Origin of the sequence: Streptomyces sp. NPDC057486, from assembly GCF_042802415.1 — a bacterium.
Classification (GTDB): domain Bacteria; phylum Actinomycetota; class Actinomycetes; order Streptomycetales; family Streptomycetaceae; genus Streptomyces; species Streptomyces yanii.
Genome location: NZ_JBHVEE010000037.1, coordinates 1 through 41,834, shown reverse-complemented (window position 1 = coordinate 41,834; position 41,834 = coordinate 1). Strand labels below are relative to the sequence as shown.

Below are 41,834 nucleotides of genomic sequence, written 5' to 3'. Positions count from 1 at the left end.
CTCGATATAGGTCTCCTTCCAGCTCGGGTCACCTGCCGGCATGTGCTTCTTCCGGTACTCGGCGAGGCTTCGCCGAGTCCATGCCGGGGCGGGCCTTCTTCCACTCACCGCGGGTGAAGTCCGGGATCTGCTGCGGCGCGCCCTTCGCCTTGATGGAGAGGTGGCTGAGCGGTACCGGAGACGTCCAGGTCGCCGCGTCGTACACATCGAAGTCGGGAACGAGCCCCAGACGCATGCACTGCATCAGCCGGAACACCAGCATGTAGTCCATTCCGCCGTGCCCGCCGGGCGGGTTGGCGTGTTCCTTCCACAGCCAGTGGTCCCATTCGGCGTACGCGCCGAAGTTGCCCCAGGCGTCGTTGGTGTGGTCGGGCTCGATGTAGATGCGGGCCGGATAGTCCTCGAAGAGCCCCTTCGTGCCGCCGAGACTGTTGATACGCGAGTACGGATGCGGTGTGGACACGTCGTGCTCCAGCCGGATCACCCGTCCCTTGGCGGTCTGGACGAGACTGATCGTGCGGTCGCTCTCGATATAGGTCTCCTTCCAGCTCGGGTCACCTGCCGGCATGTGCTTCTTCCGGTACTCGGCGAGCCCCAGGGACGGCGAACCGACGCTGGTGATGCTCACCGCACGGTCCCCGCGGTTGAGATCCATGTAGTTGGCGACCGGACCGAACCCGTGGTTGGGGTAGAGGTCGCCGCGCAGCCGGGTGTGCCACAGCCGGCGCCATGGACCCTCGTAGTAGTCCGGATCGAACATCAGGCCGCGCAGATCGTGGTTGTACGCGCCCGCGCCGTGCAGCAGGTCGCCGAAGAGACCTGCGTGCGCCATGCGGAGCACCCGCATCTCGTTCCGCCCGTAACAGCAGTTCTCCAACTGCATGCAGTGCCGTCTGGTGCGCTCGGAGAGATTGACCAGCTCCCAGAGCTGATCGAGCTGGAGAGCGATCGGACACTCCACCCCGACATGCTTGCCGTGGAGCATGGCGGTCTTCGCCATCTCGAAGTGCAAGTCCCAGGGAGTCGCCACATAGACGAAGTCGATGTCCCCGCGTTTGCAGAGATTCTCGTAGTCGTCCTCGCCGTTGGTGTAGACGGCGGGAGCCGGCTGACCGGCGGCGGTCACCTTGGCGGCGGCCCGCTGGGCTTTCTCCTTGACCGGGTCGCACACGGCGACGACCTGCACTCCGGGGATGGCGAGATAGAGATCGATCATGCTGCCGCCGCGGTTGCCGAGGCCGACCAGGCCGACCCGGACGGTGGAACGCCCTTCGAACGGCACTCCCACCATGGTGGCGCCCTGGCGCTGCGGCGAGGCCGTCTGCGCCTGTCCATCGGCGGCGGAATCGGAGCCGAGGGGGGTGGCGGCGGATGCGGTGCCGCTGCCGAGACCGCCCAGTCCGAGCCCGGCACCGGTCACGCCGGCGGCGGTCGTCCACAGGACCGAACGACGGCTCATCGAGCCGTCGTCACCGTCCTCCGCACCGTGGTTCTGCTGTGCTGCGTCGTTCATCGATCCTCCAGGAGGGGGGTCTGACGTGCGCGGCTGTTGCTCTGAACCTCGTTCACGACCTTGATAGTTGAGGCTGCTGATACGCAAGGGGAGGGTTTGGACTCTCGAAACCGAATCCATGGACTTTCGTCCGAGGTCTATGGGTGCCCAGGAGAACGCCGACCACCGGGCGGCCCGGCGGATGCGGCCGGTCCCGGTGGTCGGTTGCGTACGCGGTCGTGCGAGAGACGGGTCAGGGGCGCGTCGCCCGCTCCAGTTCCATCAGGACGGAGTGGTACGCGCGCCCCGTGGCCCGGTCCATGCCGATCTCGCACATCCGGTTCGCGGAGAGATAGGCGTCGTACTCACGGGAGTTGACCTCGGCCGCCTCCTTCGCCGTGGCCGACGCGGTCAGCTCCTTGTGGAGCATCCCGCGGTCGCCCGCGAACGCGCAGCATCCGGCGTCGTCCGGTACGACGACCTCCTCCGCACACGCCTCCGCAACTGTCCGCAACTGCTCCACGTCGCCGAGATGCTGCATGGAGCACGTCGGGTGCAGCACCGCCGAGCCGGTCTTCCGCAGGATCGTCAGTTCCGGCAGCAGCTCGTCGGCCGCCCAGACGAGGGAGTCGACGACCGTCAGCTCCCGGTGCAACTCCCGGTTGTCCTCGGTGAGATAGGGCACGACCTCATGGGCGATGCCCAGCGTGCACGACGAGGCGTCGACGACCAGGGGCAGCTTTCCGCCGGCTGTCCAGCCCCAGGCGGCCTCCACGATGCGGTTGGCCATCACGACGTTGCCCTCGTCGTAGCCCTTGGAGTGCCAGATCGTCGAGCAGCAGGTCCCCGCGACGTCCTCCGGGATCCACACCGGCTTTCCGGCACGGGCCGAGACGGCGACGACGGCCTGCGGCAGCGACGGGCCACGCCGGCCTTCCGAACCGCCGAAGATCCGGTTCACGCACGCCGGGTAGTAGACGGCGCTCGCCCCGACCCGTGAGGTGCGGGGCAGTTTGCGGGGCGCCGCGCCGGGGATCTCGGGGAGCCACTCGGGCACCAGATCGGGGCGTACGGCCTTGCGGGCGAGCCCGGTGACGGTTTCCAGCAGCCGGTCGCCGATTTTGTCGGCCGCCGCGACCGCGAGCCGCGCCGAGGCCTCCACCGCCTTGAAGTTCCTCGCGGTGAGTGCCGCGATCCGTTCCTCGCGCGGTGAGTGCCGCTGGTGGCGGAAGTCCTTCATCAGGGCGCCGGTGTCGATGCCGACCGGGCAGGCGAGTTTGCAGGTGGAGTCACCGGCGCAGGTGTCGACGGCCTCGTACCCGTACGCGTCGAGGAGCCCGGTCTCCACCGGCGAACCGCCGGGCTGGCGCATCATCTCCCGTCGCAGCACGATCCGTTGGCGCGGGCTGGTGGTGAGGCCGTGACTGGGGCAGGTCGGTTCGCAGAACCCGCACTCGATGCAGGGGTCGGCGATCAATTCGACCTCGGGAATCGTCTTCAGCCCGCGCAGATGGGCCTTCGGGTCACGGTCGAGGACGATCCGCGGCGCGAGCACCCGGTCGGGGTCGATGACCTGCTTCGTACGCCACATCAGCTCGGTCGCCTTCGGGCCCCACTCCAGCTCCAGGAAGGGTGCGATATTGCGACCGGTGGCGTGCTCCGCCTTGAGCGAGCCGTCGAAGCGCTCCACAGTCAGCCGGCAGAAGTCGTCCATGAACGCGGCGTACCGGTCGACATCGGACGGCTTCGCCGCGTCGAACGCGAGCAGGAAGTGCAGATTGCCGTGCGCGGCATGGCCCGCGACGGCGGCGTCGAAACCGTGCTCGGCCTGGAGCCGGAGGAGGGCTTCGCAGGCGTCGGCGAGCAGCGACGGCGGGACCGCGAAGTCCTCCGTGATCAGAGTCGTACCGGACGGGCGGGAGCCGCCGACCGCGGTGACGAACGCCTTCCGGGCCTTCCAGTAACCCGAGATGACCCTGGCCTCGCGGGTGAACTCATTGGTCACCGAGGCGACCGGCGCGACAAGGTCCAGCCCCTCGACGACCGCGGCCGCCGCCCGCTCGTACGCCTCCTGCCCCGGCTCGTCCGGAGCCCGGAACTCCACCAGCAGCGCCGCGGTCTCCTTCGGCAGTTCGGCCCAGTCCGCAGGCACGCCCTGGACGCTCACCGACGCCCGCAGCGTGTTGCCGTCCATCAGCTCGACGGCGATCGCCCCCGCCTCGTTGAAACGGGGCACGGCAGCGGCGGCGGCGGTCAACGAGGGGAAGAAGAGCAGGGCGCTGGAGACCTTCCGGTCCAGCGGCAGCGTGTCGAAGACGACCTCGGAGATGAAACCGAAGGTGCCCTCCGAGCCGACCATCAGTCCGCGCAGGATCTGTACGGGGGTCGAGCCGTCCAGGAACGCGTCGAGCCGGTAGCCGTTGGTGTTCTTGATCTCGTACTTGGCGCGGATCCGGGCGGTCAGTTCCGCGTCCGCCTCGATCTCCGCCTTCAGGGCGAGCAGCCCCTCGCACAGCTGTGGTTCGGCGTGGGCGAGCAGTTCGTCCGCCGCCGGATCGGCCGTGTCGACGACCGTGCCGCTCGGCAGCACGAAGGTGAGCGAGGCGACGGTGCGGTACGAGTTGCGGGTGGTGCCCGCCGTCATTCCGGAGGCGTTGTTGGCGACGACCCCGCCGATCGTGCACGCGATGGCGCTGGCCGGATCGGGGCCGAGCAGCCTTCCGAACCGGGCGAGGGTGGCATTGGCGCGCATGACTGTGGTCCCGGGGCGGATCCGGGCCCGCGCACCGTCGTCCAGCACCTCGATGCCCGCCCAGTGGTGGCGGACGTCGACAAGAATGTCCTCGCCCTGCGCCTGGCCGTTCAAGCTGGTGCCCGCGGCCCGGAAGACGACTTCGCGGCCGTTGCCGCGCGCGTACGACAGGATCGCCGAGATGTCGTCGATGTCCTCCGGGACGACGACGACCTGCGGGACGAACCGGTAGGGGCTGGCATCGGAGGCGTATTTCACCAGGTCGGAGACGCTCCACAACACCTTCTCCGGCCCGAGCAGCGCGGTCAGTTCGCTGCGCAGCGGCTCGGGTGTGCCCGTGGCCCGCACGTCGGGGACCCGGTCGGGGGACGGGGTGCGTGCCGCACCCGGGCGAAGGACTTCCGGCTTCGGCTCCAACAGCGGCATGGCGATGGTCCCCTCGGTGGTTCGGTGCGGTCCTCCCACCTTTCTACCAGCGAGGATTCCCACCGCTCACGATCGGTGCAAGGCCTCGAGGCCGGCTTGCGAATCGGCCCGGCACGGGTTGCGCCGACTCACCCCGGCACCCGGCACAATCCGTAGGGGGAGCCTCAGCAGCGACGCTCCGGCATTCCCGCGACCAGAGTGGACAGCAGCCCGCCCAGCACCTCGCGCTGATCGGCGGTCAAGGGAGCCAGGATCTCTTCCGCGGCCGCCCTGCGCGCGTCGCGCAGCGAGCGCAGCGTGGCACGGCCCTCGTCGGTGATCTCGATCCGGACCACCCGGCGGCTGTCCGGATCCGGGGCGCGGCGCACCCGACCGCTCGCCTCCAACGCGTCGACCAGGCTGGTCACGGCGCGCGGCACGACATCCAGGCGCTGCGCGAGATCCGCCATCCGGGGCGGCCCGTCGTAGTGGGCGACCGTGCGCAGCAGCCGGAACTGGGCCGGCGTGATGCCGATCGGCTCCAGCTGGCGGCTCTGGATGCGCTGGAGCCGGCGGGTGAGCCGCAGCAGTTGCTCGGCCAGCAGGCCGTCGGAGTCGGGGGAGTCCATGGAGGAACAATATCAGGACGACGTTCATTGTGAGTATAGGTAACAATGAGCTATGCTCGCAAAGGTCGGACTGCCGCATGCGGCAGTCTCCCTCCGTCACGCCTGCCGAAGGAGCCCATGAAACCCGACGAACCCACGTGGACACCCCCGCCCAGGGACGCTGCGCGGCCGCCCGCCGAGCTGCGCCGCATCCTCCGCCTCTTCCATCCGTACCGCGGCCGGCTCGCGCTGGTCGGACTCCTCGTCGGCGCCTCGTCGTTGGTGTCCGTCGCCTCGCCGTTCCTGCTCCGCGAGATCCTCGACACGGCCATTCCCCAGGGGCGGACGGGACTGCTCTCGCTGCTCGCCCTCGGCATGATTCTCACCGCCGTGATGAACAGCGTCTTCGGCGTCCTGCAGACCCTGATCTCCACCACCGTCGGCCAGCGGGTCATGCATGACCTGCGCACGTCGGTCTACGCCCAGCTGCAGCGGATGCCGCTCGCCTTTTTCACGAAGACCCGTACCGGCGAGGTGCAGTCCCGTATCGCCAATGACATCGGCGGCATGCAGGCCACCGTCACCTCCACCGCCACCTCGCTGGTCTCCAACCTCACGGCGGTCATCGCCACCGTCGTCGCCATGTTGGCGCTCGACTGGCGGCTCACCCTCGTCTCGCTCCTCCTGCTGCCGGTCTTCGTCTGGATCAGCCGCCGGGTCGGCCGCGAGCGCAAGAAGATCACCACCCAGCGCCAGAAGCAGATGGCCGCCATGGCGGCCACCGTCACCGAGTCCCTCTCCGTGAGCGGCATCCTGCTCGGCCGGACGATGGGCCGCGCGGACTCCCTCACCCGGGGCTTCGCCGACGAGTCCGAGCGCCTGGTCGACCTCGAAGTGCGCTCCAGCATGGCCGGGCGGTGGCGGATGTCGACGATCGGCATCGTCATGGCCGCCATGCCCGCCATCATCTACTGGGCCGCGGGACTCGCCCTGCAGTCCGGGGGACCCGCTGTCTCCATCGGCACGCTCGTCGCCTTCGTCTCGCTCCAGCAGGGTCTCTTCCGGCCTGCCGTGAGCCTGCTCTCCACCGGGGTGCAGATGCAGACGTCCCTCGCACTCTTCCAGCGGATCTTCGAGTACCTCGACCTCAGGGTGGACATCACCGAGTCCGAGGAGCCCGTCCGGCTGGAGAAGGTCCGCGGCGAGATCCGCTTCGAGGACGTGGACTTCAGCTACGACGAGAAGAGCGGCCCGACCCTCAGCGGTGTCGATGTCACCGTGCCGGCCGGAGGCAGCCTCGCCGTTGTCGGACCGACCGGTTCCGGCAAGTCCACGCTCAGCTACCTCGTGCCACGGCTGTACGACGTCACCGGGGGCCGGGTCACGCTCGACGGCGTCGACGTACGCGAACTGGACTTCGACACGCTCGCCCGGGCCGTCGGCGTGGTCTCCCAGGAGACGTACCTCTTCCATGCCTCCGTCGCCGAGAACCTGCGCTTCGCCAAGCCGGACGCGACGGACGCCGAGATCGAGGCGGCCGCCCGCGCGGCACAGATACACGACCACATCGCCTCGCTGCCCGACGGCTACGACACGCTGGTCGGCGAGCGCGGCTACCGCTTCTCCGGCGGCGAGAAACAGCGACTGGCCATCGCCCGCACCATCCTGCGCGACCCGCCCGTCCTGATCCTCGACGAGGCGACCAGCGCCCTCGACACCCGTACTGAATTCGCCGTACAGGAGGCGATCGACGCCCTGTCTGCCGGGCGCACCACGATCACCATCGCTCATCGCCTCTCCACCGTTCGCGACGCGGACCAGATCGTTGTCCTCGACGGTGGCCGGACCGCCGAGCGCGGCAGCCACGAGGAGCTGCTCCAGCAGGACGGCCGCTATGCCGCGCTTGTCCGCCGGGACACCCAACTCGACCCCGTGACAAGCTGATCGGGGTGCGGAGAAGTGATCACTGGGGGTGTGGGGCCGGTTCTCCGTACGGCATGATCGCCGCCTATGAGAGCTCTGCTCGGGGTGGAACTCCCCGGATTCCGGCCCATGGACCACGACACATGGGGGAACGACGACGGCGATGTGCTGTCGGTGCATTTTTTCGGACTGCCGCCGGACCTGCCGGCGGGTCTTGACGACGGCCCCACGCTGCGGGAGTCGCTCACCCACTACACCGCGCAGGCGGGCGGCGGCCTGATCGAGGCGTCGGTGAAGCGTCTGGGCGAGCTGCCCGCGCTGCGTCAGATACTCAAGCTGCCTATGCCGGGGCAGCAGCACGGACAGGCATTCATCGGAAGCTTCACCGTGCCGCGTGCCGGGTGCAGCACGGTGGTGAAGGTCCAGGCGGCCGAGCATGGCATGACAGGGATGCGGGAAGCGGTGGTGCTGGCGAAGGTGGGCCATGAACACTACTTCCGGCCCCACCCCTACGCTCCTGACGTCCAGGGCGGGCTGCCGTTCCACGCGGCGGACCACGAGCGGTGGGACGCCGAGTTCCCCGACCATCCCCTGACCCGGGTCCGTCGTACTCTCGGTGTGCTCGCGGAGGCGGTCACCGTGGTACCCGAGTTCGCCGCCCTCCCCGAGTTCACCGGGCCGGGGAGGCGAGGGTTCACCGGGCCGGGGAGCCGAGGCTGAGACCGCACACGCGACGGCGCCGCCGCCCCCGTGGGACGGGGAGCGACGGCGCCGGGGCGGAGCAGAGGTCAGACGAGCCAACCCACGAAGTGGACGAGGCCGGCAAGCAGGTTGGTCAGGACGTTCATCAGGTGTTTCTCCTCGTACATGGTGCATCTCTGGGACAGCGCAGTCGCGGTCTGCAGCCCGTTGCTTGCGCCCTGTAATCATCAGCTGTCACAGGTGAGTTGAGCAACGATCGGCCAAACGATCACGCGTTCCAGCGAACACCCGATCCCCTGTTCGTGTGTTCTGTCCTCGCGGTGTGGAGCCGTGTCGTCCGTCCGAGCCGCGTACGGCCCGGGATAGCGTGCCCGCATGGCGAACGAGTCCCCGACCACCCGTCCCCACCGCAGACTCCGCCCCACCCGTCGCGGCCGCCTGGTGCTGTTCCTCGGTATCGTCCTCGTCCTCGGTGTCGCCGCAGCCGTCCTCGTGCCGCTGCTGACCAAGGAAGCGAAAGTCGGCCCGGAACGCACTCTCGTCATCCCGGAAGGATGGCGGGCCTCCCAGGTGTACGCGGCAGTCGACAAGGCGCTCGATGTGGCACCCGGCACGGCCGAGAAGGCTGTCGGAGCGGCGGAGCTCACACTGCCGGCCGAGGCGAAGGGCAACCCCGAGGGTTACCTTTTCCCGGCGACGTACCCGCTCGCCTCCGGCGCCACCCCGGCAGGCCTGCTGACCTACATGGTCGACACGGCAGAGCGGCGATTCGGTGGGGACCACATCGCCGCAGGGGCCCGTCGCAACAACGTCTCCGTCCACCGCACCGTGACGATCGCCAGCATGGTGCAGGCCGAGGCGGACACCACGGCCGACATGGCCAAGGTCGCCCGCGTCATCTACAACCGGCTGGCCAAGGACATGCCGCTCCAGATGGACTCGACGCTCAACTACGCACTGAACCGCAGCACCTTGGACACCACCGTCGGCGACACCAGGATCGACAGCCCGTACAACAGCTACGAGCGCAAAGGGCTGCCGCCCACCCCCATCGGCAACCCGGGGGAGCAGGCGATGGAAGCGGCGATCACGCCGACGCCGGGCCCCTGGCTGTACTTCGTGACGGTCGCACCCGGGGACACCCGGTTCACCGACAGCTATGCCGAGCAGCAGAAGAACGTCGAGGAGTTCAACCGCAACCGGCGCGCCGTGAGCGACAGCTGAGGGGCGAAGTCACACCAGAGCGGCGGTGTGCTCGCCCCCGTGGTCGACGGCGTCGTCCTCATCGGCCTTCAGCAGCTGCCTGATGGCACGCACCGCCGCCCGCCCCGCCCGATTGGCGCCGATGGTGCTCGCCGACGGCCCGTACCCGACGAGATGGATCCGCGGGTCCCGTACGGCCTGCGTGCCTTCGACCCGGATGCCGCCGCCGGGCTCGCGCAGCTGCAACGGCGCGAGATGGTCGATGGCGGCGCGGAACCCGGTCGCCCAGAGGATCACATCGGCGTCCACCGTCCGCCCGTCGTCCCAGGCCACCCCGGTCGGGGTGATCCGGTCGAACATCGGCAGCCGGTCGAGTACCCCCTCCTCCCGGGCCCGCCGCACGGCGTCGGTGACCGGCAGCCCGGTCACGCTCACCACGCTCTGCGGCGGCAGCCCCCGCCGTACGCGCTCCTCCACCATGGCGACGGCGGCCCGCCCCTGGTCCTCGCCGAACGGCCCCTCCCGGAAGACCGGAGGCCGACGCGTCACCCAGAAGGTGTCCGCCGCGACCTCGGCGATCTCGATCAGATGCTGCGTGCCGGAGGCGCCGCCACCGACCACGACCACTCGCTGTCCGGCGAACTCCTGGGGTCCCGGATAGTTCGCGGTGTGCAGCTGACGCCCCCGGAAGGTCTCCTGGCCCGGGTAGCGCGGCCAGAACGGCCGGTCCCAGGTGCCGGTGGCATTGATCAGGGCGCGCGTGGCATACGCACCCTCGGTGGTCTCGACGAGCAACCTCCCGCCGTCGCCATCGCGCACCGCGCTCACGTCCACGGGCCGGTGGACCCTCAGGCCGAAGGTGTGCTCGTACGTGTCGAAGTACGCGCCGATCACTTCGGACGACGGGCGGCTGTCGTCGGCGCCGGACAGTTCCATGCCGGGCAGCGCATGCATGCCGTGGACCTTGCCGTACGTCAGTGAGGGCCACCGGAACTGCCAGGCGCCGCCCGGACGGGGCGCGTGGTCGAGCACGACGAAGTCGCGGTCGGGCTCCATACCTGCGCGGCGCAGATGATAGGCGCCGGACAGGCCAGCCTGTCCGGCGCCGATGACGACCACGTCCACTTCGCGTGCTGCCACGACCCCAAAGTTGTTCACGCTTCTACCAACGACTTCGAGCTCAGGGATCTTCCCGGTCAGCGACCCCCGGCGATCAGCAGGGGTGCCCCGCCCGGAGCGGACGCCGGGCGGCCGTTCGCGGCAGGAACCCCCAGCAGCGGCGATGCCGGAACGGTCGACAGCAGACCGCGCGCCGCCAGCTCCGGTGTCACACCCTCGCCGAACCAGTACGCCTCCTCCAGATGCGGGTAGCCGGAGAGCACGAAGTGGTCCACGCCCAGCGCGTGATACTCCTCGATCCGGTCCGCGACGTCCGCATGGCTGCCGACCAGCGCCGTGCCCGCGCCGCCCCGCACCAGACCGACGCCCGCCCACAGGTTGGGCGCGATCTCCAGCCGGTCGCGCGAGCCGCCGTGCAGGGCCAGCATCCGCTGCTGCCCCACCGACTCGCTCCGCCCCAGTGCCTGCTGCGCCGCGGCGATCGTCTCGGGATCGAGATCGCCCAGCAGCCGGTCCGCGGTCGCCCACGCATCCTTCGCCGAGTCGCGCGAGACGGTGTGCAGCCGTATCCCGAACCGGACCGTACGGCCCTGTTGCTCCGCGAGCCCGCGGATCCAGTCGATCTTCTCCTTCACGGCGGCCGGCGGCTCGCCCCAGGTCAGATAGACATCGGCGTGCGCGGCGGCCACGGGCCCGGCCGCCGCCGATGACCCGCCGAAGAAGATCTCCGGCAGCGGTTGCGGCGGCAGCGCCGTCAGTCCGCCCTCCACCTGGTAGTGCTCACCGTCGAAGTCGTACGGCTGCCCGCTCCACGCGCCCCGTACCACCGAAAGGAACTCAGCGGTCCGTGCATAGCGCCGGTCGTGATCCAGATGGTCGCCGAACCGCCGCTGCTCGGTGGAGTCGCCGCCCGTCACCACATTGAGCAGCAGCCGCCCCCGGGTGATCCGCTGATATGTCGCGGCCATCTGTGCGGCCAGTACCGGCGAGATCACCCCCGGCCGGAACGCCACCAGGAACTTCAGCCGCTCGGTGTGCTGCGCCAGCGCCACCGTCGTCAGCCAGGCGTCCTCGCACCACGTACCCGTCGGCGTCAGCACCGCCTCGAAGCCGAGCTGTTCGGCTGCCTTGGCGATCTGCGCCAGATACTCGATGTCCGGCGCCCGCACCCCGCTCACCGGCGCGTCGCGGTCCCGCTCGATCCCGCCGTCGGGGTACGCGTGCCGGTCGACGAGCGTGCGGCCGTCACCGCCCGTGGGCAGGAACCAGTGCAGATGAACAGTCATGACGAGGCCTTTCCGTACGAGCGGGGGCTGCCGAGGACGCGGGCAGATCGCGGTCGAACCTGGTGTCGACGAAGTCCTTGAAGGCGAAGCGGCGCGGAGTGATCTTCCGATCGGCGAACGTGTCGGCGATCTCCAGCTCCGACGCGATGGCCACCGGATCGATGGCGACGGGCACCCGCGTCCCGTAACTGCGCTTCACCGCGTTCCGCGCCGTGGCGCACGGCAGTATGCGTGATGAGCAGCATCGCGCAGCCGCGCCGCTGCCGGAACTCGGCGACCAGCTGCTGCGCCTTGATCCGGGACAGCGCGTCGAGCGCACCGAACGGCTCGTCGAGCAGCAGCCGATCGGGTTCGCGCACCGGGGTCCGAGCCGGCGAAGCCCGCTGCGCCTCACCACCGGCGAGCGTCTCGGGCCACGCCCCGGCCCGCTCACCGAGCCCGACCTCTTCCAACGCCCGCTCGGCCACCGCCGGTTCGGGTTTGCCCGCCAACCCGAGCGGTACATTGCGCCGGACCCGCTTCCATGGCATCAGCCGAGACGCCTGGAAGGCAACAGCCCGCCGTTCGGGCACAAGTACCGTGCCCGTGAGTTGCTCGTCCACGCCCCGGATACCGGTGCGTGAGCCGCGGGCGGACGTCGGCACGACGGGCTCGAGTTCGACCTCCCGGTATGAATCGGCTGTATTGATTTCCTCTGATCCAGCCGGCGGGGCGAGGGCATGGCCAAGGGGCATGAAAGCTCCACGAGCAGTCCACGGACGGGGAGAAGGCACGGCTCGACGGCCCGGCACCCGGACGGCGGACCCGTTACGGCACGGGAGCTACGACAGGGGAAGGGCGCGGCGGCGTTCGACGAGGCGCCTTATGGCAACAGAGCGGTGCGCAAGTCAGGTGCGGGACGGAGGAACCCTCGGTCACCTGCGGATTACGTGCTGAAGGAACGTCAGCAGCCGTGACAACACACGGCAGATGCCACCCGCAGCAGGTCGATGTGACCGCGCGAAGTGAGCAGAGCTGAACGGAACATGTCGCCGAACGTAGCGACGCAGCCCGGAACCGGTCAATGCTGTCTCGGCACGTGGACGCGCCATCTCGTGTCACGAGGGAGAAGATGGGGGCATGCCTGATGCCTTCAGCACCAACGTTCTGCATATCACGACCGGTGCCGCCGAGACGGTCACCGACCTGACGGACGACTGCGTACGGTTCCTCACCCGCGCCGCGGTCGGCCGGGACGGCCTGCTCAACATTTTCGTGCCGCATGCCACCGCCGGAATCGCCATCCTGGAAACCGGAGCGGGCAGCGACGACGACCTCCTCGCCACCCTCCACACACTGCTGCCCGGGGACAATCGCTACCAGCACCGCCACGGCAGCCCCGGCCACGGTCGCGACCACGTCCTGCCGGCCCTCATCGCACCGCACGCCACACTGCCGGTGATCGGCGGACGGCTTGAACTGGGTACATGGCAGTCGGTGTGCCTGGTCGACACGAACATCTCCAACACCGACCGTCAGGTTCGTCTGAGCTTCCTCGGCTGACCAGGCTCACTCGGCGGGGTGGTGCCGCCGACATTTTTTCGTGACCGGGCACTCCGGACACATGGGAAGTGCCCTCTGCCGGTGACAGCGCAGCGGGGAATTCATGGCCGCCCGAGGGGGCCAGGCATCAGCAGCCCGCCGCCCAGTGAAGGCCACCCAGGAGGTGGCCGCGAAAGGCAGGATCGGTGTAGGCGTCGTCCGCGTGGCCCAGCGACGAGTAGAACGAGCGGCCGGCGCCGGCTTCCTTGCACCACACCAGGGGGTGATCGGCACCCATGCCGCCTCCCTCGTAACCGGTCTCGTCGATGGTGGCGAGGACCTGTACACCGGGGCGTCGCGGGTTGCTCCGGAAGTCGTACCATTCGTCGTTCCAGTCCCACCGCGGCGGCAGATGGCACATCGCCGGATGGCTCCGGTCCTCGACCAGCACGGTACCGGGCTGGAAGTCCGGGTGGCCGGCGAAGCGCGCGCCGAGCAACTCTCCGTAGTACGGCCAGTCGTACTCGGTGCAGGCAGCGGAATGAACGCCCATGAAGCCGCCGCCGTCGGAGATCCAGCGCCGCAGCACCACCCGTCCGTCCGGGGTGAGCACCTCGCCGCTGGTGGACAGAAAGACCACCGCACTGCGCCCCGCCAGGGAAGCGGCGGTGAAGACCGAGGGGTCGTCGGAGGTCTCCACGGTGAAGCCGTGCTCCTCGCCCAGCTCGCGCAGAGCCGCCTGCCCGGCAGGGATCGAGTCGTGGCGGTAGGCCGTGGTGCGGGTGAAGACGAGAACATCCGACAGGCGGCCGGTCTGGGACATACTGGCACTCCGGGTTTCTGACACGCAGGATGGTCGCGGTGGTCGGCGCTGTCGCGCAACGGGGGCGGTGGGGCAGCAGCCCGGGTGCTCAGGCCGAAGTGGTCAGGGCCGCTCGGGTCACGGGATAGGCGAACTCCCGCCCGGAGCAGTAGCGTTCGACCTCGTCCAGCGCACTGCTGGTGATGCGCAGGAGCTCACCGCCGAGTGAGCCGGCGATGTGCGGGGTCAGCAGCACGTTCGGCAGCGAGTAGAGCGGTGAGGTCGCCGGCAGCACCTCGGGTTCGGTGACATCGAGGACGGCGTGGATGCGTCCCGACAACGCCTCGGCGGTGAGGGACTCGGTGTCGATGAGGGAGCCACGCCCTGTGTTGACGAGTGTGGCACCGTCCCGCAGGAGCGACAGTCTGCGGGCATCCAGCAGGTGGTAGGTCTCGGGCAGCGCGGGGGCGTGCAGCGAGACGACGTCGGAGGCGGCCAGCAACTCATCGAGTTCGACTAGCCGTACGCCCATCGACCGGACCGCCTCGGGGTCGAGGTGCGGATCGGCCAGCAGGATGTCGAAGTCGTGGGGCCGGAGCAGCTCCAGCACCCTGCGTCCCACCAGTGACGCGCCCACCAGGCCGATCGTCCGGCGGTAGTTGCCGAAGCCGGGGAAGCGCGCTGTCCAGTCCAGGGCGTTTCGGTGCTCGCGGTAGAGCCCGCGGATTTCCAGGACGCGCTTATTGGCGAAGAGGATGGCAGCGACCGTGTACTCGGCGACGGGTACGGCGTTCGCGGCGGCCGCGGTGGAGACGAGAAGGCCGCGGTCCCAGCAGGCGTCCGTCACATGGTGCTTGACACTCCCCGCCGCGTGCACGACTGCCTTCAGCGCGGGCATGCGTGTCAGCACGGCGTCGTCGAGCGGGGGGCATCCCCAGGACGTGATCAGGATTTCGACAGCTGCCAGGTGCGGAACGGGGGCGAAGTCCTCGGCGACGACATGCGGGTCGATGTCGACGAGACGGGTCAGCCGGTCGACCGCGGCCGACGGGAACAGGGCGTCGCGGTGCCGGCGGCCCATCGCGAACAGGGCGCGCGGGCGGGGCGGAGTGGATGGCATCGGGATCCTCACGACGACGGTCTACTTGACGGCGCCGGCTGTCATGCCGGACTTCCAGAACCGCTGGAGCATCAGGAAAAGGACGACCAGCGGGACCACGGACACCAGCGATCCGACGATGGCCAGGAGGTAGTCCTGCGGGTGCCCCTGGGAGAGCGCGGAGGAGTACCAGACGTACAGACCGAGGTTGACCGGGAAGAGGTCCTTGCCGGACAGCATCACCAAGGGCAGGAAGAAGCTGTTCCAGATCTGGGTGAACTGGAAGAGAAAGATGGTCACGAAGCCCGGCGCGATCATGGGCAGGGCGATCCTGCAGAAGGTCCTGAACTCGCCTGCCGCGTCCACACGGGCGGCCTCCAGGACCTCGTTGGGGATGTACGAGGCACTGAACACCCGGGCCAGGTACACCCCGAACGGGAACACGAGGCCGGGGAGGAACACACCCCAGAAGGTGTTCACCAGACCGGCCTTGGCCGCGAGCAGGTAGAGCGGTATCGCCATCGCCGTTCCGGGCACCATCACGCCCAGCAGAACGAAGGAGAAGAGCTTCTCCTTGCCGGGGAAGTTCAGTTTGTCGAACGCGTACCCGGCGGCCACGCTGAACACCGTCGCCAGTAGCGAGCCGACACCGGCGTACAGGATCGTATTGAGCAGCCAGCGCAGGAAGATCCCGTCGTCGACCTCGAACAGGTACCTGAGGTTGTCGACGAGCGCGAAGTCCTTGCCCGGTGCGAAGCCGTTCGTGGCGAAGAGGTCCTCGCGGCTCTTGGTGGACGACAGCACGAGCCAGAGCATCGGCAGAAGGGTGTAGAGGGCGGCGAGCCCCAGCATCGCGGTCACACCGGCCTTGGACAGCAGGACCGATGGACGGTTCCCGGGGCCCCGCCGGCCCGGCGGGGCCGTGTCCGTCCGCTCCGGAGCCGGAGGGGCGCCGGCGGGGACAACGCGTGTGATGGTCTTGGTCACGGCTTGCTCCTGCTGCGCGAAATGCGGGTGACGAGGAATGACAGCACCGCGGCGAACAGCGCTATGAGCAGCGAGGCCGCTGCTGCCAGACCGAAGTCGTTGTGGGTGAAGGCGGCTGTCTGGACGAACATGTTGGGCGTCCAGCTGCTGCCGATCGAACTCGACGCGCTGTAGATGACCTTCGGCTCCGTGAAGAGCTGGACCGATCCGATCACGGTGAACAGCACGGCCAGCGCGATGGCCGGACGGATCATCGGCACCTTGATCGACAAGGCGGTACGGATACCCCCCGCACCGTCGATTTTCGCCGCGTCCAGGGCCTCGGCCGGCACCGCCTGGAGGGCGGCGTAGAAGATGACCATGTTGTACCCGATCCACTCCCAGACGGCGATGTTCGCCGCGGAGAAGACCGCGTTGTCAGCCGACAGGAAGTCGATGTCGAGGCCGCCGGCGCTCAGGAAGTCGATCACCGGGCTCAGCCCGGGCGTGTAGAGATAGACCCAGATGAGTGCCGCGATCAGACCGGGTACCGCGTGCGGGAGGAACAGGGCCAGCTGGAAGAAGGCCCGCGCCCTGGCCAGCGCGGTATCCAGCAGCAGGGCGAGGACGAGCGCGCCGCCGATCATCACGGGGATGTAGATCGCGACGTACGCGGCGATGGTGATGAAGCCGCTACGGAACGCCGGGTCCGACAACGCGTGTACGTAGTTGTCCAGTCCTGCGAACACCTCTTCCGTGCCGCCGAAGCCGAGGCCGGAGGTGTGGGTGGTGAACAGGCTCATCCAGCCGGCGTAGACCAGCGGGGCGAGGGTGACGGTGGTGAAGAGGATGAAGAACGGTGCCAGGAGCAGCGCGGCGGTACGGCGCTGGGCGCGGGCTGACGGAGTTGTCATACCGGGCCTTTCTCGATGGGAGCGGGAAGCTTCGGGGCGGGAGCCGATGCCGGCCTCGACCGGCGGGGCGGGCATCGGCCCACCAGGGGTCGCGTACTACGGGGCGACCTTCATCCCGCGACGCTCCATGTCCTTCACGGTGGCCTGCTGCGCACCGGTGAGAACGTCGAAGAGCTTCACCTTGCCCTGGGCGACCTTCGGGAGCTGGTCGACGATGGCCGTGTTGGTGGTTCCCATGACGGGACCCCACGTCCAGCCGGGCCGGACCGCTGCGTAGGACGTGCTGCCCAGGGCGTACACGTCCTGGCCGCCGTAGTAGTCGGTGGGGAAGGCGGCCTTGGTGACCGGTACGAGACGGGGATCGGCGGGGAACATGCTGCTGGTGCCGGAGGAGACCCACGCCTTCATGCCTTCGGGGTCGGTGGTGATCCACTTGATGAACTCGGCGGCGGCCGCGCTGTTCTTGGCGCCCTTCGGGATGACGAAGGAGGAGCCGCCATACATGGCGGATGCGGGCTTGGCGTCCCAGGTCGGGACCGGGGCCACCGACCACTTGCCCTTCTGGTCGGCGACGGTCGCCTGCTGGGCTCCCGCGCACCAGCTCGCACATACGTAGGCGACGGTCCGGTTCTGCTGGACGCTCGTCCAGAACGGGTCGAGCGAGCTGAGCGAGTGGACGAGGTCCTTCCGGGCAAGGTCACCCCAGTAGTCGGCGACCTTCCGGGCGGGAGCGTCGGTCAGCGACACCTTCCAGGAGTCCTTCTCCGTACCGAACCACTGGGATCCGGCCTGCCAGGAGAGGGCGGTCAGCAGTCCCGGGTTGTCGGTGTACAGCACCCCGCCCCGGGCCTTCGGGTCCGCCTTCTTCACCTGACCGGTCATGCTCCGGTACTCGTCCCACGTCTTGGGGACGCTGATCTTGTGGCTCTTGAAGAAGTCGTTCCGGTAGTACAGCATCAGCGGCGCGGCGTCGCGGGGAATACCCCACGTCTGGCCTCCCAGCTCGACCAACTGCCTTACGGACTGCGGGAAGTGGTCCTTGACCAGGGGACCGAGCGATGCGCTCAGTGTCTCCAACTTGCCCTGAGTGGCGAACTCCGGCAGTTGCGGGTACTCGACCACCGCGACATCCGGGACGGTGCCGGCCTTCACTGCGTTCGTGAGTTTGGAGTAGTACTCCTGGCCCGAGGGCACCGCCTCGAACGTCACCTCGATGTCGGGGTGGGTCCGGTTGAAGGCTTCCGCCACCTCTTGGGAGCCCTTGACGAAGGACCAGAAGGTGACCTTCCCGGTGCCCTTCTCCGCCGTGGAGGTCCCGCTGTCCGAGTCTCCACATCCCGTGGCGAGCAGGCCGATTGCTGCGACGGAGCAGACCAGCGCTGTCAGCCGTCTACGAAACATGATGTGCCACCGATCGTTTGCTTGGGTGTCACCGCAATCATTCGTTACGTACGACAGCGAGTCAATGCATTCACTTTCGATTTTTTTCAAACGACAGTAAATGTCATCGCGTGGCTACGCATCCGCCCGACGGTCGGCACCACAGGACGCGCGAACCCGCAGTTCCGGGCGGAGCAGAATCTCCGCCAGCGGCGTGGCAGGGTCGGACAGCCGACGTACCGCCAGGTCGAGCGCCCACGAGCCCACCGCCTGCTTGGGAGGGGCCACCGCGGTGAGCGGCACCTCGCTCATCTCGGCGACCTCGTCGTCGTACGTGACCAGGGCCAGGTCCTCCGGCACCCGCAGCCCCCGAGCGCGCAGGACGCCGACGAGGGCAATGGCATCGATGTCGTTGTGCACCAGCGCCGCCCGGACCTCGCCCGCCTCCACGGCCCGGAGCACCTCGTCGAAACGCGCGTCGGCCGGAGCCGCATCACCGTTGGTGACGACGCGGAACTCCGGCCCGGGCCTCAGCCCCATGGCCTTCACGGCGTCGGCGTAACCGACGCTGAGCAGAGCCGTGTTGGGGCTCTCGACCCTGGCGACCAAGGCCACTTGGTCGTACCCGAGCGAGGCGAGGTGACGTACGGCGAGGGCCGCGCCGTAGGCATGGTCGGAAGCCACCTGCTCCAGCCTGCCGGCCCGAATCCCCGCCCTGCGCTCCACCAGCACGGCCGGCACCTCCAGGGTGCTCAGCCACTCCTCGGTCTCGTCCAGCGGGCGCAGGCCCGGGTGCAGCATCAGCAGCAGGCCGTCGACCCCGTCGGCCATGAGCTGGCGGACCTGCTCCCGGTTCTCCGCCAGCGACTCCCCGGAGACGGCCAGTACGACACGGACACCGAGCGCGCGGGCCGCCTTCTGGACACCGCGGATCACCTCCGCGTAGTAGTAGCCGCCCGGAGGCACCACCAGCCCGACGGCGTACTTCTCCGCGGCGGGCACCGGCGCGGAGGCCGGGAACTCGGCGGGAACGTGCGTGGGCGCGGCGGCGTCCGGGGCCAGGGCCCTGGCACCACCGTGCACCCGGGTCAGCAGCCCCCGGCCGGCCAGCTCCCGCACGTCCTGGCGCAGGGTCACGGCGGAGACTCCCATCTCCTCGGCCAGCGCCTTCACAGTGATCGAGCCCTGGCGCTCCACCGCACGCAGGATCGCTTCCCGCCGTTCGTCAGCCAACACCTTCAGACCCCTCTCGGTAACGAGTGAACATCGCCTTTCACTCGACAACCGAAAGATATCAATCAAAAGTCAACGTTGGTCGGGACCAGGGGATCCGGGGCACAGCGACCTCATGGCCGGGTCAGTGCGACGGCCTGTCGTCGACCGCGACGAGGTTGCCGCCGCGGAGCGTATAGAGCAGACCCTCGTGCACGTTGACATGCGGGCCGCTGTACCAGGCTCCGTTGATGTCGGCGACGACCGTGCTGACGGCGAACGTCTTCGGGTGGAAACGGAAGAGGGTCGTGTCCGAGACGCCGTACACCACGCCCCGGTTGGTGACCATGGCGGCGAAGCCCTTGCTGACACTGCTGACGTCCGAGGTGTGCACCACCTTCCGGGTCCGCCGGTCGACGACGAACAGACCGCCCTTCGTGGTGAGTCCGTAGAGGTTCCGGCCCTGCACCGCCAAGGCCGCCACGCCCGCCGACTGCTTCGTGTCGACGCGCCACTGCTCCTTTCCGGTGACCGGATCGACGGCGACGACCGTGGCGCGCGGCCCCTCCTTCTGGGCATTGTCGCCGCCCAGATAGGCGACGCCGTCCCGGTTGGCCACGGCCCGGACGAGCTGGACGTCGTCGATCGGATTGGCGTAGGCGGCCGACGCCCCGGTACTGGGGGAGTACGTCCACAGGGCGCCGCCGCCCTCGGTGTCGGACTGCACACCGACGAGGAGCAGCTTGTTGTCCGGGTCCCACGAGACGTCCAGCGGGCGGTTCTGCTCGCTGGGGAACTTCGCTGCCTGCTCCGGCTGCCGCCGCCGGGAGGGGTCGTACCGCCAGATGCCCTGCGAGTTGTACTGGCCGGTGTACAGGACGCCCTCGATCACTTCGGCGTCCTTGGCCTCGCCGGGCGCCTGCAGGTTGACGACCTCGCCGGACTGCAGATCGCGCCGGGAGATGGCACCGTTGCCGCCCAGGTACACATAGCCGTGACCGGCGGCGATCCCCATGCCCGCCTGCGGACCCGCCTTCGCTCCCGCGTCGTGCAGGTCGGTGACCACCGATGTACGGGCCGCCACATCGATCTCGGCGACGAAACCATAACCGGAGACGACCGCGAGCTTGCCGTCGATGTGGTCCACTCCCCAGATCTCACCGAGGTCGGGCCCGGTGAATTCCACGCGGGAGATCGTCTTGTCGGCCTTCGAGTAGGCCTCCACTCCCGATTCGGAGGCGAAGTAGATCCGCTCGGAGTCGGAGGCGAACATCTTGATGACCTTGCCCTCGGTGGCCACCAGCGTGTACGAGGAGAAGTCCGCCAGGTCGATCACGGCGAGCTTCGCGGGATCGACCCCGCCCGACGTGCCGACGATCAGCTTCCCGTCCTGGACGGCGAGTTCCCGCAGGCTGGGGTCCTTCTCCATCTCCTTGGGCACGATCGAGGTGAACTCGCGGCTCTTCCGGTCGAAGGCGAACAGAGACGCCCTGCTCGCGCCGCTCCCGCCGGCGAGGACGCTGCCCGCTCCGAAGAAGACGGTGGTGTCCGTGGCCGCGACCGCCCTGGCCAGCGTCGCCTGCGGGTCGGGGGCGCCCAGATTGCTCACGGCACCGGTGGCGGGGTCGTACTGCCACAGGACGGGCGGCTTGTCCGGGACCCCGCCCACGGCGAAGACCGTGCCGTCGGGGGCGACCGCCAGATCACGGATGTCACGGTCCTCGGTCCTGCCGATGGGCACGGCGGGCTGGTCCGGCGTCGTCAGGTCCCACCGGTAGAGATTCGGCTTGCCACGGTCGGACTTGACCAGAACGCCGATGTACAGGTACCGCCCGGTGGGGTCCGCCGCCAACGCCTGGATGGAGGGCTCGGGCCCGGCGTCGAGGTTCGTGTACGACACCACCTTCCGGCTCGGCAGATGGAACCCGACGACGCTGGAGGGGTTCAGGTTGCGCGAGCCGATGTAGACGGTGTCGCCGACCAGCAGGCCGCTCATCAGGGAGAACTGGACCAGACCCGGTCCCAGATCCGTCACCTTCGTCGTGGCCGCCGCCGCGGGTGCCGCGCCGGCCTGCGAGGCGAGAAGAGGTCCGGCGGTAGTGGCCAGCCCGAGCGCGCTGCCGGCCTGGAGCAGCCGGCGCCTGCTCAGGGAACGAGAGTGGGTCATCTGTACTCCAAGGGGTGTGTTGGGTCTGTGGAATCACGGATCCACGGATCCACGTCAGGACAGATCGAAAATGCGGATGCCGTCGTGCTGGACGATCCGCGTGGGTATGTCACCGCTCTCGATCGACTCCGGGGGACGGCAGAGCCCCCACTTGGTGAATCCGTGCTCGGCCGGGTTGTCCGGCCGGTTGGTGCGCACGTTCTCGTCTGCTCCTCGGCATCGTGGGGCTGCGAGAACCGGTCGAAGACCGCCCAGGTGGTGTCCATTCAGCACGCTCACATGGTGTGACCGAAACAAAAACGATGAAACGATATCGCTTGACCCTGCTTCGAGGGTGGCCTGCGTTGACTGCATGCTGCCACGGTTCCGAATGAAATCGGAAGACCGGCGACGTAATTCGGCATAAGCCAAGGTTCTATGAGGTCATGGCCAAGTTTTCGTAGGTGGAGGGGGGTGTTGATCCGAAACTTCGCGGGCGTGCCTGTTGTGAAACATCCATCGTTTGACGGAAATCGATGTCGAATGGCATCGAGGTGATGGCCTCGTCATCACCGAATGGGCCAGTGCCTCCTCGCCCGACCGGTCCCACCACGCGGGCGGCCCGACAGCACCGCGCTGATGGGTCTTGATCTCGGGGAAGACGGACTCGACCTCCCAGCGTTCGCGGTGGAGCGCGGCCAACTGCCGGGCCGGATACAGTCGCGCGTCCCGCAAGGCGGTGACCAGGCGGTAGCCATCGGCCGCACCCTCACCGGCCCGGTCCTTGAGCTGGTAGGCCAGGACGCGGACCACAACCGGCTCATCCCGGGCAGGACCTCTGCCTGCCCTCATCCGCGAGAGCCATGCCCCGTCACGCAATTGCGTGACGACTGGCAGGACCCGATTGGCGGGTACTCGCCACAGCAGGTCGACACCGGTGGCGGTGAAGGCACGCCATAACGGGACACCGAAGAACTCACGATCGGCCAGGGCGACTTGGCCCGGGCCGACCGAACGGGGTAGCCGGCCGACCAGGGTGACCTCCCGGTGCGGCAGCCGGCGAGTTCCGCATCCAGCACCGCATGGCTGCCCACCTCCACCAAATCAGCCATCCGCACCTGAGGAAACGCGCTCCTGCTCGACCCGCGGCCACTGCCCGGACGTCCGAACGCGGCCGCGTTGGCTTCGGTATCCGCGACGCCCCGGCAGGCCCCGTCCACCGCGAGCAGCCGCAGTCCACGCCAGAACGTGCCGGGCGTCTCCTCGGTGGCCATCGGCTCGGCCGTCGTGGCGAACAGCACGCGCAAGGACTCACAGCCCAGCCGCTGCCGGTCCCAACAGGATCAACGGCCGTTCCTCCCCCGCTGGTTGCTCGCCACGGCCGTCCTTTCCCGGCCAGCGGCGCCGGCTGTGCGCTGCGCCGGTGGTGGCCGGTGGCGCCGGTAATCGGCCGCCCGCCTGGCACGCACCGCCCATGGCACGTCCCCCAGCGCTGCCACGTCCCCAGCGTTGCCACGTCACGGATCGCCCGACCTCTGGTGCCTACTTCCAACGTAGATGGACAGCGCGGCCGCCGACACCTTGATCAGCTCCGGAAGGGAGGAATAGCATCCGGCGGAATTGATCTGGGAGGGGTCGGAGTGCCGAACAGAAAACGCGTGAAGCCGGCGCTGATCGCAGCGCTGATACCGATGGTGGTGCTCGGAGTCGCCGTGCAGCCGGCGATGGGGCAGGTGCCCGGGCCACCGCCGATCAAGACCTACGAGGGAGATCCCGGCCGGCTCGGCGACGCGGCGAGCTGGCGTACCCCTGAGTTCAACCGGGACGCCGGCCTGGTGTCGATGGGAGCCGAATTCGCCTATGCCGCGGGCTACTCCGGCACAGGGATGAACATCGGTGTCGTCGACTCGGGCGTCTTCGCCGGGCACGTCCGGGAGCACGGAAGCCTGGACACGAACTACGCGGTCGGGGACCGCTACTTCTCAGTGGAGGCCCAGGGCGGCCGCACGGGCCCCACGCCGGGGTTCTACAACCCGGCGTTCAACGACAGTCACGGCACCCACGTCAGCGGGACCATCGGTGCGAGCCGCGACGGTGTCGGCGAGACGCAACCGGCCGGGCCGGATGCCAACATGCACGGCGTCGCGTTCAACAGCAACGTGTACATGGGCAACACCGGCAAGAAGGACGGCGTGCTCTACGGCCTCCTGCCGGCGAACGCGACCGCCGCGCAGACGCCGGACGACGCCTACATCGGCAATGTCTACCGGGCCGTGAACTCCACCAGGACGGCGAACGGCGAGCCCATCAGGATCATCACCAGCAGTTGGGGTAGCCAGCCCAACACGGAAAACTACAACACGTACGACACGCCGCCCGGCAGCCCGGCGGGCTTCGGTCTGAACACGGCATGGCGCCTCTGGTCCACTCCGGACGGCGTCGTCGACGCGAACGGCAGCGCCGCCCGCTGGCTGAACGGTGCCATCGAGGCCGCGCGTACCGGCACGGTCATCCAGTTCACCGCCGGCAACAGCGGCTACGTGAACCCGTCGCCGCGAGGCGCCGCGCCGTACTTCATACCCGAGTTGGAGGGCAGCTGGTACACGACGTCGGGGATCAACCCCACCCAGGGGCGCACGTACAACCCCGACGGCTCCGTCCTGGTCCCCGGCCAGCAGACGTTCAACCAGTGCGGCGTCGCGAAGTGGTCCTGCGTGACGGCGCCGGCCAATGGCATCAACAGCACGACCGTGTCGGTCGTCAACGACGTCCCCGAGCCCCGTTACGGCAGTTCGTCGGGGACGTCGATGGCCGGCCCGCACTCGGCGGCCGCGCTGTCGTTGATCATGCAGCGCTTCCCGTACATGACCAACGAGCAGGCGCTCTACACGATGTTCACCACCGGCCGGCAGAACAACACGATCAGTGACGCGGCGGGCAAGGCCGTGCAGAACCCCACCGGCGGCCAGATCGTGCAGGTGCCGGACAGCCGCAACGGCTGGGGCACGGTCAGTCTGCGGGAGGCCATGAACGGCCCGGGCCAGTTCCTGGGGCCGTTCGTCGTCGACACACAGGGGCGCGACGACGTGTGGTCGAACGACATCTCGGACGTCGCGATCCGGGCCCGCCAGCAGGAGGACGCCGCCGAGGCGGCCGCCTGGACGGCGACCAAGGCCGACAAGGGCTGGACCGAAGGCCTGCCGGCCGACGCGAGCGACGCCGACAAGTCGGACTACGCCATCGGGGTCCGCCGTGAGCAGGCCCGCGAGGCCCGCGCCTACGAGGGCAGCCTCACGAAGCGTGGCGCCGGCACCCTGTTCCTCACCGGCAGCGAGACCTGGCACGGGACGAGCACCGTCCTCGACGGCAAACTGTCGGTCGTCGGCTCGCATGCGAGCGCTGTCGACGTGCGCGGCGGAACGCTCGGCGGCAGCGGCACCGTGGGTGACAGCATCAACGTCAGCCACGGCGTGCTGCGGCCCGGGCTCACGGCCGACGAGGCCGCGCAGACCACCGGCGTTTCCGGCGCCGAAGGCAATGTCCTGAACGTCGGCGGGAACGCGACCATCGGCAAGCAGGGTCGCGTTGCCGTCACGATCTCCGGCGACCGGGACTACACGAGCGTCCGGGCGGCGGGGAACCTGGTGCTGGACGGTGAGCTGGACCTGGACGTGCGGGGCCGGCTGACCCCGGGCACCGTGTTCACGATCATGAGCGGTAGCTCGATCAAGGGCGCCTTCCACGCACTCCCGGAGAACCGGGTCGTGAACGTGGGCGGTTATCTGTTCCGGGTGTCCTACAAGAACAACAGCATGACGCTGACCGTCATGCGCGCGGTGTAAGCCGCGCCCCGTTGGCTCAACTCGGCTCAGGGCCGCGGGTGGAGTCCGCTTCGCCTGTTCTGAGCACGGCGGGCCGGGAGGGGAAAGGTCGGACGAGCACGGCACATGTGGATCAGGAGGTGTCCAGGCTTCAAGATCCGCAAGGTTGCCGTGCTCGTCTCTTCATTCATGCCCACGCCGGGCACGCTGGTGGCACCGCTCCGGCTCATGCCCTCCTCCCCCCCGGCTCCGCCGCCGGGGCTGCTGGATGCGCTCGTGTGAGTGGTCGACCCGCGTGACCGGCGCGAACGGCGGTTCAAGCCCGCAACACTGCTGGCCGTCGACGTGTGCGTGATAACCGCAGCGGGCCACAACTCCCTTACCCGGTCTGCCCGTTCGTCCCGTTCCCGCGACGCCGTTGCCGCCACTGTCGCCGAACTTCCCGACCAACTGCGCCGGTCGCTGACTAAGGGCTGTCCCGTAATCCCTGGCGGGCGCACGACGCCGGCTACGGCACCTCGCTGCGTTGTCGGAACACCCGAATAAATCCAGTATGAGGACGCTCCTCCGCCTTGCGATGCACCGCATCCGACGCCGCGCGCTGATCCACCAGGGATTACGGGAGAGCCCTTGGGACCGGGGCGCCGAGATGGCCGAACGCGCCCAACTCCGCATCGGCGCCGGCCTGGAGATCTGTTTCGCCGGCCCGCACGGCCCCTGGCCACGCGGCACAAACGAGAACACCAACGGCCTGCTCCGCCAGTACTTCCCCCAAGGGACCGACCTGTCCCGATGGGGCGCGGACGATCTCCAGGCGGTCGCAGCGTCACAGGTGCGGGTCGCGGCCTCGTCAGTCGGCGGCGATGATCGCCTCGCCGAGCGCCGCAATGGAGTCGGCGAGCTGATCCATCCATGCCGAGACGGGCCTGCCGCCTTCGGACTGCATGGCGACGAACGCGCCGTCGTAGCCGGCCATTCCGAAGGGGGCGAGGGCCTCCGCGATCTTGTCGGCGGTCTCCTCGCCCGCGCTCTGGAAGGACGAGCGGATCATGTGCGCCATGTAGACGCGCCCCTCGTCGCGGACCGCGATCACGGTCTGCAGGGCCTCGGGCGCCTCTGCCGCCTCGCGGCTCATCACCAGCACGAGCAGCAGGCGCAGGAACTCCTCGCCGTTCTCCATGACGTTGCCGGTCCGGCGCAGATACCAGCGGAGCCGCTCGTGGGGGGTGCCGTCCTCCGGAGGGTTGCGATGGGCTTCGCGCATGGCGTCGAAGAAGCCGTGCGCGCCCTGTTCCATGACGGCCGAGAGCAGTCCCGCCTTGGATTCGAAATGATGGTAGAAGGCGCTCTTCGGCAGGCCGGTCTCTTTGGCGAGCGCCGACATCGGCGTTCCGGCGTAGCCGCGGACGGACATCACGCGGGCGGCCGCGTCAAGGATCTCCTGCCGTGACCGGCGGCCGCGGCGGTTGGTGCGTGTCTCCGGCGCGGGCGGCTCGATCTTCTCCACCTTCCGGAGTCTAGGCGACGCCAGGGCGCGCTTCCCACCAGGGCCGGGGCTCGCCAGTGCGGGAAATCCCTGCCCGGAATCTCTTGACGGGCTGTGGAGGGGCGCTGTTACCTTCGAATTGTACCGACCGATCGGTCCAAAATTTTCCCTCTTTGCGTTCACCACGGAGCCTGCGCATGACCAAGAGATACGACGCGGATGTCGCGATTGTCGGCTATGGCCCGACCGGTGTGATCGCCGCACTCACCCTCGCCAGATACGGCATCTCCGCCGTTGCGTTCGAACGGGACCGGGACATCTACTCCCGGGCGCGCGCCGTGACGGTCAACGACTGGACGATGCGGATCTTCCAGGACCTCGGCATCGACGAGCGGATCGACAAGGTGATCGACCCGCAGCGCGCCCTGCGCTGGATGACCTACGACCGCACGGAGATCATGCGGATCGAGCACCTGCCGTCCACCCTGGGCCGCACTCCGCGCTTCTACAACATCTACCAGCCGACGATGGAGGCCGAGCTGCGCGCGGCCGTCCAGGAGCGGTACGACGACCTGGTCACCGTCCACTACGGCGACGAGGTCACCGGCATCGAGCAGGACGCCGACGGCGTCACCGTCACCTCGACCGCCGACGGCACGACCCGTACCACCCGCGCCCGTTACGCGATCGGCGCCGACGGCGGCAGCAGCGCCACCCGCGGCCGGATCGGCTGCAAGCTGCTGGGCGACACCGACGACGTCACCTGGGTGGTCGTCGACTGCCACGTCAAGCGCTGGTGGCCCGATCGGGACTTCCTGACCTTCTGGTCCGACAAGGAGCGCCCGGTCGTCGACATCGCCCTGTCCGCGGGCAACCACCGGTGGGAGATCCCGCTCAAGCCCGACGAGACCCCGGCGGACTATCCGACGAGCGCCGAGATATGGCCTCTGCTCAAGGCGCTCGGCGTATCCGAGGACGATGTCGAGATCCACCAGCACGCCTTCTACCAGCACCACGTCCGGATGGCCGACACGTTCCGCCAGGGGCGGGTGTTCCTGGCCGGTGACGCGGCGCACCTGATGCCGCCGTGGGCCGGTGCCGGCATGCAGACCGGTATGCGCGACGCTCACAACCTGGGCTGGAAACTCGCCCGTGTGCTCAAGGGCGAGCTGCCCGAAAGCTGGCTGGACACCTACGAGGCGGAGCGGCGCCCCAACGCCGCCTTCTACACCGGCCTCGCTGTCGGCCTCGGCCGGGTGATCAAGCAAGAGGTCTCCGAGGAGGAGCAGGCCGCGATGAACGCGGTGCCCGAGAGCACGGTCACCCCGTTCGAGCCGCCGCTCACCGCCCCGCCGGTACTGGCGGGCGGCTGGATCCGCGGCGAGACCGGTGACGCCAGCGTCATCGGCCGCATGATCCCGCAGCCGATCACCGGTGACACCGCCGGCCGTATGGCCCGCCTGGACGATCACCTCGGCCGGCACTTCGTGCTGCTCGGCGACCAGGTCGACCCAGCGACCCTGCTGTCGGCGGAGGAGAAGGCCGGCTGGGACGGGCTCGGGGCCCACTACCGCGCGGTGCGCCCGAAGACCTCGCATACCGAGGGGCCGGACGAGCTGGTCGACCTGGACGAGGTCGTCCTCCCCTGGATGCGCCGGTACGGCGCCCGTGTCATCGCGGTCCGTCCGGACAGGTTCGTCGCCGCCGCCGATACCCACGGCCTTGCCGTGCCCACCGTCTGATCGATCCTGCGAAGAAGGAGAAGGACTTGTCTGGTGTCAAGGAACTCGGATACGTCGTCTACGAGGTGAGCAGCCTCGCCGACTGGGAGCACTTCGGTGTCACCCTGCTCGGCATGCAGCTCGGCGAGAAGACCGGGAACGGCTTCACGCTGCGTACCGACGAGAAGGCCCACCGCTGGGTCATCAGCGAGGGCCCGGCCGACGACCTGGTGGCCACCGGTTACGAGGTCGAGGGCGCGGACGCGCTCGACACCCTGGTCGAGAAGCTGCGTGCGGCCGACGTCGAGGTCACCGAGGGCGACGAGGCGCTCGCCGCCGCCCGCAAGGTGGACCGGATCTTCATCACCGCCGACCCGATGGGCAACCGGGTCGAGCTGGTCAACGGCCTGGCCGATGCCGCCACGCCGTTCGAGTCCGCTTCGCTGCTCGGCGGCTTCGTGACCGGCGCCGGCGGCGCGGGCCACCAGGTCCTGCTGGCCCACGGCGTCTCCCGGGAGACCTACCTGGGCTTCTACCTCGACCTGCTCGGCTTCAAGATCAGCGACATGATCGTCGAGGAGCTCGCCCCGGGCATCGTCGCCGACCTGATCTTCCTGCACTGCAACGGCCGCCACCACACCGTCGCCTTCGGCGACCTTCCGTCGCCGAAGAAGACCCACCACTTCATGGTCGAGGTCACCGACATCCGCGACGTCGGCCTGGCCTACGACCGGTGCATGGACGCCAAGCAGCCGTTCGAGATGACGCTCGGCATGCACCCGAATGACCACATGTTCAGCTTCTACGTCTTCACGCCGTCCGGTTTCAGCATCGAGTACGGCTGGGGCGGGCTGATCATCGACGACGAGACCTGGGAGGTGAAGACGCTCGACCGGCTGCACAGCTGGGGCCACCGTCCCCCGGGCGTCGTCGCCGGACTGCTCGCCGCCGCACCGAACCCGATGGAAGAGAACCACTGATGACCCTCAACCCGCAGGACATCGCCCGCACCGTCGAGACCGCCGACTGGAAGCTCCGCTACTACGAGGCGGGCACCGGCCACCCGGTCATCCTGCTGCACGGCAGCGGCCCCGGCGCCACCGGCTGGAGCAACTTCTCCGGCAACATCGAGGCCCTGGCCGAGCACTTCCACGTGTACGCGGTCGACATGCCCGGCTGGGGCGAGTCGGACGCCGCCACGGTCGACCGTCTCGACCACGTCGAGGCCGCGATCCAGTTCATGGACGCCCTCGACATCGACAAGGCTGCCTTCGTCGGCAACTCGATGGGCGGCCAGACCTCGCTCCGCCTCGCCACCGAGCACCCCGAGCGGATATCCCACCTGGTCACCATGGGCCCGCCGGTCGGCATGCGGCTGGCGACGCTCTTCGGCGCCGGTGACGGCCCGTCCGAGGGCCTCAAGGTCCTGATCGAGACCTACCGCGACGCCGGCCCGGAGAACATGCGCCGGCTCGTCGAGATCATGGTCTTCGACAAGGCCCGGTTCGCCACCCCCGAACTGTGCCAAGCCCGTTCGGACGCCGCGCTCGCCCGCCCGGAGCACCTGCGCAACTACGTCGATGGCATGCCCCAGGGCGCCCCGCTGCCCAAGTGGGTCAAGCCGGAGCTGCTGCCGACGATCCAGGTGCCGACCCTGCTGATCCACGGTCGCGACGACCGCGTCGTCTCCTACGAGACCTCGCTGTTCCTGCTGGCGAACATCCCGGACAGCCGCCTGGTGGTGCTCAACCACTGCGGCCACTGGGCGATGATCGAGCACGCAGACGAGTTCAACCGGCTGGTCACCGACTTCGTCGCCAACAACTGAGCCACGGGCCGACCTGCCGGGAGGGCCTGTACGACACCGCCGCGTCGGCGGCGCCGTACAGGCCCTCCCCGTCTGTCGGCGGCCCTCCTCGGCGAGGTCCTGCTCCAGGGCGTGCGCCGCCGCGTTCGGGGTGGCGACCAGGGACAGGAGGCGGTGCGGGTCGTAGCGCACGCCGGGCAGCGACACCGACAGACCGGCCGGCGCGGCGCCGGCCCGGTCACGCACCGGTACGCCGAGTGCGACCGGACCGCGTTCGGACCGCCTCTTGTCGAAGGCGAATCCGTTGCGCTGCAGCCGCCGCAGCTCATCCCGCGGCTGGTCGGGCTCCGGGCGCTCGGCCGGACGCTCCCGGTACCGCTCGGTCGCGTACACCTCGTCCAGCTCCTCGTCGGAGAGGCCGGCGAGCAGCAGCAGGCCACGGCGATGGGATGGGGCGGCGGGGTCCTGAGCGGCTTGTCCATGGCGCGGTGCCGGAATGGTTCTGCTATGCAGAATCTATATGTTCTTCAAAGAGAAACGGCGCACGCTGTGGCTTGTGACTCACTCTTCCCTCGCCCATGACATCGCCTCGGGCTCCCCGGTGCGGCTGCAGGCCGTCGCCGCGGAGGGGCAGCCCGAGGTCACCCCGGCTCTCGAAGAGCTGTACCGGGGCTTCGAGAACGAGCTGCTCGTCCCGCTGTGGACCGAGATCGGCGACCTCATGCCGGCCCACCCGCGCTCGCGCGCCGTACCGCACATGTGGCGCTGGCAGCGGCTGCGCGAGCTGGCCGCCCAGGCCGGCGACATCGTCCCGGTCGGCCGCGGCGGCGAGCGCCGCGCCATCGCGCTGGCCAACCCGTCCCTCGGCGGACGGCCCTTCGCAACCCCCACGCTGTGGGCGGCCATCCAGTACCTGATGCCGGGTGAGGACGCCCCCGAGCACCGCCACACCCAGCACGCCTTCCGGTTCGTCGTCGAGGGCTCGGGCGTGTGGACGGTCGTCGGCGGCGACCCCGTGCCGATGAACCGCGGCGACTTCCTCCCGCAGGCCGGATGGAACTGGCACGCGCACCACAACGCCACCTCCGAGCCGATGGCCTGGATCGACGGACTGGACATCCCCCTCCAGTACGTCACCGAGGCGCAGTTCTTCGAGTTCGGCCGCGACGAGATCAGTGACGCCGAGCGGATCACGCCGGAGCGGTCGCGCTCCGAGCGCCTGTGGGGCCACCCCGGCCTGCGCCCGCTGTCGGCCGCCCCGGCCACCCCGGGCAGCCCGCTGCTCTCCTACAAGTGGGAGTACACCGACGCCGCCCTGCGCGACCAACTGCTGCTGGAGAAGGAGGGCTACGGCGGCACGGTCGAGCCCGGCCACGCCGCGGTGCGCTACGCCAACCCGCACGACGGCTCCGACGTGCTGCCGACCATCCGCGCAGAGTTCCACCGTGTCGCCCGCGGCGCCGAGACCGCGCCCGTGCGCGAGACCGGCTCCTCCGTCTACCAGGTCTTCGACGGTTCCGGTGTCGTGACCGTCGGGGAGAAGTCCTGGACGGTCAGCCGCGGCGACCTGTTCGTCGTCCCGTCCTGGGAACCCTTCTCCGCCAGGTCCGAGGCCGGCGGGACCGACTCGGACTCCGGCGCCCTCGACCTCTTCCGCTTCTCCGACGCGCCCGTCTTCGAGGCGCTTCAGCTCAACCGCACCCAGAAGGACGCCTGACCATGAAGCTCGCCACCATCCGCACCACCGACGGCACCCGGGCGGTCCGCCTCGACGGCGACGTCCACGTCGACCTCGGTTGCACCGACCTGGGTGAACTGTTCGCCGAGGCCGACTGGCAGGCCAAGGCCGCCGCCGCCTCCGGCACCACCTACCCGGTCGAGGGCGCGGACTTCGCGCCGGTCGTCCCGAACCCGTCCAAGGTCGTCTGCGTCGGCCACAACTACACCAACCACATCAAGGAGATGGGGCGGGACCTCCCCAACTACCCGACTCTCTTCCCGAAGTTCGCCGACACCCTCATCGGCGCGAACGACGACATCGTCAAGCCGGCCGAGACCGACGCGTTCGACTGGGAGGTCGAGCTGGCCGTCGTGGTCGGCAAGCAGGTCCGCCGCGCCGACGAGCAGCAGGCCACCGACGCCATCGCCGGCTTCACCGTCATGAACGACATCTCGGTGCGCGACTGGCAGTTCCGCACCATCGAATGGACCCAGGGCAAGATCTGGGAGGCGACCACCCCGGTCGGCCCGTACGTCGTCACCCCCGACGAGGTCGGCGGCGTCCGCCCCGCACTGAAGGTCAAGACGGTCGTCGACGGCCAGGTCATGCAGCAGGACGACACCGGCACGCTGCTGTTCGACCCGGTCTTCCTGTTGCAGTACATCTCCACCGTCATCACTCTGCGTCCGGGCGACATCATCGCCACCGGCACCCCGGCCGGCGTCGGCAACGCCCGCGACCCCAAGGTCTTCCTGCTCCCCGGCCAGAACGTGGTCACCGAGATCACCGGCCTCGGCGCCTGCACCAACAAGGTCGTCGCAGCGTGACGAACGGCACCCGCACCTTCGCCGACGCCCGCCGCTGGGCCCTGATCGGCGCCGAGCTGACCTTCGACGCCGTCGCCGGACTCGACGACGCCGGGTACGCCGCGCCCAGCACCCTGCCCGGCTGGAGCCGCGCCCACATCGCCGCGCACGTCGCTGCCAACGCCGAGGCCCTGTCCAACCTGGTCCACTGGGCCGCCACAGGCGAACCCACCCCGATGTACGCCTCGCCCGAGGAACGCGCCGCCGGCATCGAACGCGGCCGCGCCCTGCCGTCCGACCGGCTGACCGCCTGGCTGCGCCGCTCGGCGGACGCGCTGGAGGCGCGGATGGACCAGCTCACCGACGAGCAGTGGCGGCACGAGGTCGTCACTGCCCAGGGCCGTACCGTCCCCGCCACCGAACTGCCCTGGATGCGTTCCCGCGAAGTGTGCGTCCACGCCGTCGACCTGGCGACCGGCGTCTCCTTCGCCCATCTGCCGGCCGATTTCCTCGCCGCCCTGTGCGAGGACGTCGCAGCCAAGCGCGCCGCGGCCCCCGGCCCGGCCGTGATCCTGCGGGCCCCGGCCGTCGGCGCCGACTGGGAGCTGCCGGGCGACGGCGAGCCAGTCCCGGTCACCGGCGAACTGCACGACATTGCGGCCTACCTCACCGGACGCGACGCCGACCTGCGCGCCGCGGACGGCACCCGCGCCCCCGCGCTGGGCGCCTGGCTCTGAACCCGGGGCCCGCCCCGCTCACGCAAGGAACAGCACATGAACCCTGAACCCACGCCTGCCGGACAGCCCGACGTCCTGGTGGTCGGCGGAGGCATCGGCGGCCTCAGCACCGCCTACGCCCTGTCACACCAGGGACTGCGGGTACGCGTTCTCGAACAGGCCCCGGAGTACGGCGAGGTCGGCGCCGGCCTGCAGATCGCCCCCAACTGCACCCGCATCCTTGCCGAGTACGGCCTGCTGGACGAGGCGAAGTCGCTGGGCGTCGTCCCGGAGAACATGGTGATGCGGGACGCGCTCGACTCCCAGGTGCTGACCCGGCTCGACCTGCGCGACCTCGAACGCCGCTACGGCTTTCCGTACATGGTCATCCACCGCAGCGACCTGCACGGCATCTTCCTGCGCGCCTGCCGACGCGCCGGTGTCGAGCTGCTGAACGACCAGGTCGTCGTCGGCTACGAGAACACTGAGGGCGGCGCCCGAGTCCTCCTGAAGGACGGACGGGTCGAGTCCGCCCCGCTGGTCATCGCGGCCGACGGACTGCGCTCCGTGGCCCGCCGCCAGTTGATCGGCGACGACGTGGTCAGCTCCTCCTACGTCGCCTACCGCGCGGCCGTCCCGATCGAGCAGGTCAAGGACAACGGCATCGCGGAGAGCGACGTCACCGTCTACGTCGGCCCGCACCGCCACTTCGTCCAGTACGCCCTGCGCGGCGGCGACATGTTCAACCAGGTCGCCGTGTTCGAGTCGCCCAAGGCCCTGGCCGGCGAGGAGGACTGGGGCACCCCCGACGAGCTGGACGCGGCCTTCGTGGGCAGTTGTGACACCGTCATCAAGGGCATCCCGCTGATGTGGCGGGACCGTTGGTGGCGCATGTTCGACCGCGACCCGATCGAGACCTGGGTGCACGGCCGGATCGCCCTGCTCGGCGACGCCGCGCACCCGCCGCTCCAGTACATGGCGCAGGGCGCGATCATGGCGATCGAGGACGGCTGGGTCCTCGCCCAGCACTACGCCCGGCTGGCCGAGGCCGCCCCGGCGGGCACCGAGCCGGACTGGGACGGTGCGCTGGCCGCGTACGAGGCGGTCCGGGTGGAGCACTGCCGGCGGGTGCAGACGACGGCCCGCGCCTGGGGCGAGCTGTGGCACCTCGACGGCGAGCCTCGGCTCCAGCGCAACGCGATCATGCGGGCTCGGGACACCGACGACTACTCCTTCACCGACTGGGTGTACGGTCCGACCGCGCTGACCCCGGACGAGGAACCCGAGATGTTCACGCCGATCCCGCTCTCCTCGGCGGCCGTCGAGGACCGGGCGGCCTGACCACCCGCACGCCCCGCACCGTGGCCGGGTGTGACGCGAAGTGCGTCGCACCCGGCCACGGCCGGTTTCAGGGGCGCCGGCGGGCGAGGGTGGAGCCCAGGGTCGCGGCCGCGGCGCGTACGGCGTTCGCGTGGGACTCGGGGCGGAAGCGTCCGACCGGGCCGGTCACGCTGATCGCGGCGACCGCGGTCAGACCGTCGGCTGCGAGGACCGGCGCGGCGACGCAGAGCAGGCCCGGTGTCGACTCCTCGCGCTCGTAGGCGACACCTGTCTCGACCGCCTTCACGAGCTGTCGGCGCAGCAGGCCGGGGGCGATCACGGTGTGCGGCGTGCGGCGTTCGAGCGGGGCTCTCAGCACGGCGGCCTGCTCGTCCTCCCCGGCGTAGGCAAGCAGCACCTTGCCGATCGCCGTGCAGTGCATCGGCATCCGCCCACCGGTGCGCGAGGGCGCCTTGGCCTGGCGGTGTCCGCCGATCTTGGCCACGTAGACGACCTCATGCCCCTCGCGCACACCGAGGTGCACCGTCTCGTGGGTGCGTTCGTAGAGATCCTGCAGAAACGGCATGGCCAGCTCCAACAGGGTGCGTTCGGTTGCCGCGCGCAGACCGAGCTCGAAGAGGCCCCCGGAGAGCCGGTAGCCGTGGTCGGTCTTGTCGAGCAGCCGGTGATGGACCAGGTCCCCCGCGACGCGGTGGACAGTGCCCTTCGCCAGACCGGTACGCCGCACCAGCTCGGCGAGCGGCAGCACGGAGTCGGCCGGGCCGAACGCGCGCAGGATCGCCAGTGCCTTGCCCAGGACGGTGTCGCTGTCCTCCATGGAAAAGAGCGTACCGCTGAGTGGAACGCGGACGTGGAGTTCTCCGTGCCCCATGCCGCAGATTGGACGACATGCCCCAGAACCACCCCACTGTCGGTACCGACAGCATCGCCGCCGCAGCGGCCCGGCTCCGTGACGCCGCTGCCACCGGCACCCCCGCCGCCCCCGTGCGCGACCTGATCGGCCGCGACGACGTCGAGACCGCGTACGCCGTGCAGGAGCGGCTCACCGCCGAGCGGATCGAGGCCGGTGCCACGGTCGTCGGCCGGAAGATCGGCCTCACCTCCGCGGCCGTGCAGCAGCAACTCGGCGTCGACCAGCCCGACTTCGGCTTCCTCTTCGACGACATGGAGTACGCCGACGGCTCGGTCGTGCCGGTCGACGCGATCCTCCAGCCGCGGGTCGAGGCCGAGATCGCCTTCGTGCTGGGGGCCGACCTCGCCGAGGGACCGCTCGACGACGCCCAGGTGCGCGAAGCCATCGACCATGCCGTCGCCGCGATCGAGATCTGCGGCAGCCGGGTGGCCGACTGGGACATCAGCTTCGGTGACACGGTCGCCGACAACGCCTCGGCCGGCGGCTACGTCCTCGGCACGCAGCGCGTCCCGCTCACCGGTTTCGACCCCGTGGCGGCCGAGATGGCCATGACCGTCGACGGCGAGACCGTTTCCACCGGCAGCGGCGCCGCCTGCCTCGGCGACCCGGTCAACGCCGTCGTCTGGCTCGCCCGCCAGGCCCGCGAACTGGGCGAGCCGCTCCGCGCCGGCCAGGTCATCCTCTCCGGTGCCCTCGGCCCGATGCGTCCCGTGACGCCGGGCGCTGCCGTTCATGCCACTGTCACCGGCCTCGGCACGGTGTCGGTCACCTTCTCTGCGTAAGGAACGACGATGAGCAAGACCAAGGTCGCCATCATCGGGTCGGGCAACATCGGAACCGACCTGATGATCAAGATCATGCGCAATGCGCAGCACCTCGAAATGGGGGTCATGGTCGGTATCGACCCCGCCTCCGACGGTCTGGCCCGCGCCGCGCGCCTCGGGTTCGAGACCACCCCCGAGGGAGTGGAGGGGCTGCTGAAGTCGCCGCAGATCGACGAGATCGGCATCGTCTTCGACGCCACCTCGGCCGGTGCGCACAAGCACAACGACGAGAAGCTGCGCCCGCTCGGCATCCGCATGATCGACCTGACGCCGGCCGCGATCGGTCCGTACGTCATCCCGGCGGTCAATCTCGAGGAGCACCTCGACGCGCCGAACGTCAACATGGTCACCTGCGGTGGCCAGGCGACGATCCCGGTCGTGGCCTCGATCAGCCGGGTCGTCCCGGTGGCGTACGCGGAGATCATTGCCTCGATCGCCTCCAAGTCGGCCGGCCCCGGTACCCGGGCCAACATCGACGAGTTCACCGAGACGACCTCCTCGGCGATCGTGCAGGTCGGGGGCGCCCAACGGGGCAAGGCGATCATCATCCTCAACCCGGCCGAGCCGCCGCTGATGATGCGTGACACGGTCTTCGCGCTGGTCACCCTGCCCGAGGGCGAGGACGGCGAGACAGCGAAGGCGCAGATCACCGAGTCGGTCAGCAAGATGGTCGCCGAGGTCTCGGCGTACGTCCCGGGCTACCGGATGGTCCAGGACGTCCAGATCACCGAGGTCCCGGCCGGCCAGCCGGTCGAGACGCTGCTGGCCGAGGGCGCGACCGCACGGCCGACCCACCAGGTGTCGGTCTTCCTCAGGGTCGAGGGCGCGGGCATGTACCTCCCGGCGTATGCCGGAAACCTCGACATCATGACCTCGGCCGCGGTGCAGATGGCCGAGAAGATCGCCGCCGCGAAGGAGGCCAAGAAGTGAGCACCCCGATCTTTGTACAGGACGTCACCCTCCGCGACGGAATGCACGCCGTCCGGCACCGCATCACGCCCGACGACGTCAAGCGCATCGTCGTGGCCCTGGAGGAGGCCGGCGTCGACGCGATCGAGGTCGCGCACGGTGACGGCCTCGCCGGCGGCTCGCTCAACTACGGCCCGGGCTCGAACACCGACTGGGAGTGGATCGAGGCCGCCGCCTCGGTCCTGAAGAACGCCCGCCTCACCACTCTGCTACTGCCGGGTGTGGGAACCATCCACGAGCTGAGGCACGCCTACGACCTCGGCGTTCGCTCAGTGCGGGTGGCCACCCACTGCACCGAGGCCGACATCTCCGCGCAACACATCGCCGCCGCCCGTGAACTGGGCATGGACGTCTCCGGCTTCTTGATGCTCTCCCACATGGCCGAGCCGGAACAGCTCGCGAAGCAGGCCAAGTTGATGGAGTCCTATGGCGCCCAGTGCGTCTACGTCACCGACTCCGGCGGCCGGCTGACGATGAACGACGTCGCCGCCCGGGTGCGCGCCTACCGCGACGTCCTCGACCCGGCCACCGAGATCGGCATCCACGCCCACGAGAACCTCTCGCTGTCCGTCGCGAACTCGGTGGTCGCGGTCGAGAACGGCGTCTACCGCGTCGACGCCTCGCTCGCCGGACACGGTGCGGGCGCGGGGAACTGCCCGATCGAGGCGTTCGTCGCGGTTGCGAACCTGTCGGGCTTCAAGCACAACTGCGACCTGTTCAAGCTGCAGGACGCCGCGGACGACATCGTCCGGCCGCTGCAGGACCGACCGGTCCGGGTCGACCGCGAGACCCTCACGCTGGGCTACGCGGGTGTCTATTCCAGCTTCCTGCGGCACGCGGAGAGCGCCGCGCAGCGGTACGAAGTCGACGTGCGCGACATCCTGATGGAATGCGGCCGGCGACGACTGGTCGGCGGCCAGGAGGACATGATCGTCGACATCGCCCTCGGCCTGGCGGCCGGTCGCTGAGGTCTGCGACGGCCGGTCGGTTCACGGCCGGCTCCGTCGCCGTGAACCGACCGACCGGGAACGGGAGTCGACGCGCCGCAGGGAAACCTTCCCGGTGCCATGCACGGGGTCCGGACATCGGCATACCGCCCGACCACGAACTGCGCAGCCTGCTGGACACACCTCTCCCCGAAGGAGGGTGGAAGCAGCCTACGCGGGAAATTTGTAGCAGCCGAGGAAGGCGGCGAGTCCGAGAAAGCGGGGGGTCTCGCTCGTAGCGGGGGCTGAGGCGGGGGTAGCCGGACAGCCAGGACATGGTCCGCTCGACGACCCGTCTGAGGGCGTCCCAATCGCTCGCTCGACTCGATTCCTCTGCGGGCGATGCGGACTCCGATGCGCCTGCCGCGGCGCCAGTTGCGCAGGTCGGCCCGGGCACAGGCTTTGCCGGCGTGCAGGCGCTGGGGCTTGAAGTGGCGGCCGCGGTGGGGGCGTGTCCCGTGTGGTGACCCTCGACCATGGGCTTCGGCCCTTCGCTGTCGTGGACGTTGCCGGCCGAGACGCCGACGAGGAGGGGCAGTCTGTTCGCATCCGACAGGACGTGCATGTGTCGCTGTCAGGGTGATACCGGCGCCCGCAGCAGCCGACGCTCCCACCGTTTTCACACAACTGCTGCTAGCCAGAGACCGACTTGTACCCGTCACATCATTAACACAGTGCATACACAGCACCGTTGACGGGTTTCAGTGCTGACCTTAGGCTCGCTCACCATTGGTTCCGGCCCGGGTTCGCACAGACGGTCCCGTTCCTGGCGTGCGTGCGTGCGACCGTCCGTCGTCGCTGCGGCGATGGCGGGCTGGGGCTGCCGCTCCGCCGGAACCACTGCTCCACTCCGTACCGACGACTCTGGAGAGCTTGTGAACAGACGTCGCGCGCCCGGCTGGGCCGCCTCGGCACTCGTCACCACTCTGGCGCTGACCGGTGCACTCGCCGGCCCTGCCGTCGCGTCACCGACCGCCACCTCCGCTCGGACCCCGACCACCGCGGTCGCCACCGCGACCGACGGCATCACGCACGAGCAGAACGACCGTGTCCCGAAGGGCTCGGTCTGGACCCAGCACTACTTCCCTTCCTCGGACGGCTCCGGTACCGAACTGCACGGCGACCTGCTGATGCCCGAAGGCGTGTCCGCCGGGCAGAAGGTGCCGGTCATCCTCTCCATCGGCCCGTACTTCGGACACATGGGCCAGACGGGCCCCGAGGGCTGGACCCACACCGGTCCCTCGAACCGTTTCCAGGACTTCATCGAGGGCAGCGACCTCTTCTCCCACGGCTACGCGTTCCTCATGGTCGACCTGCGCGGCTTCGGCGGCTCGACCGGCTGCCTCGACTGGGGCGGTCCCGGTGAGCAGGCCGACGTGAAGGCCGCGATCGACTGGGCCGCGAGCCAACCGTGGTCGACCGGCGCGGTGGGCATGTACGGCAAGTCCTACGACGCCGTCACCGGCCTCATAGGCAACGGTCTGAAGCAGTCCGCGCTGAAGGCCGTCGTTGCCCAGGAGCCCCTCTGGGACATGTACCAGTACATCTACTCCAACGGTGTCCCCCGCCCGAATGTGACCGGAACCGCCAATGCCTACAACGGCATTGCCACGCTGGCCCCGCTGTCGGACGACGACGCGCGCTACCAGGCCAACGCCCGGTACGAGATCTCCCACCCCCAGTGCCTGACCGAGAACTCGGCCGGCTACCGGATTTCAGACCAGAACGACCCGTTCTGGACCTCCCGTGACCTGGCCAAGATGGCTCAGGGAACCAACACGCCGCTCTTCGTCACCCAGGGCTTCATCGAGAACAACACCAAGCCCGAGGAGATGCAGGAGTACCTCACCAACCACACCGGCCCGGAGCGCGGTTGGGTCGGACAGTGGGACCATGTGCGTGGTGGAGACCGGGTGAGGGACGGTCGCCTGGCCATGGGCCGCGAGGGCTGGTACGACGAGATGCTGTCCTTCTACGACCAGTACCTCAAGGGCGTTGAGCCCTCGGTCGGCTACCCGAAGTACTCCGTCGAGGACTCCACCGGTCACTGGCGGGCCCAGGACACCTGGCCGGTGGTGGAGCGCGACGTCACCCTCCCGCTCGGGAACGGCAGTTACCTCGACGACGGCGGTGCCTCCGCCCGCGCCACCTTGGCCGCAGCCGGTGCGCCGGTGCCCGAGGCGGTCCAGCCGTCGGGCAACTGGGACATGGAGAACGCCCCGGCGACCGAGCAGTCGGCGCCCAAGGGTCTGGCCAAGGGGATCGCCAAGAGGCAGCAGGCCGGTGAGGTCGGCTCCAGCTTCTTCGTCTGGTCGCAGCCGCTCACCCAGGACGTGCGGCTGACCGCCACGCCGAACATCTCGCTGACCGCGAAGGGCGAGGGCAACATCATGCTCAAGCTCTACGACGTCGGCCCGGACGGCAAGGCCGTGATGTTCGACGAGCAAGTCTCCCTGCTGAAGAAAGGCCGAATGAGCGTCGACCTCAAGGCGACCGACTGGACGCTGGCGGCCGGGCACGTCCTGGCCGTGGAGATCGGCTCGATCCAGACCGGGTCGTGGCGTGACACCCCGTCGGGCCAGACCATCGACGTCTCGGGCGCCGTGCTGAGGCTGTCCCTGGACGACCCGTCCGACGACGTGGCCACCCAGGGCGACCGCTCACCGTTCCTGGACACCTACCTGCGCCAGTACACCGTTAACCTGCCGGCCGGTCCGGCGTCCATCACCGTGACGCCCGGCGGCCACATCTGAGCCCACGTCCACAGGCCGGCGTCGGCGGCACGGCTCCCGGACTCGCTCCGGAGTGCCGTCCGACGCCGGCCCAGGCACCAGGTGTTGCCGAGTGCCGGCGCTTCTCATGGACATCGAAGACAGGGGTGGGTGGGGCCCCGCGGTCGGTCGTTGTCGATAGGGGAGATGGAGGAGAGGCTGTCGTGATGACCCGTCAAGTCGGCGGTCACGACGTTGGCGCCGAATCCGGAAAGTCCTCGCCCTGGATCCCTTGAGCGCGATTTCCCGCCGCAGCAGGTGTGATGGTGCAGAGCGGTGCATTTCCTGCGCTGGGAGCTCATGGGGGTGGCACTCCGGGTGGTTTCCCGGCCACTAGGGCGTGTGTCGGAAGTCCCGCCTGCCCCGCGACGCCTGGCACGCACGCTCGCTGCGTTGTCGGGGTCGTCCGAGTACGTCCAGTAC

The 41,834-nt window shown here is 69.3% G+C and carries 33 protein-coding genes and 5 pseudogenes; 17 read left to right on the top strand and 21 right to left on the bottom strand.

The window, feature by feature from the left end:
* Positions 1-28: 28 nt before the first annotated feature.
* From ACFU6I_RS19190 to ACFU6I_RS19180, 3 genes are all read right to left on the bottom strand, one after another.
* Positions 29-1,513 carry a Gfo/Idh/MocA family protein gene (locus ACFU6I_RS19190; protein ID WP_384367887.1) on the bottom strand — a complete coding sequence of 495 codons (1,485 nt, stop codon included), beginning with the start codon at positions 1,511-1,513 and terminating at the stop codon, positions 29-31.
* A 232-nt stretch (positions 1,514-1,745) separates the two neighbouring features.
* Positions 1,746-4,670, bottom strand: a complete 2,925-nt coding sequence (locus ACFU6I_RS19185) for an FAD-binding and (Fe-S)-binding domain-containing protein (protein ID WP_384367884.1) — start codon at positions 4,668-4,670, stop codon at positions 1,746-1,748.
* A gap of 164 nt (positions 4,671-4,834) precedes the next feature.
* Positions 4,835-5,278 (bottom strand): MarR family transcriptional regulator, encoded by a 444-nt coding sequence (locus ACFU6I_RS19180; RefSeq protein ID WP_358856098.1) that lies wholly within the window; start codon positions 5,276-5,278, stop codon positions 4,835-4,837.
* A 117-nt stretch (positions 5,279-5,395) separates the two neighbouring features.
* Between ACFU6I_RS19180 and ACFU6I_RS19175 the strand changes: the two genes are divergently transcribed.
* From ACFU6I_RS19175 to mltG, 3 genes are all read left to right on the top strand, one after another.
* The gene (locus tag ACFU6I_RS19175) at positions 5,396-7,201 is read left to right on the top strand and encodes an ABC transporter ATP-binding protein (RefSeq protein WP_384367880.1); all 1,806 of its coding nucleotides are present in this window, start codon (positions 5,396-5,398) and stop codon (positions 7,199-7,201) included.
* Between the two features lie 66 nt (positions 7,202-7,267).
* Positions 7,268-7,900 (top strand): hypothetical protein, encoded by a 633-nt coding sequence (locus tag ACFU6I_RS19170; RefSeq protein WP_384367877.1) that lies wholly within the window; start codon positions 7,268-7,270, stop codon positions 7,898-7,900.
* Positions 7,901-8,257: 357 nt separating this feature from the next.
* Entirely contained in the window at positions 8,258-9,106 is an 849-nt protein-coding gene (mltG, locus tag ACFU6I_RS19165; protein ID WP_384367874.1) for an endolytic transglycosylase MltG, read from the top strand.
* Positions 9,107-9,115: 9 nt separating this feature from the next.
* Here mltG and ACFU6I_RS19160 read toward each other — a convergent pair whose 3' ends face one another.
* The 5 genes and pseudogenes from ACFU6I_RS19160 to ACFU6I_RS19140 form a co-directional block, all read right to left on the bottom strand.
* The gene (locus ACFU6I_RS19160; RefSeq protein ID WP_384367871.1) at positions 9,116-10,243 is read right to left on the bottom strand and encodes an NAD(P)-binding domain-containing protein; all 1,128 of its coding nucleotides are present in this window, start codon (positions 10,241-10,243) and stop codon (positions 9,116-9,118) included.
* Positions 10,244-10,281: 38 nt separating this feature from the next.
* Complete coding sequence (locus ACFU6I_RS19155) at positions 10,282-11,490, bottom strand: LLM class flavin-dependent oxidoreductase (RefSeq protein WP_384367962.1); 1,209 nt, start codon at positions 11,488-11,490, stop codon at positions 10,282-10,284.
* Positions 11,487-11,701: pseudogene (locus ACFU6I_RS19150) on the bottom strand (ABC transporter substrate-binding protein); the annotation flags it as partial. The gene ACFU6I_RS19155 and the pseudogene ACFU6I_RS19150, both read right to left, overlap by 4 nt.
* A 16-nt stretch (positions 11,702-11,717) precedes the next feature.
* Positions 11,718-12,134: pseudogene (locus ACFU6I_RS19145) on the bottom strand (ATP-binding cassette domain-containing protein); the annotation flags it as partial.
* A 299-nt stretch (positions 12,135-12,433) separates the two neighbouring features.
* Positions 12,434-12,517 (bottom strand): putative leader peptide, encoded by an 84-nt coding sequence (locus ACFU6I_RS19140; RefSeq protein WP_353961654.1) that lies wholly within the window; start codon positions 12,515-12,517, stop codon positions 12,434-12,436.
* Positions 12,518-12,609: 92 nt separating this feature from the next.
* On the opposite strand from ACFU6I_RS19140, the gene ACFU6I_RS19135 reads away from it, so the two are divergent.
* On the top strand, positions 12,610-13,032 hold the full coding sequence (locus tag ACFU6I_RS19135; RefSeq protein WP_384367868.1) for a secondary thiamine-phosphate synthase enzyme YjbQ: 423 nt from the start codon (positions 12,610-12,612) through the stop codon (positions 13,030-13,032).
* 127 nt (positions 13,033-13,159) lie between these two features.
* On the opposite strand, the gene ACFU6I_RS19130 is transcribed toward ACFU6I_RS19135, so the two are convergent.
* The 9 genes from ACFU6I_RS19130 to ACFU6I_RS19090 form a co-directional block, all read right to left on the bottom strand.
* Positions 13,160-13,834, bottom strand: coding sequence for a ThuA domain-containing protein (locus ACFU6I_RS19130; protein WP_384367865.1), 675 nt, complete (start codon positions 13,832-13,834; stop codon positions 13,160-13,162).
* 88 nt (positions 13,835-13,922) lie between these two features.
* Positions 13,923-14,933: a hydroxyacid dehydrogenase gene (locus tag ACFU6I_RS19125; RefSeq protein WP_384367862.1), complete on the bottom strand. Its 1,011-nt coding sequence runs from the start codon at positions 14,931-14,933 to the stop codon at positions 13,923-13,925.
* Between the two features lie 21 nt (positions 14,934-14,954).
* Positions 14,955-15,899, bottom strand: a complete 945-nt coding sequence (locus ACFU6I_RS19120) for a carbohydrate ABC transporter permease (RefSeq protein ID WP_384367859.1) — start codon at positions 15,897-15,899, stop codon at positions 14,955-14,957.
* Positions 15,896-16,792: a carbohydrate ABC transporter permease gene (locus ACFU6I_RS19115; RefSeq protein WP_384367856.1), complete on the bottom strand. Its 897-nt coding sequence runs from the start codon at positions 16,790-16,792 to the stop codon at positions 15,896-15,898. Before ACFU6I_RS19115 ends, ACFU6I_RS19120 begins: the two co-directional genes overlap by 4 nt.
* Before the next feature lie 96 nt (positions 16,793-16,888).
* Positions 16,889-18,193 carry an ABC transporter substrate-binding protein gene (locus ACFU6I_RS19110; protein WP_384367853.1) on the bottom strand — a complete coding sequence of 435 codons (1,305 nt, stop codon included), beginning with the start codon at positions 18,191-18,193 and terminating at the stop codon, positions 16,889-16,891.
* Between the two features lie 114 nt (positions 18,194-18,307).
* The gene (locus tag ACFU6I_RS19105) at positions 18,308-19,408 is read right to left on the bottom strand and encodes a substrate-binding domain-containing protein (protein ID WP_384367850.1); all 1,101 of its coding nucleotides are present in this window, start codon (positions 19,406-19,408) and stop codon (positions 18,308-18,310) included.
* Between the two features lie 121 nt (positions 19,409-19,529).
* Complete coding sequence (locus ACFU6I_RS19100; RefSeq protein ID WP_384367847.1) at positions 19,530-21,551, bottom strand: PQQ-binding-like beta-propeller repeat protein; 2,022 nt, start codon at positions 21,549-21,551, stop codon at positions 19,530-19,532.
* Between the two features lie 54 nt (positions 21,552-21,605).
* The gene (locus ACFU6I_RS19095) at positions 21,606-21,749 is read right to left on the bottom strand and encodes a hypothetical protein (RefSeq protein WP_384367844.1); all 144 of its coding nucleotides are present in this window, start codon (positions 21,747-21,749) and stop codon (positions 21,606-21,608) included.
* 225 nt (positions 21,750-21,974) lie between these two features.
* On the bottom strand, positions 21,975-22,565 hold the full coding sequence (locus ACFU6I_RS19090) for a transposase (RefSeq protein ID WP_384367958.1): 591 nt from the start codon (positions 22,563-22,565) through the stop codon (positions 21,975-21,977).
* 623 nt (positions 22,566-23,188) lie between these two features.
* Here ACFU6I_RS19090 and ACFU6I_RS19085 point away from each other — a divergent pair.
* Positions 23,189-25,372, top strand: a complete 2,184-nt coding sequence (locus tag ACFU6I_RS19085) for a S8 family serine peptidase (RefSeq protein WP_384367841.1) — start codon at positions 23,189-23,191, stop codon at positions 25,370-25,372.
* Positions 25,373-25,982: 610 nt separating this feature from the next.
* Positions 25,983-26,174, top strand: a pseudogene (locus ACFU6I_RS19080) (transposase); the annotation flags it as partial.
* A 27-nt stretch (positions 26,175-26,201) separates the two neighbouring features.
* Here the strand turns inward: ACFU6I_RS19080 and ACFU6I_RS19075 are convergent.
* On the bottom strand, positions 26,202-26,858 hold the full coding sequence (locus ACFU6I_RS19075; protein WP_384367838.1) for a TetR/AcrR family transcriptional regulator: 657 nt from the start codon (positions 26,856-26,858) through the stop codon (positions 26,202-26,204).
* 176 nt (positions 26,859-27,034) lie between these two features.
* Here ACFU6I_RS19075 and ACFU6I_RS19070 point away from each other — a divergent pair, with 176 nt between their 5' ends.
* From ACFU6I_RS19070 to ACFU6I_RS19060, 3 genes are read left to right on the top strand one after another with little or no spacing between them, the layout of a single operon-like run.
* Positions 27,035-28,579, top strand: coding sequence for an FAD-dependent monooxygenase (locus ACFU6I_RS19070; protein ID WP_384367835.1), 1,545 nt, complete (start codon positions 27,035-27,037; stop codon positions 28,577-28,579).
* 26 nt (positions 28,580-28,605) lie between these two features.
* The gene (locus ACFU6I_RS19065) at positions 28,606-29,538 is read left to right on the top strand and encodes a VOC family protein (RefSeq protein ID WP_384367832.1); all 933 of its coding nucleotides are present in this window, start codon (positions 28,606-28,608) and stop codon (positions 29,536-29,538) included.
* Positions 29,538-30,386, top strand: coding sequence for an alpha/beta fold hydrolase (locus tag ACFU6I_RS19060; RefSeq protein WP_384367829.1), 849 nt, complete (start codon positions 29,538-29,540; stop codon positions 30,384-30,386). The genes ACFU6I_RS19065 and ACFU6I_RS19060 overlap by 1 nt, the downstream gene beginning before the upstream one ends.
* A gap of 114 nt (positions 30,387-30,500) precedes the next feature.
* Here ACFU6I_RS19060 and ACFU6I_RS19055 read toward each other — a convergent pair.
* Positions 30,501-30,794: pseudogene (locus ACFU6I_RS19055) on the bottom strand (IclR family transcriptional regulator C-terminal domain-containing protein); the annotation flags it as partial.
* A gap of 127 nt (positions 30,795-30,921) precedes the next feature.
* Between ACFU6I_RS19055 and ACFU6I_RS19050 the strand changes: the two are divergent.
* From ACFU6I_RS19050 to ACFU6I_RS19035, 4 genes are read left to right on the top strand one after another with little or no spacing between them, the layout of a single operon-like run.
* On the top strand, positions 30,922-32,082 hold the full coding sequence (locus tag ACFU6I_RS19050; RefSeq protein WP_384042955.1) for a cupin domain-containing protein: 1,161 nt from the start codon (positions 30,922-30,924) through the stop codon (positions 32,080-32,082).
* Positions 32,083-32,084: 2 nt separating this feature from the next.
* Entirely contained in the window at positions 32,085-32,912 is an 828-nt protein-coding gene (locus ACFU6I_RS19045; RefSeq protein ID WP_384367826.1) for a fumarylacetoacetate hydrolase family protein, read from the top strand.
* Positions 32,909-33,628, top strand: a complete 720-nt coding sequence (locus ACFU6I_RS19040) for a maleylpyruvate isomerase family mycothiol-dependent enzyme (RefSeq protein WP_384367823.1) — start codon at positions 32,909-32,911, stop codon at positions 33,626-33,628. The genes ACFU6I_RS19045 and ACFU6I_RS19040 overlap by 4 nt, the downstream gene beginning before the upstream one ends.
* A 36-nt stretch (positions 33,629-33,664) precedes the next feature.
* The gene (locus ACFU6I_RS19035) at positions 33,665-34,948 is read left to right on the top strand and encodes an FAD-dependent oxidoreductase (RefSeq protein WP_384367820.1); all 1,284 of its coding nucleotides are present in this window, start codon (positions 33,665-33,667) and stop codon (positions 34,946-34,948) included.
* A 67-nt stretch (positions 34,949-35,015) separates the two neighbouring features.
* Here the strand turns inward: ACFU6I_RS19035 and ACFU6I_RS19030 are convergent, their stop codons facing one another.
* The gene (locus ACFU6I_RS19030) at positions 35,016-35,765 is read right to left on the bottom strand and encodes an IclR family transcriptional regulator (RefSeq protein ID WP_384367817.1); all 750 of its coding nucleotides are present in this window, start codon (positions 35,763-35,765) and stop codon (positions 35,016-35,018) included.
* A 71-nt stretch (positions 35,766-35,836) separates the two neighbouring features.
* On the opposite strand from ACFU6I_RS19030, the gene ACFU6I_RS19025 reads away from it, so the two are divergent.
* From ACFU6I_RS19025 to dmpG, 3 genes are read left to right on the top strand one after another with little or no spacing between them, the layout of a single operon-like run.
* A complete protein-coding gene (locus ACFU6I_RS19025; RefSeq protein ID WP_384367813.1) occupies positions 35,837-36,643 on the top strand; it encodes a 2-keto-4-pentenoate hydratase in 807 nt (268 codons plus the stop codon).
* Between the two features lie 9 nt (positions 36,644-36,652).
* On the top strand, positions 36,653-37,615 hold the full coding sequence (locus ACFU6I_RS19020; protein ID WP_384367810.1) for an acetaldehyde dehydrogenase (acetylating): 963 nt from the start codon (positions 36,653-36,655) through the stop codon (positions 37,613-37,615).
* Positions 37,612-38,622: a 4-hydroxy-2-oxovalerate aldolase gene (gene dmpG, locus ACFU6I_RS19015; protein WP_384367807.1), complete on the top strand. Its 1,011-nt coding sequence runs from the start codon at positions 37,612-37,614 to the stop codon at positions 38,620-38,622. Before ACFU6I_RS19020 ends, dmpG begins: the two co-directional genes overlap by 4 nt.
* A 189-nt stretch (positions 38,623-38,811) precedes the next feature.
* Here the strand turns inward: dmpG and ACFU6I_RS19010 are convergent.
* Positions 38,812-39,205, bottom strand: a pseudogene (locus ACFU6I_RS19010) (IS5/IS1182 family transposase); the annotation flags it as partial.
* 310 nt (positions 39,206-39,515) lie between these two features.
* On the opposite strand from ACFU6I_RS19010, the gene ACFU6I_RS19005 reads away from it, so the two are divergent.
* Positions 39,516-41,393 (top strand): CocE/NonD family hydrolase, encoded by a 1,878-nt coding sequence (locus tag ACFU6I_RS19005; protein WP_384367804.1) that lies wholly within the window; start codon positions 39,516-39,518, stop codon positions 41,391-41,393.
* Positions 41,394-41,834: the final 441 nt, after the last annotated feature.

Coding starts and splice junctions, on each gene's coding strand:
- ACFU6I_RS19190 (WP_384367887.1), bottom strand. CDS start 1,513: ATGAACGACGCAGCACAGCAGAACCACGGTGCGGAGGACGGTGACGAC.
- ACFU6I_RS19185 (WP_384367884.1), bottom strand. CDS start 4,670: ATGCCGCTGTTGGAGCCGAAGCCGGAAGTCCTTCGCCCGGGTGCGGCA.
- ACFU6I_RS19180 (WP_358856098.1), bottom strand. CDS start 5,278: ATGGACTCCCCCGACTCCGACGGCCTGCTGGCCGAGCAACTGCTGCGG.
- ACFU6I_RS19175 (WP_384367880.1), top strand. CDS start 5,396: ATGAAACCCGACGAACCCACGTGGACACCCCCGCCCAGGGACGCTGCG.
- ACFU6I_RS19170 (WP_384367877.1), top strand. CDS start 7,268: ATGAGAGCTCTGCTCGGGGTGGAACTCCCCGGATTCCGGCCCATGGAC.
- mltG (WP_384367874.1), top strand. CDS start 8,258: ATGGCGAACGAGTCCCCGACCACCCGTCCCCACCGCAGACTCCGCCCC.
- ACFU6I_RS19155 (WP_384367962.1), bottom strand. CDS start 11,490: ATGACTGTTCATCTGCACTGGTTCCTGCCCACGGGCGGTGACGGCCGC.
- ACFU6I_RS19140 (WP_353961654.1), bottom strand. CDS start 12,517: ATGTTCCGTTCAGCTCTGCTCACTTCGCGCGGTCACATCGACCTGCTG.
- ACFU6I_RS19135 (WP_384367868.1), top strand. CDS start 12,610: ATGCCTGATGCCTTCAGCACCAACGTTCTGCATATCACGACCGGTGCC.
- ACFU6I_RS19130 (WP_384367865.1), bottom strand. CDS start 13,834: ATGTCCCAGACCGGCCGCCTGTCGGATGTTCTCGTCTTCACCCGCACC.
- ACFU6I_RS19125 (WP_384367862.1), bottom strand. CDS start 14,933: ATGCCATCCACTCCGCCCCGCCCGCGCGCCCTGTTCGCGATGGGCCGC.
- ACFU6I_RS19115 (WP_384367856.1), bottom strand. CDS start 16,792: ATGACAACTCCGTCAGCCCGCGCCCAGCGCCGTACCGCCGCGCTGCTC.
- ACFU6I_RS19110 (WP_384367853.1), bottom strand. CDS start 18,193: ATGTTTCGTAGACGGCTGACAGCGCTGGTCTGCTCCGTCGCAGCAATC.
- ACFU6I_RS19100 (WP_384367847.1), bottom strand. CDS start 21,551: ATGACCCACTCTCGTTCCCTGAGCAGGCGCCGGCTGCTCCAGGCCGGC.
- ACFU6I_RS19070 (WP_384367835.1), top strand. CDS start 27,035: ATGACCAAGAGATACGACGCGGATGTCGCGATTGTCGGCTATGGCCCG.
- ACFU6I_RS19060 (WP_384367829.1), top strand. CDS start 29,538: ATGACCCTCAACCCGCAGGACATCGCCCGCACCGTCGAGACCGCCGAC.
- ACFU6I_RS19045 (WP_384367826.1), top strand. CDS start 32,085: ATGAAGCTCGCCACCATCCGCACCACCGACGGCACCCGGGCGGTCCGC.
- ACFU6I_RS19035 (WP_384367820.1), top strand. CDS start 33,665: ATGAACCCTGAACCCACGCCTGCCGGACAGCCCGACGTCCTGGTGGTC.
- ACFU6I_RS19030 (WP_384367817.1), bottom strand. CDS start 35,765: ATGGAGGACAGCGACACCGTCCTGGGCAAGGCACTGGCGATCCTGCGC.
- ACFU6I_RS19025 (WP_384367813.1), top strand. CDS start 35,837: ATGCCCCAGAACCACCCCACTGTCGGTACCGACAGCATCGCCGCCGCA.
- ACFU6I_RS19020 (WP_384367810.1), top strand. CDS start 36,653: ATGAGCAAGACCAAGGTCGCCATCATCGGGTCGGGCAACATCGGAACC.